Raw genomic sequence first — 54,368 nt, forward strand, 5'->3', positions numbered from 1 at the left:
CAGGTCACGGTAGACGTACAGCAACGTGTTGTTCAGGTCCGCGCCGATCTGTTCCATCAGTCGCTGGCGCTGGCCGTTGAGCATGCCTTGGGCCTGGCCAGCCCCCAGCAGGCCGGGGATCATCGAACTCAGGCTGTCGGCCGCCACGCCGGCGATCGCCAGGCTGACTTCGGCGCCGGCTTCGCGGGCGGGCAGGGCCTGGGCCAGGTGGCCGATGATCAACAGGCGGTTGTCGCTGGCTTGCATCTTCGGCAGGCCCTTGGCGTTTTTCGCCAATTGATCGCGCCGGGTCGCCAGCAACTCGGCCGCCACGACCTTGCGACCCAGGGGCGTCTGGAAAAAGGCCAGGGCCGGGTTCGGGTCTCGAAGCTTGCTGCGTAATTGCGCCTCGGCCCGCTGGTCCATGGCCTGGGGGGCGAAACGTTGATTGCTGTTGTTGACCAGTGCCTGGAACACCGCCGGCGGCAGGCTGCTCTGATAGCGCTGCTGGGCGGCGCTCAAGGCATCATTGAAATGCGCCCGCTGTTCCGGCCAGCCGGCGACCTTGTACAACTGGTCGTAGCTGTCTGCCCAGGCGGGCAACACGCAGAACATCAACAGTGAGAAAAGCAAACGGCGCATAGGGACTCCTGTCAGCAGCCGACTATTCTCCGTGGGGTGTGGGGTCTTGTCGAGAATTCGTATCAAGTTCGTACGGTGGTGCTATCCGACGCAGCGAAGCCGCTGCGTGGCGCTGTCGGTTTTGCAGGCACAGGCATACTATGCGCGCCATGCAAATACCTTCTGATCACCCGCTGCTGTTACGTATCGTCGACGACCTGGCCGAGCGCGGCTGGTCGCAGCAGAACCTCTTCCTGCCGGACGCGCTGACCCGTGCCCTGGCGGCCGAATGCCGCCAGCGTGCCGCCGAGGGTGAGCTGGCTCCGGCAGCGGTCGGACGCGGGCCGTTCTCGGAGATTCGCGAAGGGATTCGAGGTGATCGCATCCAGTGGATCGAACCCGGCCAGGCGCCAGCCTGCGACCGTTACCTGGCGCTGATGGACAGCCTGCGCGAGGCGATGAATCGCGGGTTGTTCCTGGGGTTGGAAGATTTCGAAAGTCATTTCGCCCTGTACCCGCCCGGTGCGTTCTACCTCAAGCACGTCGACCGCTTCCGCGATGACGATCGACGCGCGGTGTCTGCGGTGCTCTACCTCAACGACGATTGGCTGCCGGAGCACGGCGGCCAGTTGCGCATGTATCTGGAGGATGGCGTGGAGCGTGACGTGGTGCCCACCGGTGGTTGCCTGGTGGTGTTCCTGTCGGGGGAGATCCCCCATGAAGTACTGCCGGCCACCCGGGATCGCCTGTCCTTGACGGGGTGGTTCCGACGCCGCGGCAACGAGTTGTTCTGACGATGGAAAAGATCCTGGTCAGTCGCTGCCTGCTCGGCCATCGCGTGCGCTACGACGGTGGTGCCAGCGGTCCGTACGATCAACTCCGGCACTGGCTCGACGAAGGCCGGATCGTGGCGCTGTGCCCGGAAGTCGCTGGCGGCCTGCCCACGCCCCGGGCGGCGGCGGAGATTCCCGGCGGGCAGGGCGGACAAGTGCTCGACGGCCACGCAGCGGTGATCACTACCGACGGTGAAGATGTCAGTGCGCAGTTTTTGTCAGGCGCGTATCAAGCGCTGGAACAGGTGCGTGAACACGGCATCCGTATCGCTGTGCTCAAGGCCAACAGTCCGTCGTGCGGCAATCTGCTGACCTATGACGGGACGTTCAGCGGTGTGAAGGTCAGCGGCGAAGGTGTGACGGCGGCGTTGCTCAAGCGCCATGGCGTGCAAGTGTTCAGCGAGCTGGAGTTGGCTGAAGCGGCGGCGGCCCTCAAGGCCTTGAACAACGATTGATGGATTGCTTTTGTGGCGAGGGAGCTTGCTCCCGCTGGGCCACGAAGTGGCCCCGAAATGCTGAAGCGCGGTAGGCCTGACACACCAAGGTGTCAGGTTTTGGGGTTGCTTCGCAACCCAGCGGGAGCAAGCTCCCTCGCCACAGGTCTTGTGTGCTTGCCAGAGGGTTTTGTGTCGCTTAGAGCTCCTCGGCCAACTGCTCGATCAGCTCCTGTCGCTCTGCCTGGCTCAACCGCGCCTGGGGATTGAGGGATGACCATTGCGGATGCGCCCGGGCCTTGTTCAGGGCGTCGGGCAGCTTGCCCTCGCGCCAGGACTTGTCCTGGGGCGTGGCGATGCGGATGCTGTCCATCGCCGCGTGGCCGCGCAGGTTGAGGGCCTGCAGCAATTGTCGTTGGCGCAGGGCCAGCAGGCGCAGCACGCCATCGTCCACCGTCAGTTCCCGTTGCCCCTTGAGCTTGCCCATCAGCCGGTTGCCGTAGCTGCGGGCGGTTTGCAGGGTGCCGCCGACAATGGCCCCGGCCAGGGCAGCGGCACCGAGGGTCAGGCCACCCACCAGCAAATCCACGCCGGCACCGGCCGCCGCGCCTGCCGCGATTCCGCCGCCGACGCGTACGCCCAGCTGCTTGAGGGTTTCGGGGTTGAACAAATCATCGCCCCAGCGTCCATCGAGCAGCGGCAGGTCGCTGGCGGCAGCGTCCTGGGAGCGGAACGCGTAGAGCTTGAGCAGGGCCTCGACGCAGCGCTGTTCGCGCTGACGCACCGCGTTGCGCAGCTCACTGATGGCCTCGCGTTCCAGCTCGGCATCACTGGCCACGCTGCGTCGGCAGGCGGCGCAGTCGATCAGCAATTCGGCGATCAAGCGCGCCGCGCTCTGCTGGCGGGCCAGGCGTTGGGCCTGTTGATCGGCGACCAGTCGTTCCAGTTGCCCGCGGGCGCTTTCCAGCAACAACGCGAGGCTTTCATACAGGCGCCGCTCGCCGTCCTCGGGCGGGGCGACGCTGTCGAAGCGCACCAGGGCGTGCAATCCCAATCGCGCCAGGGCTTCACGCCAGTCGGGCTCGCGATGGTGGGCGCTGCTGACGAAATTCAACACCGGCAACAGCGGCTTGCCACAACTGGCGAGGACTTCCAATTCATCGCGGTACTTGGCCAGCACCGGCTCACGAGCATCGATCACATACAGTCCGGCGTCGCTGGCGAGCAGTTGCCGCAGCACCTTGGCTTCCTGTTCGAAGCGTTGCCGCGCCTCGCTGCCCTCGAGGAAGCGAGCCAGGCGCGCCGGGCCGTCCAGGCGTTCGCCAGGGCGCTCCAGGCGCTCGAGATAATCGAGCAGGGCGATGGCGTCTTCCAGGCCCGGCGTGTCGTACAGCTCCAGCAGCGCTTCGCCGTCCACCGACAAACGTGCGCCCTCGACGTGCCGGGTGGTGCTCGGACGGTGGGACACCTCTCCGAAGCCGACGTCGCGGGTCAAAGTCCGCAGCAGCGAAGTCTTGCCCACGTTGGTGTGGCCGACCACGGCCAGCTTCAACGGCTTCATGGGTTCAGTCATGGCCGGTCTCCAGCCAGTTCAAGGGCATGCAGTCGGCGAAGGGCAGTTGCAACTGGTGCAGCGCGTTGTGCCAGTCGCCCAGGCGTTCGGCGTCCAGGGCTTCGCCGAGCGGGGCCTGCAACAGCCAGACGCGGGTGGCGCTGGCGCTGCGGGCCAGCTCGGCGATCAGCGCCAGGCTGCCCCGGTCTGGTGAACGGCGGGGGTCACAGGCAATGGCCAGGCGTGCGGGTGGAAAGCGCGACAATTGTTCCAGGAGTTTGTGGCGCGACTCGCGACTGTCGAGGATGCCGGCGCTTTTCACGGTGTCGGGCAGTTTGGGCGGCCAGGGCCGATCGTCCAGTTCGATCGCCACCAGCAGCGCGCCGTCGCTGTCCATCGCGCCGACGGCACTTTCGATGGGGGGCAACTGCGCGGGCGCGGCGTCGTTGACGCCCAGGCGTTCGCTGCTGGGCATCAGCCGTTCACGCAATTGGGCGTAGCCCGGCAGGTTCAAATCCAGGTGCAATGTGGCGCGACCGCGTCGCCAGCGCCACAGGCACAGCAGCGCCAGGCCCAGGCGCGGCAGCACGCCATAGACCAGCAGCACGCCGACCAGCCAGGCGGCCCAGGCCTGGCGGGCGCTCTCGATGTCCAGGGCGCCGTCGCCGCTGGCGCGGATCATCTCCACGGTCGGCACACTGAAGCCCAACAGGGCAGGCAGCGCGCCGAGGCCTCGGGTCATGGCGACGAAGGTCTCGCTGCCGAGGAGGGTGGTTTCCCAGACAAAGCCATAGCGCCGGGTCGCCATCAGCATCAGTAGAATGACCAGCGCGCTGAGCATCGCCAGCAGCCACACGCCGTTGACCAGCGCACCGAGGGCCCAGCGATTGAGCTTGTGCCGTTGCAGCAACAGCAGCAGGGCCGGTGCCAGTTGGGCGGCCTTGGCATCGCGGGCGAGTTTTTCGCTGAGCCACAGCCACAGGCGCCCCAGCGCGGCACCTTGCTCGCCCGCGAAGATCAGGCCCAGGACCCAACCGACAAGCAGGATCAGGTTCAGCCCCAGAAGACTGCCCAGGGCCCAGAACACATTGACCGGTGTTTGCCCATCGCCGAGGGCGGCGAACCCGAGGCCGGCGCCGCTGACGATGGCGAGCACCACCAGCACGATCAGCGCCAGGCGCGCCCCTTGCAGCCAATGGCGAAGGGCTTGGGTGAGGCCATCGCGCTCGGCCAGCCAGCGGGCGCGGTGGCGGATGCGGGTGGAAAGATCGCCGCCTGCCGCGCGGGCCAGGCGATTGGCTTCCTGATCCTCGAGCGGGCCGGCGTGTTCTTCACGCAGGCGGATCGTCTCGGTCAACCAGAGGTTCTGCAGTGCTATCACGGGGGCTTCCGTTGCTCGAATGAGGGTTGAGCATAACCGCTGTGATGCCTGTCGGGGTACGCCGGGCCTCTGGTATCCTCGCGGCCATGAACAAAACTCTCCCCTTAAGCCTGATCGCAGCCCTCGGTGAAAACCGGGTGATCGGCGTCGACAACAGCATGCCCTGGCACCTGCCGGGGGATTTCAAATACTTCAAGGCCACCACCTTGGGCAAGCCGATCATCATGGGGCGCAAGACCTGGGATTCCCTCGGTCGACCGCTGCCCGGGCGCCTGAACATCGTGGTCAGTCGTCAGCCGGACCTGGTGCTGGAAGGCGCGGAAGTGTTTTCCACCTTGGAGGCCGCGGTGGCGCGGGCCGAGGCCTGGGCACTGGAGCAGGGCGTCGATGAGCTGATGTTGATCGGCGGCGCCCAGCTGTACGCCCAGGCCCTGGCGCAGGCGGATCGGCTGTACCTGACCCGCGTGGCGCTGAGCCCGGAGGGGGATGCCTGGTTTCCGGAATTTGATTCGAGCCAGTGGGCGTTGGTCTCGAACCAGCCGAACCCGGCTGAAGGGGACAAGCCGGCCTACACCTTCGAAGTATGGGAAAAGCTTTAAAAGCATCGCGAGCAAGCTCGCTCCCACATGGATTGCCAGTGATCACCAATACTGTGTCCACTGAAGATTCAGTGTGGGAGCGAGCTTGCTCGCGATAGCGATCGTTCAGGTGCCACCCATCAAGCCTGCACCAACTCCCCATGCTCCTCGGCATCGAGCAAGGCCTTGTCAGTCTGCTGCATCACCTGGCTGGTAATCGCCCCGGCGGTGATCGAGCCACTGACGTTCAACGCCGTACGGCCCATGTCGATCAACGGCTCGACGGAAATCAGCAAGGCCACCAGCGCGACCGGCAAGCCCATGGCCGGCAGCACGATCAGCGCGGCGAACGTCGCGCCGCCACCGACCCCGGCCACCCCGGCTGAACTCAACGTCACGATCGCCACCAGCGTTGCGATCCAGACCGGATCCAGCGGGTTGATGCCCACGGTCGGCGCGACCATCACCGCCAGCATGGCCGGATAAAGGCCGGCGCAACCGTTCTGGCCGATGGTGGCGCCGAACGAGGCGCTGAAGCTGGCAATCGCCCGTGGGATGCCGAGGCGGCTGGTCTGGGCTTCGATGCTCAACGGGATGGTGGCCGCGCTGGAGCGGCTGGTGAAGGCGAAGGTCAGCACCGGCCAGATCTTGCGGAAGAAGCGCAGCGGGTTGATCCCGGCAGCGGACACCAACAGGCCATGGACCACGAACATCAGGCCCAGCCCGAGGTACGACACCACGACAAAACTGCCGAGCTTGATGATGTCCTGCAGGTTGGAGCCGGCCACCACCTTGGTCATCAGCGCCAGCACACCGTACGGCGTCAGCTGCATCACCAGGCGTACCAGGCGCGTCACCCAGCTTTGCAGGGTGTCGATGGCGTTGATCACTTTCTGGCCTTTCTCCACGTCATCCTTGAGCAACTGCAACGCCGCGACACCGAGGAACGCGGCGAAGATCACCACGCTGATGATCGACGTCGGCTTGGCCCGCGCCAGGTCGGCAAAGGGGTTCTGCGGAATGAACGAAAGCAGCAGTTGCGGGATGTTCAGGTCGGCGACCTTGCCGGCGTAGTCGCTCTGGATCACTTGCAGGCGCGCCAGTTCCTGGGTGCCGGCCACCAGGCCTTCGGCGGTGAGGCCGAACAGGTTGGTCAGGCCGATGCCGATCAGCGCGGCGATGGCGGTGGTGAACAACAGGGTGCCAATGGTCAGGAAGCTGATCTTGCCCAGGGACGAGGCGTTGTGCAGGCGGGCCACGGCGCTGAGGATCGACGCGAAGACCAACGGGATCACGATCATTTGCAGCAATTGCACGTAGCCGTTGCCCACCAGGTCGAACCAGCCGATCGAGGCCTTGAGGACCGGGTTGCCGGCGCCATAAATCGTGTGCAGGGCGATACCGAACACCACGCCGAGCACCAGTGCCAACAGCACTTTCCTGGCCAGGCTCCAGGTACTGTGACGGGTTTGCGCCAGGCCGAACAGCAAGGCGAGGAATACCAGCAGATTGAGGATCAGCGGCAGATTCATCAAAAGAGCTCCATCAGACTTGTGCCAGTCGCCTGAAGCCGCGACTGCGAACCGGGGAGCCTAACAGCCTGATAACTAATGAATTAATACTAAAAAAGCATGTAGATTGTCGTTTATGGAATAAGGCAGTGACGTTTACGGATACGCGGCTGGCGTGATCAAGATGTAAGCGGTCGCCCACAGGCGAGGACTGTCACAAGCATTTGTTAGCGTCGGATTCTTTGAACCCGGGAGAAATGCCGATGAAACTCGCACCTCGTTTTCTCGCTGTCGCCTTGAGTCTTGGCCTGGCCGGCCAGGTGCTCGCCACCGAACTCAAGCACTGGCCGGCGGAACAGGCCAAGGCCCTGGACGCGATGATCGCGGCCAACGCCAACAAGGGTAACTACGCGGTGTTCGACATGGACAACACCAGTTACCGCTACGACCTTGAGGAGTCGTTGCTGCCGTTCATGGAGAACAAGGGCCTCATCACCCGGGAAAGCCTGGACCCGTCCTTGAAGCTGATGCCGTTCAAGGACACGGCCGATCACAAGGAAAGCCTGTTCAGTTATTACTACCGCCTGTGCGAAGTGGACGACATGGTCTGCTACCCGTGGGTGGCCCAGGTGTTCTCGGGCTTCACGCTCAAGGAGCTCAAGGGCTATGTCGATGAGCTGATGGCGTCCGGCAAGCCGGTGCCGACCACCTATTACGATGGCGACAAGGTGGTCCAGTACAACGTCAACCCGCCGAAAGTCTTCACCGGCCAGGCCGAGCTGTACAACAAACTGATGGAAAACGGCATCGAGGTCTATGTCATGACCGCCGCTTCCGAAGAGCTGGTACGCATGGTCGCCGCAGACCCTAAATACGGCTACAACCTCAAGCCGCAGAACGTGATCGGCGTGACCACGCTGCTCAAGGACCGCAAGACCGGCGAACTGACCACCGCCCGCAAGCAGATCACCGCGGGCAAATATGACGAGAAGGCCAACCTCGGCCTGGAGTACACGCCTTACTTGTGGACCCCGGCGACCTGGATGGCCGGCAAGCACGCGGCGATCCTGACGTACATCGACGAGTGGAAAAAACCGGTGCTGGTGGCTGGCGACACGCCGACCAGTGACGGCTACATGCTGTTTCACGATGTGGACGTGGCCAAGGGCGGCATCCACCTGTGGGTCAACCGCAAGGACAAGTACATGACTCAGATCAACGGCATGATGGCCAAGCACGCCGCGGCCCAGGCCAAGGAAGGACTGCCGGTGACGGCGGACAAGAACTGGGTGATCGTCAAGCCGGAAGATATCCAGTAAGCCCCACCCCCCTTGTGGGAGCGAGCTTGCTCGCGATGGCGTCGGCTCAGCAGCATCCTTGTTGGCTGACACACCGCCATCGCGAGCAAGCTCGCTCCCACATTCGATTGTCGGTGTGCTCAGGATTTGCGCTCATCGCAAAAAAAATGCCCCGCACTTGGCGGGGCATTTTTTATTGCAACGAACGACGCTTACAGGCCGTCAAGCATCGCCTTGTTACGCACCGCACCCTTGTCGGCGCTGGTGGCGAGCAGGGCGTAGGCCTTGAGGGCCGTGGTGACTTTGCGCGGACGCACTTCCACCGGCTTCCAGCCCTTGTTGTCCTGTTCGATGCGGCGCCCGGCCAGTTCTTCGTCGCTGATCAACAGGTTGATCGAGCGGTTCGGAATGTCGATCAGGACCTTGTCACCATCGCGCACCAGGCCGATGGCACCGCCAGCCGCCGCTTCCGGCGAAGCGTGGCCGATGGACAGGCCCGAGGTGCCGCCGGAGAACCGACCGTCGGTCAGCAGGGCGCAGGCTTTGCCCAGGCCTTTGGACTTCAGGTAGGACGTCGGGTAGAGCATTTCCTGCATGCCCGGGCCGCCTTTCGGACCTTCGTAGCGAATGATCACGATGTCGCCGGCCTTCACTTCGTCGGCGAGGATGCCGCGCACCGCGCTGTCCTGGCTTTCGAAAATCTTGGCGTTGCCTTCGAACACATGGATCGACTCGTCGACGCCAGCGGTTTTCACCACGCAGCCGTCCAGGGCGATGTTGCCGTAGAGCACGGCCAGGCCGCCCTCCTTGGAGTAAGCGTGCTCGACGCTACGGATGCAGCCGTTTTCACGGTCGTCGTCCAGCGTCTCCCAGCGGGTCGACTGGCTGAACGCGGTTTGCGTCGGGATGCCTGCCGGGCCGGCCTTGAAGAAGTGATGCACGGCCTCGTCGGTGGTCTGGGTGATGTCCCACTTGGCGATGGCTTCGGCCATGCTCTTGCTGTGCACGGTCGGCAGGTCGGTGTGCAACAGGCCGCCACGGGCCAGGGAGCCGAGGATGCTGAAGATCCCGCCGGCGCGGTGCACATCTTCCATGTGGTACTTCTGGATGTTCGGCGCGACCTTGCACAGTTGCGGCACATGACGGGACAGGCGGTCGATGTCGCGCAGGTCGAAATCGATCTCGGCTTCCTGGGCGGCGGCCAGCAAGTGCAGGATGGTGTTGGTGGAACCGCCCATGGCGATGTCCAGGGTCATGGCGTTCTCGAACGCCTTGAAGTTGGCGATGTTGCGCGGCAACACCGACTCGTCGTTTTCGCCGTAGTAGCGCTTGCACAGCTCGACGATGGTCCGGCCGGCCTGCAGGAACAACTGCTCGCGATCGCTGTGGGTGGCCAGGGTCGAACCGTTGCCCGGCAGGGCCAGGCCCAGGGCTTCGGTCAGGCAGTTCATCGAGTTGGCGGTGAACATGCCGGAGCACGAACCGCAGGTCGGGCAGGCGCTGCGCTCGTATTCGGCAACCTTCTCGTCAGAGGCGCTGGAGTCGGCGGCGACCACCATGGCATCGACCAGGTCGAGGCCGTGGCTGGCGAGCTTGGTCTTGCCCGCTTCCATCGGGCCGCCGGAAACGAAGATCACCGGGATGTTCAGGCGCAGGGCGGCCATGAGCATGCCCGGGGTGATCTTGTCGCAGTTGGAAATGCACACGATGGCGTCGGCGCAGTGGGCGTTGACCATGTATTCGACGGAGTCGGCGATGATCTCGCGGCTCGGCAGCGAATACAGCATGCCGTCGTGGCCCATGGCGATGCCGTCGTCCACGGCGATGGTGTTGAATTCCTTGGCAACGCCGCCGACGCGTTCAATTTCCCGGGCAACCAGTTGGCCGAGGTCCTTGAGGTGGACGTGGCCGGGTACGAACTGGGTGAAGGAGTTGGCAATGGCGATGATCGGCTTCTTGAAGTCGTCATCCTTCATCCCCGTGGCACGCCACAAGGCACGGGCGCCGGCCATGTTGCGGCCATGGGTGGATGTTTTCGAGCGGTAATCAGGCATGGAGCACTCCGGGCGGCTAATCAGGTACTTATCAGGTATCAATGGGGAAGTGAGCTTCTGTCGACGTCTGGAGCACCCGGGTTTGGCCGTGTGTCCGGAAGTGGCCGATGACTTTGCAGGATCGCTGCGCGCCTCGGCATGAGCTCATAAACCCGCCGGGGATGAATGGCGATGAATGCCACGATTCTACACCGCTGGCGCCAGGATGAAATGACGCAAAGCGCTGATCGGGCGCTAATGTCGTGCATGGGATGACGACTGGCAGGGTTCAGCCGGCCAACAGCCCCCTGTCACGCTGCCGGACCAGGGCATTGAGCGCCAGCCCCAGCAGGCTGAGCAAGACCAGGCACAAGGCCAGGGTGAGCTGCAAGTCCAGCGGGGTGAGGCTGATCGCGGCACTGGTCAGCCCGCCGACGATGAAGATCAGCACACTGCCGGCGGAGGCGGATGTGCCGGCCCGCTCGGGAAATCTGTTCATGGCTTGGGTGTGGGCGGCTGCGCGGGCGATGGTCGTCCCGGTGGTGCACACGATCATGGGCAGCAACAGGGTGGTGACTGACAACCCCAGTTGATTGGCAAGCCCCAGCATCAGCAGGCCTGCGGCGAGGATCAGGGCCAGTCCCGTGATGATTTGCGTCTGTGGATCGATTCGATTGCTCAGCGCGGACGCTACCGCGCCCCCGCCGATGTAAGCCAGCCCATAGCCCAGCAGCGCCAGGGAAAAAGCCTCGGGGGAGAGGCGCAACTGGTCGATCAGGACCAGCGGCGAAATGACGATGAACGAAAAATGGCAGGAAAAAGCCAGCGCCGAGGTTAACCAATAGGCCATGAAGCTGAAGTCGCCGCAGACCTTTCGATAGGATGCGATGAAGTCCAGGCGCCTGGGTTGGCTGTCTGCCACAGGGCGTTGAAGTAAACGACTGGCGCTGATGAATGCACCGATGGCCAGGGCAATGAACACCAGGAAGCTGCCTCGCCAGCCCATCCAGCTTTGCAGCCCGGTGCCGGCCAGGGGCGAAACGGAAATGAAAATCCCCCCGCAGGTGACCAGAAAGATTCGCAGGCGCTGCTGTTCCCGACCGGTGAACAGGTCTTGGATCAGCGCTTGGGACAGCACGAAGCAACCGCATCCCAGGGCCTGGACGACACGCAAGAACAGAAAGGCCCCGTAACCGTCGGCGAGCACGCAACCGGCGGCTCCCACGGCGGAAACGGCGATCCCGATCAACAGCAGGGTTTTTCGTCCCATGACGTCGGAGAGCGGGCCGACCAGCAGTTGGGAAAGGGCAATTCCCACCGCGAACAGGCTGACAGACAAGGCAATGTCCGCCGATGAGCGTTCAAAATGCTCGGATAGGGCGGGGAACGAGGGCAGCACGACATCGATGGGAAAGACGCCGAGCAGTGTCAGCGTCAGCAACAAGCCGACGGTGGCCGGTTTGCGGGCAGCCGGACGATTTTGCGGATCAGTCATTGACGAGGTCCAAGACGTACCTGAGGGGGCGCTTTCAATCCTAATGCGTCATGTCCGCCGGGCGCCGGGGAGATTGAGTAGGAAGGTTCTGGTAATTGCGTGGGAGTTCTCCTGTGGACTTATTTCAGACGTGCAAAAAAAATCGCAGCCGAGGCCGCGATCAGAGTGCGATTCGAGTGCGCGGGGCGCAGCGCTACGGCACTGGCCCCGCCCGGTGTCAGCTGTTGGGCAACAACCGGCAGGTGATGCTCTTGATGTAGCGGGTCTCGGCGATGGCCGGGTGTACCGGGTGGTCTGGTCCCTGGCCGCCGCGTTCGAGCAGTTGGATGTTGCGGTCCAGATGACGGGCGCTGGTCAGCAGGATGTTTTGCAGGTCGTCTTCGGGCAGGTGCATCGAGCACGACGCGCTGACCAGGATGCCGTCCTTGCTGAGCAGGCGCATGGCTTGCTCGTTGAGACGGCGATAGGCGCCTTCGCCGTTCTTCAGGTCTTTCTTGCGCTTGATGAAGGCCGGTGGGTCGGCCACGATCACATCGAAACGTTCTTCGCTGGCCTTGAGCTCCTTCAGGGCCTCGAACACGTCGCCTTCGATGCAGGTCAGCTTCTCGGCGAAGCCGTTCAACGCGGCGTTGCGCTCGACACCGTCGAGGGCGAAGGCCGAGGCATCGACGCAGAATACTTCACTGGCGCCGAACGCCGCGGCTTGCACGCCCCAGCCGCCGATGTAGCTGAACAGGTCCAGCACGCGCTTGCCCTTGGCGTACGGAGCCAGGCGTGCACGGTTCATGCGGTGGTCGTAGAACCAGCCGGTTTTCTGGCCTTCCATGACCGGCGCTTCGAACTTCACGCCGTTCTCTTCCAGGGCCACCCATTCCGGCACCAGGCCGAACACGGTCTCGACGTAGCGGTTCAGGCCCTCGGCGTCACGGGCCGCGGAGTCGTTCTTGAACAGGATGCCGCTGGGCTTGAGCACCTGGGTCAGGGCGGCGATCACGTCGTCCTTGTGGGCTTCCATGGTGGCCGAGGCGATCTGCACCACCAGGATGTCGCCGAAACGGTCGACCACCAGGCCTGGCAACAGGTCGGAATCACCGTAGACCAGTCGATAGAACGGCTTGTCGAACAGCCGTTCGCGCAGGGACAACGCCACGTTGAGGCGATGCACCAGCAGGGACTTGTCCAGCGGCAACTTCGCGTCACGGGACAGCAGCCGGGCGCAGATCAGGTTGTTGGGGCTCATCGCAACGATGCCCAACGGCTTGCCGCCGGCGGCTTCGAGGATGGCCTGGTCGCCAGCCTTGAAGCCGTGCAGGGGCGTGGCGGCCACATCGATTTCGTTGCTGTAGACCCACAGGTGGCCGGCGCGCAGGCGACGGTCGGCGTTGGCTTTGAGGCGCAGGCTAGGCAGGGACATGACGTCGCTCCGGAAAAAAGAGCGGGAGTATACCGTGTTGCAACCTTGGCGGGGCTTGCGCTGGACATGTGGCGAGGAAGCGGGCGCCCTCGCCACGGTATCGTGCAGGCTTCAAGCGGACAACGCGCTGAGCAACTCGCGGTTGAACGCCGGAATGTCATCGGGCTGGCGACTGCTGATCAACGTGCCGTCCTTGACCACTTCCTGGTCGACCCAGTTCGCGCCGGCGTTGACCAAGTCATCCTTGAGGGTCTTGTAGCTGGTCATGGTCTTGCCCTTGACCAGCCCGCTCGACGCCAGCAACCAGCCGCCATGGCAAATCACCGCAATGGGCTTGCCCGCCGCCTCGAAGCCCTTGACCAGTTTCTGGGCGTCGGGATCGATGCGGATGGTGTCGGAGTTCTGCACGCCACCGGGCAGCACTACGGCGTCGTACTGGTCGACATTGGCGGCCTTGAAGGTCAGGTCGATCGGGAAGTCGTCGGCCGGCTGGTCATGGTTCCAGCCTTTGACCTGGCCTTCGCGGGCCGAAACGATGTCCACCTTGACGCCGGCCTGTTCCAGCGCCTGCTGGGGGCCGGTCAGTTCGGCCTGTTCAAAACCGTCGGTCACCAGGATGGCGACACGTTTGTTGTTCAGGAAACCAGACATGGAAAAATCTCCTCAAGCTGAGTGGTCGGGCTGCCGACTCAAGCCTGTATGCAGGCTTGGCTGTCGGCCCTGTAAAGTCCGAAGCCGATGCCTGAAGGAAAGTTCCGCCGATCTACCCGGCGGTGTATCGGATCCATCTTTAAGGGTTAGAATCCCCGCCTGACCCAGAGTGTGCACTCATGTCCAAAGAACTTTCCGCCGAACAGATCCAACAGTCCCTGCAAGGGATCAGTGTGCCGCCCCAGCCGCAGATCATGGTGGATCTGCAGATGGAGCAGTACATGCCCGACCCGGACCTGGAGACCATCGCCAAGTTGATCTCCCAGGACCCGGGGCTCTCGGGAGCCTTGCTCAAGATCGTCAACTCGCCCTATTACGGCCTGCGCAACAAGATCACCTCGATCCAGCGCGCGGTGAACCTGCTGGGCAGCCGTTCGATCATCAACCTGATCAATGCGCAGTCGATCAAGGGTGAGCTGCACGATGACACCATCGTCACCCTGAACCGTTTCTGGGATACGGCCCAGGACGTGGCGATGACCTGCCTGACCCTGGCCAAGCGCGTCGGCCTGGAGAACGGTGACGAAGCCTATGCCCTGGGGTTGTTCCACGACTGTGGCGTGCCGTTGATGCTCAAGCAGTTCCCCAACTACATGAGCGTGCTGGAGGAGGCCTACGCCAGTGCCAGCGCCGAGTGCCGGGTGGTGGACACCGAGAACCGCGTGTTCAATACCAACCATGCGGTGGTCGGTTACTACACTTCCAAATCCTGGCGCCTGCCCGATCACGTCAGCCAGGCGATCGCCAACCACCACAACGCCCTGGCGGTCTTCAGCGACGAGTCTTCACGCAACAACAGCCAGCTGAAAAACCTGCTGGCGATCTTGAAAATGTCCGAGAACATCTGTGCGTCCCACCGGGTGCTGGGCAACCAGGCCGAAGACCACGAGTGGGATAGCGTCGGGAGCCTGGTGCTCGACTACATCGGTTTGTCGGAATACGACTTCCAGACCCAGAAACAGGAAATTCGCGACCTCGCCTCTCGTTGAGTGCGCGGCGTCGCCTGACGCGAGAACCTCATGCCAGAACTGCCGGAAGTCGAAACCACCCGTCGCGGTATCGCGCCCCATCTTGAAGGCCAGCGGGTCAGTCGCGTGGTGGTCCGTGACCGCCGCCTGCGCTGGCCGATCCCGGAAGATCTCGACGTGCGGCTCTCGGGCCAGCGCATCGTGCAGGTGGAGCGGCGGGCCAAGTACCTGCTGATCAATGCCGAGGTCGGCACGTTGATCAGCCATCTGGGCATGTCCGGTAACCTGCGCCTGGTGGAGGTGGGCATGCCCGCCCTCAAGCACGAACACGTGGACATCGAGCTGGAGTCCGGCCTGGCCTTGCGCTACACCGACCCGCGGCGTTTCGGCGCGATGCTCTGGAGCCTCGACCCACTCAATCACGAGCTGTTGATTCGCCTCGGCCCTGAGCCACTGACCGACCTGTTCGATGGCGAACGGCTGTTCCAGCTGTCGCGGGGGCGTTCCATGGCGGTCAAGCCGTTCATCATGGATAACGCGGTGGTGGTGGGGGTGGGCAATATCTATGCGACCGAGGCGCTGTTCGCCGCCGGGATCGACCCGCGCCGGGCCGCCGGAGGTATTTCCCGGGCGCGTTACCTGAAGCTGGCGATCGAGATCAAGCGCATCCTCGCCCATGCCATCGAGCGCGGCGGCACCACGCTGCGGGATTTTATCGGTGGGGACGGCCAGCCCGGCTATTTCCAGCAGGAGCTGTTCGTCTACGGCCGGGGCGGGGAATTGTGCAAGGTCTGTGGCACGGGGTTGCGGGAAATCCGCCTGGGCCAGCGCGCCAGTGTCTGGTGCCCACGCTGCCAGAGCTGATTCGTCCGACGGTCTATAGTCAGTAGTCATATTGATTTAGCCGAAGGATCGCCCGATGAAACCGCTTCGACCTGTCGTTCTAGCGCTGCTGCTGAGTGTCGGTTTGCCTGCCCTGGCAAACAGCGGCAGCGGCGACCCGCGCTACACCATCCAGAATCCGCCGGCCTTCGCCATGCTCGGCGACCTGCTGATCGCCCGCCCGCTGCTGCTCGCCGCTACGGTGATCGGGGCTGGGGCATTCGTGGTGTCGTTGCCCTTTACCGCCCTGGGCGGCGGGGTCGGCGATGCGGGGAAGGCGTTGGTGGTGGACCCGGCCAGGGCCACGTTCGTGCGGTGCCTGGGGTGTGTGGGGGAGGGGTTTGAGCGGCAGGAGTGAGGCAGGCAACTGAAGCTTGGTGCTGCTGATGGCCTCATCGCGAGCAAGCTCGCTCCCACAGGGGTCTGCTGTGGTTACACCATTCGTGCCTGAAGCAAAGCTCCTGTGGGAGCGAGCTTGCTCGCGATGGGGGCTGTTGGGGCCGCCCAAAAGCTCAATCCTTGCCAGTAATCCTGCGATATTTCGCCATCAACTGCTCTTCAGTTTCCGGATGAGCCTCGTCCAGCGGGATGCAATCCACCGGGCAAACCTGCTGGCACTGGGGTTCGTCGTAATGGCCGACGCACTGGGTGCACAGGTTCGGGTCGATGACGTAGATTTCCTCGCCTTGGGAAATGGCCTCGTTCGGGCATTCGGGTTCGCAGACGTCGCAATTGATGCAGTCGTCGGTGATGATCAGGGACATGCAGGCTCCTGCCGGGGCGTTGGGCCCGGGCATCTGAAAACGTATGGGCGCAATTGTGCCGCATTGGCGAGCGCAGTGCACGCGGGCGCGATGGACTGCGTTGCGCTGCGAGGTGGCTCGCAGCGCTTGCCGGTCATTTCTTGAAGCGCAGGGTCAGCGCATCGGCCACGGCCGGGTGGACAAACTTGGTGATATCACCGCCCAACGCCGCGATTTCCCGGACCAGGGTCGAGGAAATGAAGGAATAGCGCTCCGACGGCGTCAGGAACAGGCTCTCGACGTCCGGTGCCAATTGGCGGTTCATGTTGGCCAGTTGGAACTCGTACTCGAAGTCCGAGACCGCACGCAGGCCGCGCAGGAACACATTGGCGTTCTTTTCCTTGGCGAAGTGGGCCAAAAGCGTCGAGAAGCCGACCACTTCCACGTTGGGCAGGTGCTTGGTGACCTCGCGGGCCAGTTCCACACGTTGCTCCAGCGGGAACAGCGGGTTCTTCTTCGGGCTGGCGGCGACGGCAATGATCACGTGGTCGAACAGGCGCGCGGCGCGTTCGACCAGATCGCCATGGCCCTTGGTAATAGGGTCGAAGGTACCTGGGTACAACACTCGGTTCATCGCGTCGTCCTGGCGGGAGTCCGTTGGGGAGTCGGATGGTATCGCAGCCTTCTCGGTCGGCCAAGTCGGCTGTTGGATAAGAAAGCACTATAGACGCTGCGAATAATCCGGATATTCATGGGTTTTTCAGGCGTTCGGCCAGGGCTGTCGCCAATTGTGCGGTCAGCCCGTACACCGATAATTGCGGGTTGGCGCCGATGCTGGTGGGGAACAGCGAGCCGTCATGGATCGACAGGTTGCCCAGTTGGTGATGGCGCCCCAGGCTGTCGGTGACGGCGGTTCTCGGGTCTTCACCCATGGCGCAGCCACCCATCACGTGGGCGCTGCCCAGGCGCGTGCGGTACAAGGCCAGGTCAAGCCCGTCGATCAGCGTGCGGGCCTCGGCCAGGGTCTTCACGTAGCGGGCATCGCTGTGCAGCGGCATCACCGCCTTGGCGCCGCCGGCGAATTGTATTTCGGCCATGCTGTGGAAGGCCCGGCGCAAGCCGTCCCAGGTATACGGCGAAACGGGGTAGTCGAGCACGGGCGCGCCATCGCTGCGCAACTCGACACGGCCGCCGGGGCTGTCCGGGTGAAAGCCGTCGCGCAGCAGCGCGAGCATGGCGTGGGTGTGAGGCAGCCGAGACATGTGCAAGGCGTTCTCGGGGCCGAACCCGCTCAACAGCGTGGCGGCGAGCGCCGGATGCAAGGGCGGGACTTCGAGCTTGTAGGACATCTTGCCGGTGGTTCCGTCCTGCCATTGGAAGTGATCCGAATAAATCGATTGCGGCGCACCGTAGAACGGGTTGATGACCTCGTCGAATTGCCCGGCGGACATGTTCACCAGGTGCAGGAAGGTGCGCTTGCCCACACGTTCGTGCGGGTCTGGGGCAGCGGAGCGCAACAGCAGGCCGGGGCTGTTGATACCGCCGCCCGCCAGCACGTAGTGCCGCGCCTTGACGGTGATGCGCCGCCCACTGGGCGCCACGCAGCGCTCGTCCATGGCCTGGCACTCGAGGCCGACGACGGCATCGTTCTTGATCGTCAGGCGCTCGGCCCGCGCCAGGTAAAGCAGCGCGCCACCCTTGTCCAGTGTGGCCGGGATGGTGGTGACCAGCATCGACTGCTTGGCGTTGGTCGGGCAGCCCATGCCGCAATAGCCCAGGTTCCAGCAGCCGCGGACGTTGCGCGGGATGACGTGCCAGGCGTAGCCCAATTGTTCGCAGCCTTTGCGGATCACGTCGTTGTTGGCGTTGGGCGGAACCAGCCACGGCGCCACGCCCAGGCGTTGTTCCATCTGCGCAAACCAGGGCGCCATTTCAGCGCGGCCGTGACCCTTGACGTTGTGCTCGGCGGCCCAGTGATCGAGGGTCTGGTCGGGCGTGCGGAAGCTGGAGGTCCAATTGATCAGCGTCGTGCCACCGACGGCCCGGCCCTGGAGAATGGTGATGGCGCCGTCCTTGCTCATGCGTCCGAGGCCTTCCTGGTACAGGCTGCTGTAGGCCTGGTCTTCGAGCAGCTTGAAGTCATGACTGGTCTTGAGCGGCCCTTCCTCGATCAGTAACACCCGGTAGCCGGCAGCACTGAGGATTTCCGCCGTGGTGCCGCCACCGGCACCGCTGCCGACGATGGCCACGTCGGCTTCCAGGGTCAGGTCCTCGGTCAATTGCGCGCCGTTGTAGGTGGTCCAGCCACGGGCCAGGCCTTCGCGGAAGGGATCGGGTACGGGCATGTTCTGGGCTCTCTTATTGTTTTGAATAGGTGATGTAGCCCCCTTGTGGGAGCGGGCTTGCTCGCGAAGGCGGCGGGTCAGCTTGCACAAGTGTTGAATGTGTAACCGCATTCGCGAGCAAGCCCGCTCCCACAGGGGTTGGTTCTGGTTTTCAAACCGTTGGCGGCCCCGGATACCCGCAATGCGCCCAGGCTTCGGATTGGGTGTACCAGGCCATCATCACCAATTGCAGCAACGAGCAGTGACCTTGCTGTAGCAGGTCCAGCGAACTGTTTTCCCACCGCGCGAGGAACTGGCGGATGTCATCGGCGCTGGCGTTTTCCCACGCGCCCCAGACCCCGGTCAGTGGCCCGCGGGTCACGCCCAGCGTGAGCACATCGAACAACTGGTGCGTGAGATCGAGCATGGCGGGGGACAGGTGGGCCAGGCTTCTGTCCAGGCTGCCCAGGGTCGCGTCAATGGCGGCAGGCATCTGCCCGGCGGTCACTGCGCCGTCCAGCATCACAGGGATGACGGCGCGTAAAAACGCCAGGTCGCTGTCGCGCAGGGCCGCCAGGCCGACGGCCGGCTGGCTTGGCGAGCAACCGCTCAGGCTGGCGCCCAGCCCGACGGTGGCCAGGAAGGCGCTGGCGCCGAGGCTGAATTTCAGCAGGCCGCGCCGTGACAGCGCGGGAGTATCGGTGAGGCTGGCGTTCATGATTGTGATCACCCGGGCAGACACGCGTCAGCGGACAAACAGCTTCTGAATCAGTTTCTGCAAGGGTTTGCCGTAGGGCGGATAAATCAGCTTCGCCGCGTTGAATCGCTGTTTGGTCAGCACACCCTTGGCCTTGCTGAAGGTCAGGAAGCCCTCATGCCCGTGGTAATGCCCCATTCCCGAGGGCCCGATGCCGCCGAACGGCATGTCATCCTGAGCGACATGCAACAGCGTGTCGTTCAGGCAGACGCCGCCGGAATGGGTTTCGTGGAGCACGCGATGCTGTTCGGCCTTGTCGTAGCCAAAGTAGTAGAGCGCCAGCGGGCGGGGGCGCTGATTGATGTAGGCAAACGCCTGGTCCAGATGGTCATAAGGCACGATGGGCAGCAGCGGGCCGAAGATCTCGTCTTGCATGACGGTCATCTCATCGTTGACGTTGAGCAGCAGGCTGTGGGCCATGCGGCGGCCCTGGCCTTGCTCGAACAGTTCGATCAGCAACGCGCCCTTGCCGGTGGCGTCGCTGATGTAGCCATTGAGCCGCGCCAGTTGTCGTTCGTTGATGATGGCGGTGTAGTCCGGGTTGTCCGCCAGGGTCGGATAAAACCTGCGCACCGCCTCGCGATACGCCTCGACGAACTCACCGACGCGGTTCTGCGGCACCAGCACATAGTCCGGGGCGACACAGGTTTGCCCGGCATTCAGGGTTTTGCCGAAGGCAATGCGTTGAGCGGCGTCCTTGATGGGGACATCGACCGACACGATGGCCGGCGATTTCCCACCCAGCTCCAGGGTGACCGGGGTCAGGTTTTCGGCAGCGGCCCGCATGACATGCTTGCCGATGCTGGTGGCGCCGGTGAACAACAGGTGATCGAAGGGCAACTTGGAAAACGCCATGCCGACCTCCGCCTCGCCGAGCACTACGCACACCAGGTCCTGGGGGAAGACCCGGGCGAGCAATTGCTTGATCAGCAAGCCGGTCGCCGGTGTCGATTCGCTGAGCTTGAGCATCACCCGGTTGCCCGCCGCCAACGCCCCGACCAGCGGCCCGATGGCCAGGAACAGCGGGTAGTTCCACGGCACGATGACCCCGACCACGCCCAACGGCTGATGGATCACTTTGGCTGAGGCCGGTTGAAAGGCCATGCCCACCTTGCGTCGGGAGGGTTTCATCCAGCCCTGGAGGTGTCGGCTGGCGTAATGGATGCCGTGCAGGCTCGGCATCAGCTCGGCCAACAGGGTTTCGTCGGCGCTGCGGTGGCTGAAATCCTGGCTGATGGCGTCGATCAAGGCTTGTCGTTCGTTGCTCAATACCTCGCGCAGTGCCTTTAGCCATTGCCGGCGCTGTTCGGCCGGTGGCATTGGGTGGGCAGCGTAGGCCTGGCGCTGGGCATCGAAGAGCGACCGCAGTTCGTCCAGCTGTTGTTGAGACTCGTGCAGGTAGGCAACGTCGGCAGGCATCGTCAGGCACCGGATGTTATTAGAATGAGGAGTTTTCTAGAGCTTATACTCTAGAAAGTCAATGGCGTCCGCAACGGCTTTGGGTTTTTCCTGTGACCGATAGGTCGTAAGATGCCGATCAATGCCTTCGTCGAATTAAAGCCCAAACCATGGCCCCACGAATGAAAACCAGCGAGCGCATCGTGCAGAACAGCCTCGAGCTGTTCAACCAACAGGGTGAGCGCAGCGTCAGCACCAATCACATCGCCGCCCACATGGACATGTCCCCGGGCAATCTCTATTACCACTTCCCCAACAAGCAGGCGATCATTGCCGTGCTGTTCAGTGAATACGAGAACCTGGTGGACAGCTTCCTGCGTCCGCCCCAAGGCCGGGCGGCCACGGTGGATGACAAGCGCTTCTACCTGCAGGAACTGCTGGCGGCCATGTGGCGCTATCGCTTCCTGCACCGGGACCTGGAGCATCTGCTCGACAGCGATCCGGACCTTGCGGCCCGCTATCGTCGGTTTTCCCAGCGCTGCCTGATCCACGGCACCGCGATCTACGAAGGTTTCGTTGCCGCCGGCATCCTGAAGATGGACCGGGTGCAGATCGAATCCCTGACCCTCAACGCCTGGATCATCCTCACGTCCTGGGTGCGGTTCTTGTGCACCACGCGGGAAAATTTCAGCCACCTGAGCGAGCAGGCCATCAAGCGCGGCGTCTATCAGGTGCTGGTGCTGGAAGCCGGTTTCGTGACCGATCAGGCCCGCGAAGCGGTGGATGCACTGTTCAAGGAATATTACGTCCCCCTGGCCCAGACCCTCGAGGAAGGGCAGTAGGCCGATCCCCGACTTAGCCACAGGAGCTCACCATGCCCATCGCGCAACTCATCAGCCCCGAAGCCCTCGAACAGCGGCGATCACGGCCCGGGCTGGTCATTCTCGACTGTCGTTTTGCCCTGGAAGACCCGGATTACGGCCAACGCAGTTATGCCGAGGGTCACATTGCCGGGGCGTCGTTCGCGGACCTTGAGCGCGATCTGAGCGGGCCGGTGATCAAAGGCGTGACCGGGCGTCATCCGCTGCCCGAGCCCGAGGCCCTGATCGAGCGCCTCAGGGCTTGGGGGCTCGATAACGACAGCGACGTCGTGCTGTACGACGACGGCCCCGGCGCTTATGCCGCGCGGGCCTGGTGGTTGCTGGCCTGGCTGGGCAAGCGCGATGGCGTGTCCATCCTCGACGGTGGGCTCAAGGCCTGGCATGCCGCCGGCTTGCCTTTGAGCCTGGATCCGCCGCAGCACAGTCGTGGGACTTTCACGGGGGCGCCGGATGCGAGCTTGTTGATCGATGCGCCAGCGCTGCAACAACGCCTCGGCGAATCGGCCATGACTCTGCTGGATGCCCGGGCGTTGCCGCGCTTCAAGGGCGAAGTCGAGCCGATCGACCCGGTGGCCGGGCATATCCCGGGCGCCCAGTGCGCAGCGTTCACCGACAACCTGGGCGCCGATGGACGCTTCTTGCCGACCGCCCAGCTCAAGCAACGCTTCGCCGAAAAACTGGGCGAGCGCTCGCCCACCGAACTGGTGGCGTACTGCGGCTCCGGCGTGACGGCGTGCCATAACCTGTTCGCCTTGTGCCTGGCCGGGTATCCCTTGGGGCGGCTGTACGCCGGCTCGTGGAGTGAATGGATCAATGATCCCCAGCGGGGCGTGGCGAAGGGCGAATAGCCCACCCCCAAAAAACCAATGTGGGAGCGAGCTTGCTCGCGATGACGGTGTGCCAGACAACTTCAATGTTGCTGCCCCACCGCTATCGCGAGCAAGCTCGCTCCCACAGGGGATTGCTGGCGAACGCTGAACCGGTGAACACCTCCCAGAGGGGATTTGTGTTGTCTGCGAATCGTCAGCCGCGCCCCAGGCTGGCCAGCCAATCGGGAATCCGCCGCTCCAGGTAATATCCCGGGCGGCGTAGGGTTCCGTCGACAAACCCGACATGTCCGCCCCGGGCGTGCAGTTCAAGTTGGGTCGAGGTGGATAACTCGCCGGGTTCGGGCAGGCTGTGGGGAAACACAAAAGGATCGTCGGCAGCTTGGATGACCAGGGTCGGTGTGCTGATGCCCGCCATGAAATAGCGGCTGGAGGCACGGCGGTAGTAGTCCGCGGCATCGGAGAACCCGTGCAGCGGCGCGGTCACCCGGCCGTCAAAGTCCCAGAAGGTGCGCATGTTTTCCAGCGGGCCAAGGGCCGCCAGGGTTGCCAGGCCTTCGTGGCGTCCGTCGTGCTGGAACTGGCGTTGCTTGTTGCGCACATAGGCCACCATCTGTCGCATGAAGTGCGCCTGGTAGAACTTGGAAAATCCCTGGCCGATGCGATCGGCGCACTGGTCGAGGCGAAACGGTACCGAGACCGCCACCGCCCCTTGCAACTGGCTGTCGCGGCCGGCTTCTCCCAAGTGCTTGAGCAACACATTGCCGCCCAGTGAATAACCCACCGCAAACAGCGGCGCCAAGGGCCGCTTGGCGCGCAAGTGAGTGATGGCGGCGGCCAGGTCTTCGCTGACGCCCGAGTGATAGCTGCGGGGCAACAGGTTCGGCTCGCCCGAGCAGCCGCGCCAGTTCAAGGCCGCGCTGGCCCAGCCCTGGCGACCGAGCGCCTGCTGCAACCCGGCTACGTAAGGTGAGTTGGAAGAGCCGGTCAACCCGTGCAGCACCAGCACCAGTGGCGCCTCGGCGCTGTGGGGGCCGTGCCAGTCGAGGTCGAGGAAATCACCGTCTTCCAGCCACAGGCGTTCGCGTTGACGCTCGATGTGGGTGGTCTGGCGCCACAAGGGGCCCCACAAGGTTTGCAGGTGTGGGTTGCCAAGCCCAGGGGCAGGGACGAAACGTTCGGAGGCGGCGGACATCATTATTGTTCTCGATGCACTGGTCAGCCGTTCAGCCAATGTCCTTTGGCAAACGCTGCCACAACGCGTAATACACCCGTCCGGATTTCTGCTCGCGGTGCAAGCGCCAGTTGCCCGGCAAGCCCAGGCTGGACGGGGCAGTCTCGCTTTCAGTGTAGACCCAGGCATCCTCGGCCAGCCACTGACGCTCCTCGAGCAAGGCGCAGACCGTCGGCAACAGGTTCTGGTTGAAAGGCGGGTCCAGGAACACCAGGTCGAAAGGCGTTGCCGGTTGGCTGTCCAGGTAGCGCAGCGCGTCGGCGGTCTGCACCTGACCGACGGTGCAACGCAGGGTGCCCAGGTGTTCCTTGAGGCTGGAGACCGCCAGGTTGCTGGCATCCAGCGCCTGGCCCATGGCGGCGCCACGGGACAGGGCCTCGAGAAACAGCGCGCCGCTGCCGGCGAACGGGTCGAGCACCCGGGCGCCTGCCACATAGGGCGCGAGCCAGTTGAACAGGGTTTCCCGCACGCGGTCCGGGGTGGGGCGCAGCCCCGGGGCATCCGGGAAACTCAGGCGCCGGCTGCGCCATTCGCCGCCGATGATGCGCAACTGGTTCACACCGTTGTGCACGGGTTTCTTGCTGGAATTCGATGGACGGGCCATTAGTGCTCCGGAACCCCGAGCGGCTGCTCGGCAGGTTTGTCAGTAGGGGGCGGCAACGGCTTTTGCGGCACGCTCGGGCCGGCGGTGACGATGACCATTTTGTCAGTACTCAGGTGTTTGTTCAGCGCGGCCTTGACCTGCTCGACCGTCAGTTCCTGGGACTGGCGCATGAAGTCTTCCAGGTAGCTGAGCGGCAAGTCATAGAACCCCATGGCGCCGAGCTGGCCGACGATGTCGGCATTGCTGGCGGTGGACAGCGGGAAGCTGCCCGCCAACTCACGCTTGGCGTCATCGAGTTCTTTCTGGGTCGGGCCGTTCTTGAGGTAATCGGCGAACACGTCCTGCACCAGTTTCAAGGTGCCTTCGCTCATCTCGGCACGGGTCTGCAGGTTGATCATGAACGGGCCGCGGGCTTGCATCGCCGTGAAGCCGGAATACACGCCGTAGGTCAGGCCGCGTTTTTCGCGGACTTCCGTCATCAGCCGCGTGCCGAAGCCACCGCCGCCGAGGATCTGGTTGCCCAGGGACACCGCGGCATAGTCCGGATCGTCGCGGTCGATGCCCAGTTGCGCGAGCATCAGGTTGGTCTGCTTGGACGGGAACTCGATGTGGCCGATGCTCGCCTTCGGTTCCACCGGTGGCGGGGTTTTCGCCAGGGCCGGGCCTTTGGGCAGCGCGGCGGACACCTGGTTGGCAATCGCTTCGGCTTCGGCGCGGGACAAGTCCCCCACCAGTGCAATCACTGCGTTGCCGGCGGCATAGGCCTTGGCATGGAACGCCCGGGCCTGGGCCAGGGTGATCGGTGGAATGCTGTCGGCGGTGCCGTCGCTGGAGTGGGCGTAAGGATGATCGCCGTAGAGGCGCTTCATCAGTTCCAGGCCCGCCAGTTTGCCGGGGTTCTGCTTCTGGTATTCGAACCCGGCGAGCATCTGGTTCTTGATCCGGGCGAAGGAGTCGGCGGGGAAAGTCGGTTTGCCGACGACTTCGGCGAACAGCTTCAATGCCGGCTCACGCTTGTCGGCGGCGCTGAGACTGCGCAGGGACGCCACGGCCATGTCCCGGTAGGCGCCGTTGCCGAAGTCCGCGCCGAGGCTTTCGAAGCCTTGGGCGATGGCGCTGACGTCCTTGCCGGCCACGCCTTCGTTGAGCATGGCGTTGGTCAGCAGGGCGAGGCCAGGGGCGTCGCCGTCCTGGCTGCTGCCGGCGGCGAAGGTCAGGCGCAGGTCGAACATCGGCAATTCCCGGGCTTCGACGAACAGCACCTTGGCGTCGTCAGCGGTTGTCCAGGTTTGCACGTCGAGCTGGCGCCGACTGGGCGCCTTGTCGTTCAGTTCGGCCAAGGATTGCAGCTTGTTGCCGGACTTGGCCTTGTCCAGTGCCTGGCTGGCGTTGGAGTCGCTGGACGGCGACAGGTAAAAGGCCAGGGCGCCGGCCAGGGCGATCAATACCAGGCCGATCGGCAGCAGGCGCGATGATTTGCGCTCATTCATGAGCTTTCTCCTCGGGCAGGACGTGCGCAACGCTCAGGCGCGAGCGGGTGAAATACAGCTGGGCTGCCTTCTGGATGTCTTGCGGGGTGACGCTTTGCAGTTCGGCGAGTTCGGTGTCCATCAGCTTCCAGGACAAGCCGACGGTTTCCAGCTGGCCAATGGCGGTGGCCTGGCTGGTGATCGAGTCGCGCTCATACACCAGGCCGGCGATGACCTGGGCGCGTACGCGTTCCAGTTCCTCGGCGGTCGGGGCGGTGGTTTTCAACTGCTCGAGCAAGCGCCACAAACCTGCTTCTGCCTGGGCGAGGGTTTTGTTTTTCTGCGTGTTGGGCGTCGCCGACAAGGTGAACAATGTGTCGCCGCGGGTGAAGGCGTCGTAGCTCGACGAGCCGCCGGACACCAACTCCTCGCCGCGCTCCAGTTGGGTCGGGATCCGGCCGCTATAGCCGCCGTCCAGCAGGGCCGAGATCAGCCGCAGCGCGTTGACCGACGCCTTGTCCGTCGCGGTGGCGATGCTCGGCACGTTGAAGGCCAGCATCACGCTGGGCAGTTGGGTCTGCACATGCAAGGTGATCTGGCGTTCGCCGGGTTCGGCCAGTTCCAGGGGGATTTTCGCGACCGGCACCGCGCGCCGGGCAATCGGGCCGAAGTAACGCTGGGCCAGGGATTTGACCTCCTCCGGCGTCACGTCGCCAACCACCACCAGGGTCGCGTTGTTCGGGGTGTACCAGGACTCGTACCAGTGACGCAGTTCCTCGACGGTCATCCGGTCCAGGTCGGCCATCCAGCCGATGGTCGGCGTGTGGTAGCCGCTGGCCGGGTAAGCCATGGCCTTGAAACGCTCGTAGGCCTTGGACATGGGCTTGTCGTCGGTGCGCATGCGGCGCTCTTCCTTGATCACCTCGATCTCGCGGCTGAATTCCTCCGGCGGCAGGCGCAGGCTGGCCATGCGGTCGGCTTCCAGTTCGAAGGCCACGCCCAGGCGGTCGCGGGCCAGCACCTGGTAGTAGGCGGTGAAGTCGTCGCTGGTGAAGGCGTTCTCTTCGGCACCGAGGTCGCGCAGAATCAGCGACGCTTCGCCGGGGCCGACTTTTTCACTGCCCTTGAACATCATGTGCTCAAGGGCGTGGGACAAACCGGTCTGGCCTGGCGTTTCGTAGCTGGAGCCCACCTTGTACCAGACCTGGGACACCACCACTGGCGCACGATGGTCTTCGCGCACGACGACCTTCAGGCCGTTGTCGAGGGTGAATTCATGGGTGGGTTGTGGGTCGGCAGCCAAGGCTGAAAGAGGCAGACAAACTGTGCTGAGCAGCAGGCCTGCGGCGCGGCGGGCAAGAGCATTCATTCGTGTTTAAACCTGTTGGGTTGCCTGCTAGGTCTTAGCCTCGGCAGGCGAGGAGGTGCTAGGATACTGATCCGTTTTACTGGCGGCCACGCCTATCGGGCCTTTTATCGGCCCGGGGTTGTCTGGGTTCTCCGCGGAAATGCTGGGTTTGCTCGTTGATCCCGGCGTTTTCGCCGATGATGCCGTACCAGTCCTTCGAAAAAATCGACTTTGAGGCGTCCTGGGGACGCTTCGACAAAATGTTGCGCGTGAACAAGCTGGATGAAACGCAGTCTGTTCAGCATTGAATATTTATCACCGAGGCGCCTTCGTGGCGCGTCGCTACCGTGAGATAGCCGTCCTCCATGTTTGGTTCCAACGACGACAAGAAGACCCCAGCCCCGGCTGGCGAGAAAAAAGGCCTGTTCGGATGGCTGCGCAAGAAGCCGCAGGATACCGTCGTCGAACAGCCACAAGCGCTGCCTGAGCCCGCCGCCGAGGCAGTGGCCGAAGCAGCCGCGCCCATTGTCCTGCCGATCGCCGAGCCGGTGCTGCAACCGGTCGAGCCTGAGCCCGTTGCCGAGCCGATGGTCGAGCAGCCGCTGACCCCGCCCGCCGAGCAAACGCCCTGGCTGACCTTGCCGGTGGCGGAAGAGCCTGTCGCGCTGGTGGAGGAAACGGCGTCCCATATCACCCCGCCGATTCCAGCGCCGACACCGGTTGTCGAGGCGCCAGTCGTCGAAGCTGTCATTGAGCCGCCAGCCGCCGTCGTTGCATCCGTGGTTGCGCCTGCCGCAACCGAGCCGGCACCTGCCGTGGTGGACACCATGGCTCCCGTCGAGCCCGCCCGCAGCGCTGAGGAAAACAAGGTCGGCTTCTTCGCCCGCCTCAAGCAGGGCTTGTCCAAGACCAGCGCCAGCATCGGCGAAGGCATGGCCAGCCTGTTCCTGGGCAGGAAAGTCATCGACGACGAGTTGCTGGAAGACATCGAAACCCGCCTGCTGACCGCCGATGTCGGTGTCGAGGCCACCTCGGTGATCATCCAGAGCCTGACCCAGAAGGTCGCGCGCAAGCAGCTGACCGACGCCGACGCCCTGTACAAATCCTTGCAGGGCGAGCTGACCAGCCTGCTCAAACCGGTGGAAAAGCCGCTGGTGATCGCCTCGCAGAACAAGCCATTCGTGATCCTGGTCGTTGGCGTCAATGGCGCCGGCAAGACCACCACCATCGGCAAGCTGGCCAAGAAGCTGCAGCTCGAAGGCAAGAAAGTCATGCTCGCCGCCGGCGACACCTTCCGCGCCGCCGCGGTCGAACAGCTGCAAGTGTGGGGCGAGCGCAACAAGATCCCGGTGATCGCCCAGCACACCGGCGCCGACTCCGCTTCGGTGATCTTCGACGCCGTGCAGGCGGCCAAGGCCCGTGGCATCGACGTGTTGATCGCCGACACCGCCGGTCGCCTGCACACCAAAGACAACCTGATGGAAGAATTGAAGAAGGTGCGCCGGGTGATCGGCAAGCTCGACGCCGACGCGCCCCATGAAGTGCTGCTGGTCCTGGACGCCGGTACCGGCCAGAACGCCATCAACCAGGCCAAGCAGTTCAATCAGACCGTCGAACTGACCGGGCTGGCCCTGACCAAGCTCGACGGCACCGCCAAGGGCGGGGTGATTTTCGCCTTGGCCAAGCAGTTCGGCCTGCCCATTCGCTACATTGGCGTGGGCGAAGGCATCGACGACTTGCGCACCTTTGAAGCCGAGCCCTTTGTCCAGGCACTGTTTGCCGAACGGGAGCATTCATGATTCGTTTCGAGCAGGTCGGTAAACGCTATCCGAACGGTCACGTCGGCTTGCATGAGCTGAGCTTTCGGGTCCGTCGGGGCGAGTTTCTGTTTGTCACCGGCCATTCCGGCGCCGGTAAAAGCACCTTGCTGCGCCTGTTGCTGGCGATGGAGCGACCTTCCACCGGCAAACTGCTGCTGGCCGGCCAGGACCTGAGCACCATCAGCAATGCCCAGATCCCCTACCTGCGGCGGCAGATCGGCGTGGTGTTCCAGAATCACCAGTTGCTGTTCGACCGCACGGTGTTCAACAACGTGGCGTTGCCGTTGCAGATCCTTGGCCTGTCCAAGGCCGAGATCATCAAGCGTGTGGACTCGGCCCTGGAGCGCGTGGCCCTGTCGGACAAGACCGACCTGTACCCGGGCGACCTGTCCACCGGCCAGCAACAGCGCGTCGGCATCGCCCGTGCCATCGTCCATCGCCCGGCCTTGCTGCTGGCGGACGAGCCCACCGGTAACCTCGACCCGCGCCTGGCGGCGGAAATCATGGGCGTGTTCGAAGACATCAACCGCCTGGGCACCAGCGTGCTGATCGCCAGTCACGACCTGGCCCTGATCGCCCGCATGCGTCACCGCATGCTCACCTTGCAACGCGGTCGATTGATCGGTGACGGGGAGGCCGGCGTATGAGTGCTACTCGCAGCCCGAAAGTGGCCGAACGCGTGGCCCCGAAGGCCTCCGATCCGCAGCCGCAGAAGAAAAAGCGCGACGATGACGACGGCCCGGATTTCGCCACGTTGCTGCGCGCCTGGATCGAAAGCCATCGCGCCAGCCTGCTGGACAGCCTGCGGCGCCTGGGCAAGCAGCCCATCGGCAGCTTCTTTACCTGCATGGTGATGGCGGTCGCCCTGAGCCTGCCCATGGGCCTGTCATTATTGCTGAACAATGTGGAGCGCCTGGGCGGCTCCTGGCAGCGCGCGGCGCAGATTTCACTCTACCTGCAGATGGACGCCAGTCCCGGCGAAGGCCAGGCATTGGTTGAGCAGATCAAGGCGATGCCGGGTGTGGCCGAAGCCGAGTACATCGGCCGCGAGCAGGCGCTGGAAGAGTTCCAGCAACAGTCCGGCCTGGGCGACGCGCTCAAGGAGCTGCCGGAAAACCCGCTGCCGGGCGTGGTGCTGGTGACGCCGAACGAGGTCGACAAGCCCGCCCTTGAAGCATTAAGACAAAGACTTTCCGAGTTGCCGAAGGTACAACAGGCGCAACTTGATCTAGTCTGGGTCGAGCGTCTTGCGGCGATCCTCAAGCTCGGCGACCGGTTTGTCTTCGGTCTGACGGTGCTGCTGGTTTCTGCATTACTTTTGGTGATAGGCAATACCATTCGTCTTCATATTGAAAACCGCCGCACCGAGATAGAAGTGATTAAACTCGTCGGCGGCACGGACAGTTATGTACGCAGGCCCTTCCTTTATATGGGGGCGCTGTATGGCTTCGGTGCGGGGATTCTGTCCTGGGGCGTATTGGCGTTTGGCCTGGACTGGCTGAACGATGCGGTAGTGGGGCTGGCCGGTTTGTACGGCAGTGATTTTGCGCTGGCCGGAGTGCCAGTCGCCGACGGTCTGTCGCTCTTGCTTGGCGCGGTGCTGTTGGGTTATATCGGTGCATGGATTGCGGTCGCACGCCACTTGCGTGAGCTTGCGCCAAAATAGTGTTTTTTGCGCGTATTGACCTTTCGGTTTTTGTGGGAACTTGTCTTAGGGTTCCCGGTCAATTTTCGCAGTGCTGAACTGCACGAGTTATGTGAGTCGGAGGTTTTTTCGTATGACCACTTCTTTGCAACCTGCTTATGCTCTGGTCCCGGGTGCGAACCTGGAGGCCTATGTGCACACGGTGAACAGCATTCCTTTGCTGACGCCCGAGCAGGAGCGTGAACTGGCCGAGAGTCTCTATTATGAGCAGGATCTTGAGGCGGCTCGGCAGATGGTGCTCGCCCACCTGCGTTTTGTCGTACATATCGCCCGCAGCTATTCCGGCTACGGGCTGGCCCAGGCCGACCTGATCCAGGAAGGCAACGTCGGCCTGATGAAGGCGGTCAAGCGCTTCAACCCGGAAATGGGTGTGCGCCTGGTGTCGTTCGCCGTGCATTGGATCAAGGCGGAAATCCACGAGTTCATCCTGCGCAACTGGCGCATCGTGAAAGTCGCGACCACCAAGGCCCAGCGCAAGCTGTTCTTCAACCTGCGCAGCCAGAAGAAGCGTCTGGCCTGGCTGAACAACGAAGAAGTCCACCGCGTGGCTGAAAGCCTGGGCGTCGAACCCCGGGAAGTACGCGAGATGGAAAGCCGCCTGACCGGCCATGACATGGCCTTCGACCCGGCCGCCGAAGCGGACGACGACAGCGCTTTCCAATCGCCGGCCAACTACCTGGAAGACCACCGGTATGACCCGGCGCGTCAACTGGAAGACGCCGACTGGAGCGACAACTCCAACACCAACCTGCACGAAGCCCTGGAAGTGCTGGACGAACGCAGCCGCGACATCCTCTACCAGCGCTGGCTGGCCGAGGAAAAAGCCACGCTGCACGACCTGGCGCAGAAGTACAACGTGTCGGCCGAGCGGATTCGCCAGCTCGAGAAGAGCGCGATGAACAAGCTCAAGGTGTCGATTGCGGCCTGACGACGGTAACGTCTAAGAAAACGCCCCGATCAGCGATGATCGGGGCGTTTTTGTTTGTGTGGGCAAAACCTCTGTGGGAGCGGGCTTGCTCGCGAAGGCGGTGTGTCAGTCCATATCAATGTGTCTGACGCACCGCCTTCGCGAGCAAGCCCGCTCCCACAAGGGGTCCTAAGTGTCTGGGCTATTGCGCCCAAGGCACCCGCCGCGAATGATCGAGCTCCAGCAGGTAGCTGTCGCCCCCCAGCTGGCTCATCTGTTGGCGAATCCAGCCCGCCCGCCGTAGCACATAGGGGCTCGGTCGGCTGGCGCTCCATTTCCGCGGGTTGGGCAATACCGCCGCCAGCAGGCTGGCCTGTTGCCGGGACAAGGCATCGGCGCTGGTGTGGAAGTGATGGCGTGCTGCTGCTTCCGCCCCGAACACACCGTCATCCCACTCGACGCTGTTGAGGTACACCTCAAGGATCCGCTGCTTGGGCCAGAGCACTTCGATCAGCGCGGTGAACCAGGCCTCCAGACCTTTGCGCAGCCAGCTGCGGCCCGACCACAGGAACAGGTTCTTGGACACTTGCTGGCTGAGGGTGCTGGCGCCGCGAATCGAACCGCCACGCCCATTGTGAGCGAAGGCGGCCTGGATCGCGCCAATGTCGAAGCCCCAGTGCTCGGGGAATTTCTGATCTTCACCCGCGATCACCGCCACCTTGAGGCTGTCGGAAATCCGCTCCCAAGGTTGCCAGGTGCGTTGCAGGTCGATCGGCTCACCGCCGAACCAGGATTCAACCTTGCGCTCGATCATCAGCGCGGTGAACGGCGGCGGCACCACGCGAAACAGCAGCACCAGCACGACGCTGCCGACGGCGAACCAGAGCAGGGCTTTAAGGAATCGTCGAAACAATAAACGCAACATAGAGATGGCTTGGCCGAACCCGTCGAGCGGGCCATTATACAGACCCTGTCCACCGAGTCTGACTGGAGTTCCCATGTTGCGTAGCTTTCTGATGCTGGCGGCTTTTTTCGGTTTCACGGGCGTGGCGCTGGGGGCATTTGCCGCCCATGGCCTGAAAAATCGCCTGAGCGCCGATTACCTGGCGATTTTCCACACCGGCGTCACCTACCAACTGGTGCACACCCTGGCGTTGCTGGGCGTTGCGCTGCTGGCCACGCACATTCCCGGTCGTATCGTCACCTGGGCCGGGATCTCCTTTGTCATCGGCATCCTGTTGTTCTCCGGCAGCCTGTATCTGTTGACCCTGACCGGCATCAGCAAGCTGGGCATCATCACCCCGTTGGGCGGCGTGGCGTTCCTGATCGGTTGGCTGTGCCTGGGGCTTGCCGCCTGGCGGCTGGGCTGACCGGGCAGTCCATTTCATGACGAATGGCTTGGGTCGCCCTGACTGATCGGGCTAGAATGCCAGCCCCTAAAAATGATGGCGGCATCCGGCATGCGCATTCAGTTGAACGGCGAACCCCTTGAACTGCCCGACGGTGAAACCGTTGCGGCCCTGCTGACCCGTCTGGAACTCGCTGGACGTCGCGTCGCGGTGGAGCTCAATCTGGATATCGTCCCGCGCAGCCAGCACGCCGAGACCACGTTGAACGACGGCGATTCGGTCGAAGTGGTCCACGCCATCGGTGGCGGCTAGTCGCCTCGGTTTCGCAGCATTTCGCAAGAACCTCACCCCAACAGAGGATTTCCCATGAGCATCGTTCGTAGCGACAAGCCCTTCGTCCTGGCCGGTCGTACCTACCAGTCGCGCTTGCTGGTAGGCACCGGCAAATACCGCGACATGGAAGAAACCCGCCTGGCCATCGAGGCCTCGGGCGCCGAGATCGTGACCGTCGCCGTGCGCCGGACCAACATCGGCCAGAACCCGGGCGAACCGAACCTGCTGGATATCCTGCCGCCGGATCGCTACACCATCCTGCCGAACACCGCCGGTTGCTTCGACGCCATCGAGGCCGTGCGCACCTGTCGCCTGGCCCGTGAACTGCTCGATGGCCACAACCTGGTGAAGCTGGAAGTGCTGGCGGACCAGAAAACCCTGTTCCCCAACGTGATCGAAACCCTCAAGGCCGCCGAAACCCTGGTCAAGGAAGGTTTCGACGTGATGGTCTACACCAGCGATGACCCGATCATTGCCCGTCAACTGGCGGAAATCGGCTGCATCGCGGTCATGCCGCTGGCCGGCCTGATCGGCACTGGCCTGGGGATTTGCAACCCGTACAACCTGCAGATCATCCTGGAAGAAGCCAAGATCCCGGTGTTGGTGGATGCCGGTGTCGGCACCGCCTCCGACGCCACTATCGCCATGGAGCTGGGTTGCGAAGCGGTGCTGATGAACTCGGCCATTGCCCACGCCCAGCAGCCAGTCTTGATGGCCGAAGCCATGAAGCACGCCATCGTCGCCGGTCGCCTGGCGTACCTGGCCGGCCGCATGCCGAAAAAACTCTACGCCAGCGCCTCCTCGCCGCTGGATGGTCTGATCAAGTAAGAGCCATTGATGACTGAATCGAACGACACGCCGGTCCTGCCGGAAGAAGGCGAAGAGCGCCAGCACCGCCGCATCAAGAGTTTCGTGATGCGCGCCGGGCGCATGACCGAAGGCCAGCAGCGCGGCCTGGAGCAGGGCGCGCCGCTGTTTGTCCTGCCCCTGGCCGATGCGCCGGTGGATTTTGACCAGGTGTTCGGCCGCTCGGCCCCGCGCTCGCTGGAAATCGGCTTCGGCATGGGTCACTCGTTGCTGGAAATGGCCGCCGCTTCGCCGGAGCAGGATTTCATCGGGGTGGAAGTCCACCGTCCCGGCGTCGGTGCGCTGCTCAACGGCGTGTTGACCCAAGGGCTGACCAACCTGCGGGTCTACGATTGCGACGCCATTGAAGTGCTCAACCGCTGCGTGGCCGACAACAGTCTCGACCGACTGATGCTGTTCTTCCCGGACCCTTGGCACAAAAGCCGGCACCACAAGCGCCGTATCGTCCAGGCGTCGTTCGCTGAGCTGGTGCGCAGCAAGTTGAAGGTCGGCGGTGTGCTGCACATGGCCACCGACTGGGAACCCTACGCCGAGTACATGCTGGAAGTGATGAACGTCGCCCCGGGCTATCGCAACCTGGCCGAAGACGGTAAGTGCGTGCCCCGTCCGGCCGAACGGCCGATCACCAAGTTCGAGCGCCGTGGCGAACGGCTTGGGCATGGGGTTTGGGATTTGAAGTTCGAGAAGGTGGCGTAAACATCAGGCGGTAAAAACTGTGGGAGCGAGCTTGCTCGCGATGAGGCCATGACATTCAGCATCAATGTTGCTGTCAGGCCGCCATCGCGAGCAAGCTCGCTCCCACATTTGTTTTGTGTGATGGTCGAAATCAGCGCCGATCCGCCACCACGCCAATCAACACCAGCACCACCAACAACACCGGCGCCAGGCTGTAGTTGTTGAACTGGCTCAAGCCCCTGACGATCCATGGCGTGGCATAGATCAGCGCGGCACCGCTGCCGATCATGCACAGCAGGGCGATCAAGGGGACGCGCAAGGCGCCGGCGATGCTGCCCAGGCGTTGGTCGACCCAACCCTTGATGTCGGCACCAAACAGCACCAGCAGGCAGCCTACCAATGCCAGGGAGATTTCCGACAGGTTGCTGCGGCTCCAGCGGGACACGGTGGCCAGCAGGTCGAGTACCAGATCCATTCGATTTCCTTGTGTTGATCAGCTCAGAAATGTCTGCAGCAAGTCATTGAGAAACAGCTGTCCGCGCTCGGTGGCCGCCAGACGTGTCGGTTCGACCTGCAACAACCCGCTTTGTTCGGCCTCGCGCCGGCCTTCGGCCAGGCTTTGCAGGGGCAACCCGGTGCGTTCCGGGTACAGTCGCGCGTCCACGCCTGCGGTCAGGCGCAGGGCGTTCATCAGGAACTCGAACGGCAGTTCTTCATTGGCCAGGGTTTTCTCGCCAGCCTGGAAGCTTTTGGCCGGATTGAGATAGTCCTTGGGCAGTCGGGTCTTCCAGGTGCGCACGATGCGCCCGTCCGGATGGCTGAGCTTGCCGTGGGCGCCGGCGCCGATGCCGATGAAGTCGCCGAAGCTCCAGTAGTTGAGGTTATGCCGCGCCGCCCGGCCGGGCTGGGCGTAGGCCGAGACTTCGTATTGGGCGTAGCCGTGTTCGGCCAGCAAGGCCTGCCCGGCTTCCTGGATATCCCACAGCGTGTCGTCTTCGGGCAAGGTCGGTGGCTGATTCCAGAACACCGTGTTCGGTTCCAGCGTCAACTGGTACCAGGACACATGGGTCGGCTTCAAGGCAATGGCCTGGCGCAGGTCGCTCAAGGCATCGTCGAGGGACTGGTCGGGCAGCCCGTGCATCAGGTCCAGGTTGAAGTTGTCGAACCCGGCCTGGCGGGCCATGCCGGCGGCGCGTACCGCTTCGTCACCGTTATGGATGCGCCCCAGGGCTTCGAGCTTGGCCTGCTGGAAACTCTGGATGCCGATGGACAGGCGGTTGATGCCCAAGGCCCGGTAAGCGACGAATTTTTCTTGCTCGAATGTGCCGGGGTTGGCTTCCAGGGTGATTTCGATGTCCTGGGCGAACGGTATCCGCGCCTCGACCCCCTCGAGCAATCGGCCCAGGGCCTGGGCACTGAACAGGCTCGGGGTACCGCCCCCGAAAAAGATCGAGCTCAGCGGGCGACCATGGACCGCGTGCAGATCCTGGTCGAGGTCTGCCAGCAAGGCGTCGACGTACGCCTCTTCCGGCAACTGCGGGCTGGCGGTGTGGGAGTTGAAGTCGCAATACGGGCATTTGCGCACGCACCACGGGATGTGGATGTACAACGCCAGGGGCGGCAACACCGGCAGTGGTGCCCGGGGCGTTTGTACACCGCCATGGATCAGCGGTGCGGGAGCGTCATCGATCATTGCAGGCCCAGACGTTGACGCAGCAGGGCCATGGCGCGGGCGCGGTGGCTCAGTTGGTTCTTTTCCACCGGCCCCAGCTCGGCGCTGGAGCAATCGCGCTCCGGTACCCAGAATAACGGGTCGTAGCCAAAACCGTGCTCGCCGCTGGCTTGGGTGAGAATGCGCCCGTGCCACAGGCCTTCGCAGAGGATCGGCAGCGGATCGTCGGCGTGGCGTACCAGGGCCAGCACACAGACGAACTGCGCGCCGCGCTCGGCTTCGGGCACGTCCTTGAGGGCGTCGAGCAGCTTGGCGTTGTTCGCCGCGTCACCTTTGCCGTCAGCGTAACGGGCCGAATAAATGCCTGGTGCACCGCCCAGGAAGTCCACGGCCAACCCGGAATCGTCGGCCAGCGCCGGCAGGCCCGAAATACGCGCGGCATTGCGGGCCTTGAGGATGGCGTTCTCGACGAACGACAGGCCGGTCTCTTCCGGTTCCACCTGGCTGAATTCGCCAATCGAGCGCAACTGCACCGATCCACCGAGCATGGCCTGCAGTTCCTTGAGCTTGCCGGCGTTGTGGCTGGCCAGTACGAGTTGGGTGAGGTTCATCATTGGCCCGGGAACAGTTCCTGGTTGAAGTTGAGGGTGTTGATCTTGTCGCCGGTTTGCACCTTGATTTCAAAGGTGCGGGTTTCCTGCTGGGGTACCGGATACTGGGCGATGTAGTAGATCGCGCCTGGCTCGGTCACCTGCTTGAATTTCAGCGGGATGCTCTGGCTGGTGAGGTCTTTCACCGTGCCGCTGACCTGGGCCATCAAGGGCTTGCCATCCCTGAGCACTGAGACGTTGATCACACCCTGTTGCTTGCTGCGAATCAGCTCGGCAGCCTTGGCGATGTCCGGCGTCAGGAAGGTGGAGTTGAAGGTGTTGTAGTGCACGGTGATATCACCGAACACTTCCTTGCGCTCGCCCTTGATGACGTCGGCGGCCATGGCGCCGACGCTCAGGCAAGCGGTGATGAGAAACAACGCTAGACGTTTCATGTCGTGCTCCTGGTGAGGCCGGGTCTTAGACCGCGACCTGGTAATCGGCAAGGCCTGGGCTGCTGACCCGATAGATGCCTATTTCACCTAACAGATTAGGCCATAGCTTGCTGGCCCACCCGTGGCGGTGCTGCTGGTCCACGGCCAGGCGATCGATGACCTTGGCTTCACGTTCGCGGCACAGCGCCTCGAAATCCTTGAAGGTGCAGAAGTGGATGTTCGGCGTGTTGTACCAGGTGTAGGGCAGGAAATCCGACACCGGCATGCGCCCCTTGCTCGCCAGGTACCAGCGGCAGCGCCAGTGACCGAAGTTGGGGAAGGTGATGATGCACTGGCGCCCGACCCGCAGCATTTCGTCGAGGATCTTGTCCGGGTAGTGCACCGCTTGCAGGGCTTGGGTCATGACCACGATGTCGAAGCTGTTGCTGGCGAAGTTGCCCAGGCCCTTGTCCAGGTCCTGCTCGATGACGTTGATGCCCTTGGCGACACACTCGGCAATGTTGTCCGGGTCGTTTTCCAGACCGTAGCCGGTGACCTGCTTGTTGTCCCGCAACCAGGTCAGCAGTTCGCCGTTGCCGCAGCCCAGGTCGAGCACGCGGCTGCCGGCGGGAATCCATTCCTGGATGATGTCCAGATCGGCTCTCATGGCGTCCTCACAGCGTTATACGGTTCATGTAGTTGCCGAACGCCTGCAGGTAGCGCGGGATCGGGATCAAAAAGGCGTCGTGGCCCTGGGGCGCGTCGATTTCCAGGTAGCAGACGTCCTTGCGCGCGGCCATCAGCGCGTCCACCAGCTCCCGCGAGCGCGCCGGGGAGAAGCGCCAGTCGGTGGTGAACGACATCACGCAGAACTTGGCGGTGGCCTTGGCGAAGGTTTTCGCCAGGTCATCGTCGAAGTTCGCCGCCGGGTCGAAGTAGTCCAGGGCCTTGGTCATCAGCAGGTAGGTGTTGGCGTCGAAACGCCCGGAAAATTCCTCGCCCTGGTAACGCAGGTAGCTCTCGACCTGGAACTCGACGCTGTGGAAGTCGTAGTTGAGCTTTTCGCTCTTGAGGCCACGGCCGAATTTCTCGCCCATGGAGTCGTCGGACAGGTAGGTGATGTGCCCGACCATCCGCGCCAGCATCAGCCCGCGCTTGGGGATCACGCCGTGTTCCTGGAACGAACCGCCGTGGAACTCGGGGTCGGTGAGGATCGCCTGGCGCGCCACTTCGTTGAAGGCGATGTTTTGCGCCGACAGCTTGGGGGCCGAGGCGATTGCCAGGCAGTGGCGCACGCGGTCCGGGTAGGTGATGGTCCATTGCAAGGCCTGCATGCCCCCCAGGCTGCCGCCGATCACGGCGGCCCACTGGCCGATACCGAGGCGGTCGGCCAGGCGGGCCTGGCTGTGGACCCAGTCTTCCACGGTCAGCACCGGGAAATCGGCACCGAAGGGCTTGCCGGTGTCCGGGTTGAGGCTGCTGGGGCCGGTGGAACCGTTGCAGCCGCCCAGGTTGTTCAGGCTGACCACGAAGAACTTGCTGGTGTCGATGGGCTTGCCCGGGCCGATGCAACTGTCCCACCAGCCGGGCTTGCGCTCGTCGATGCTGTGGTAGCCAGCGGCATGGTGATGCCCCGACAAGGCGTGGCAAATCAGCACGGCGTTGCTCGCCGTGGCATTGAGGGTGCCGTAGGTTTCGTAGATCAGGTCATAGGCTGGCAACGAACGGCCGCAGGCCAGGGCCAGGGGCTCGCTGAAATGCGCCGTTTGCGGCGTCACCAGACCAACGGAATCGGGGGGAAAGGCAGCTGGCATCGACCCTGCTCGCGTTGAAATGAGGCGTAAGTCTAAAGACCGCTGTGGCAAGCGGCAAGCAACGGGCGGCGCTGATTGTCCGGTGAACGTAGACCCTGTGGGAGCAAGGCTTGCCCGCGATAGGAACGATGCGGTCTTTTGGGGACCGAGGTGCCTGTTTCGCGAGCAAGCTTTGCTCCCACAGAGAGGTGCTGACTGATCAGGCCGGTATTGGGTCAGATCAGCAGCCGCAGGATTTCCGGCATCAGGGTCATCGCCGCCAGGTTGTTGATCACCAGCATGTCGATCAGCTTGAGCACCATGAACGCCAGGATCGGCGAGATATCCAGGCCACCCAGGTTCGGCACGATGCGGCGGAACGGCGCCAGGGCCGGCTCGCAGATCTGGTTCACCAGTTCGGCCCCCGGGTTATGGCTGCCCGGCGCGACCCACGACAGGATCACGCTGATGATCATGGCGAAGAAGAAAATCTTCAGGAACAGCGCGGTCACGCCAATGATCGACCAGATCAGCAATTGCAACGGGTTGCCGGTGGTGCCGTAGGTCAGCAGCAGGGTCAGGGCCATCAGCGCCATTTGCACGAGGATCGCCAGGACCAGCGACGACATGTCCAGGCCGAACAGGCTCGGGATGATCCGGCGCAGCGGCTTGAGCAGCGGCTGGGTGGCCTTGACGATGAACTGGCACAGCGGGTTGTAGAAGTTGGCGCGCACCAGTTGCAGCACGAAACGCAGCAGCACGATCAGCAAGTACAGGCTACCGAGGGTTTGCAGCACGTAGACCGCTGCGGTGTTCAATCCAATCATGAATGGCTCCTTATTGGCCCAGTTGTTCGGCCATTTCGGCCGAGCGGTGCGCGGCGGCGCCGAGTGCTTTTTCCACCAGGGCTTCGAAGCCCCCGGCCTGGAACGATTTGATGGCCGCTTCGGTGGTGCCGGCCGGCGAGGTCACGCGACGACGCAGCTCGGCCGCATCGACGTCGCTCGACACCGCCATGTGCGCGGCACCGAGTGCGGTCTGCAAGGTCAACTGGGCGGCGGTTTCCCGGGTCAGGCCAAGCTTTTCGCCTGCGGCGGTCATGGCTTCGATCAGCAGGAAGAAGTACGCCGGGCCCGAGCCGGACACGGCGGTGACCGCGTCCAGTTGCTGTTCGGTGTCCAGCCACAGGGCCAGGCCGACGGCCGACAGCAGCGTTTCGGCCTGCTGGCGTTGCTCGGCGGTCACCCGTGGCGTGGCGAACAGGCCGCTGACGCCCTGGCGCAACAGCGCCGGCGTGTTGGGCATGCAGCGTACGATCGGCTGCTCGCCGAGCCAGTTGTTCATGCTGGCGCAGGTGATGCCGGCGGCAATCGACACCACCAGTTGATGGGGCTTGAGGCTGGGGCGAAGGGCTTCACAGACGGTTTTCATCGCTTGCGGCTTGACCGCCAGCACGATGACGTCGGCACCGTCGATGGCCTGGGCATTGTCGGCGAAGGTTTCGATGCCGTGCTCGGCACTCACTCGGGTGCGGGTCTCTTCACCCGGATCGCTGGCGCGGATCAGCGAAGCGTCCAGGCCCTTGGCCCGCAGGCCGCCGATCAGGCTGGCGGCCATGTTGCCGGCGCCGATGAAGGCAATACGCGTGTTGCTCATGACAGGTCCTTATAAAGAGATGAGTCGGTCATGGTTCAGGATTGACCGTAGTCGCGGGCACCAAACAGGGCAGTACCGATGCGCACCCAGGTGGCGCCTTGGGCAATGGCCGACTCGAGGTCGTGGCTCATGCCCATGGAAAGTGTGTCCAGCGGCAGTGCCAGGCTGGCTTGCAGGCGTTGAACGGCGGCGAAGGCTGCATCCTGGGCGGCACGTTCCTCGGTGGGTTCGGGAATCGCCATCAGCCCGCGCAGCTTCAGGCGCGGCAAAGCGCTGATGGCGCTGGCCAGGGCGGGCAGGTCCGCCGGGGTGCAGCCGGATTTGCTGGCTTCACCGCTGACGTTGACCTGGATACAAATGTTCAGCGGTGGCAACTCGGCCGGGCGCTGCTCGGACAGGCGCTGTGCAATTTTCAAACGATCCACGGAATGCACCCAATCGAAGTGTTCGGCGATAGCGCGCGTCTTGTTCGATTGAATGGGGCCGATGAAGTGCCAGATCAAGGGCAGGTCGGTCAATTCGGCCTGTTTGCCCAGGGCCTCTTGCAGATAGTTCTCGCCGAAGTCCCGCAGGCCGGCGGCATAGGCCTCACGCAGGGCCTGGGCGGGCTTGGTCTTGCTCACGGCCAGCAGTTGGACACTGCCTTCGGCACGTTGGGCGGTCTGCTCCGCCGTACGGATACGCGAACTAACCTGAGCAATGTTGTCTGCTATCGTGGACATAAAGGAAGCGCCAGCGGTGAGGTTCGCGGCATTCTACTGGAATTGAGGAGCGCTATGGATATCACTGAACTGCTGGCGTTCAGCGCCAAACAGGGGGCGTCGGACCTGCACCTGTCCGCCGGGCTGCCGCCGATGATCCGCGTGGATGGCGATGTGCGGCGGATCAACCTGCCGGCGCTGGACCACAAGCAGGTCCATGAACTGATCTACGACATCATGAACGACCGGCAACGGGTGGATTACGAAAAGTTTCTGGAGACTGACTTTTCCTTCGACGTGCCGGGCGTCGCGCGATTCCGGGTCAACGCCTTCAATCAGAATCGCGGCGCGGGGGCGGTGTTCCGCACCATTCCGTCGAAAGTGCTGACCATGGAAGACCTGGGGATGGGCGAGGTGTTTCGCAAGGTGACCGAATCGCCGCGGGGGCTGGTGCTGGTGACCGGGCCGACCGGTTCGGGCAAGTCCACCACCCTGGCGGCGATGATCGACTACCTCAACAGCCATAAGCACCATCACATCCTCACCATCGAAGACCCTATCGAATTCGTTCACGAACCGCGCAAATGCCTGATCAACCAGCGCGAGGTGCACCGCGACACCCAAAGCTTCTCCACGGCCCTGCGTTCAGCCCTGCGGGAGGATCCGGACGTGATCCTGGTGGGCGAGATGCGCGACCTGGAAACCATCCGCCTGGCGCTGACCGCCGCCGAAACCGGGCACCTGGTGTTCGGCACCTTGCACACCACCTCGGCGGCCAAGACCATCGACCGGGTGGTGGACGTGTTTCCCGGTGACGAGAAATCCATGGTTCGCTCGATGTTGTCGGAGTCGTTGCAGGCGGTGATTTCCCAGACGTTGATCAAGAAGATCGGCGGCGGCCGGATCGCGGCGCATGAAATCATGCTGGGGACCTCGGCCATCCGGAACCTGATCCGCGAAGACAAAATCGCGCAGATGTACTCATCGATCCAGACCGGCGGTTCGCTGGGGATGCAGACGCTGGATATGTGTTTGAAGGACTTGGTGAACAAGGGCCTGATCAGCCGCGAGCATGCTCGGGAGAAGGCGCGTACGCCGGATAATTTCTGAGGCGGGAAAATGGTCAGTAAGGCCTGATACGGCCCCTGTGGCGAGGGAGCTTGCTCCCGCTGGGCCGCGAAGCGGACCCAAAATAATTGGGCCCACAGAGATCATTGGTCTGTTTTGGGGCGGCTGCGCCACCCAGCGGGAGCAAGCTCCCTCGCCACAGGGGGCCGGTGAGTTCTTCTGATCAGCGCTGAACCACGCGCAGCGCACCAGGTTCTTTCGGCAGTACCCGCTTGGCGACCACGTAGTGGGTGTCCCAGTACGGCTTGTTCAAGGTGTCGATGGTCACCGACTTGCCACGGCGTGGGGCGTGGATGAAGCGGTCGTTACCCAGGTAGATGGCCACGTGGTTGACCCGGCGGCTCTTGAGCTTGAAGAAGATCAGGTCGCCGGGCTTGAGATCCTTGCGCTCGACTTTCTCGCCATGACCGGCGGCCATGGCATTGGACGTGCGTGGCAGGTCGAACGTGGCGTCGTTGAAAGCGTATTTCACCAACCCGCTGCAATCGAAGCCTTTACTTGGGCTGCTGCCGCCCCAACGATAAGGTGTGCCGAGTACATTCACGGCGCGGCTCAGCACGTTGCTGCTCGCTTTGGTCGCCATGGGCGGCACCAGCTTGCTGTGGGCCGTGCTCACGCGCTGGACGCTTGGCTTGTTCTTGCTCGAAGGAGCAGAAACATGGGATTTCGGGGTGTAGCCGTTGACGTTAGGAAGACGTTGCTCACGATTGGTGGCGTGGGCGGCCAGTGGCAATAATAGGCAAATGGTTAGCCATGTCTTGAAAAATGGACGCATTAGGCAAGGCTCTTAAAGGTTAGCGCGCAACTTTATAACAGCTTTTTTCTCGTTCCTGAGGCCGTTTGTCGATTCGGAAGTCGCTCCGAACCCCGCATAAATGCGCCAAATTGACCCGATTGTCCGACAGAACCCCGACACCACGGGGGTTTGCTTGGTTCAAGTCGCTCAGGACCGCTTGTCGGCGAGACATAAAAAAGTCACAAAAAGTCCGAACAAATTTTTCTATCGAGGCAAAAGAGGCCATTCATGAACAGCTATCAGCAGGACGCCATCCACGATACCCACAGCAAAGTCATCGGGTATCTGCTGTGGATTTTCGGTTTTACCGGCGCCCACCGTTTCTATTACGGCAAGCCGGTCACGGGCACGATCTGGTTCTTCACCTTCGGCCTGCTGGGCATCGGTTGGCTGATCGACCTGTTCCTGATCCCGGCCATGGACCGCGAGGCGGACCTGCGTTTCACCCCTGGGCCAATCGAGTACAGCGTGGCGTGGATTCTGCTGACGTTTCTCGGGGTGCTGGGCGTACACCGGATGTACCAGGGCAAGTGGATCAGCGGGATTATTTACTTGCTGACCGGCGGGGTGTTTTTCCTCGGGGTGCTGTATGACTTCTGGACGCTGAACGATCAGGTCTCGATTCGTAATGCGCAGAAGCGGGGGGCTTTTCACTAAGTCGGCTAGACCGAGTCGCCTGCATTCGCGAGCAAGCCCGCTCCCACACGGGATCCGCTGTGAACACATGATGTGTGAACACCTCAGATCCAATGTGGGAGCGGGCTTGCTCGCGAAGCAGGCGACGCGGTATCAGGCCTGGTGAGTGATCCGCCCATCCATCAGGGTATAGCGCACCATCCCCGGCAGGCTGTGGCCGAGGAACGGGCAGTTGTCGCCCTTGGAGCGCCAGGCTTCGCCGGCCACGGTGGACGCGGCTGGGTCGAACAGCACCAGGTCCGCCGCGGCGCCCACCGCCAGTTTCCCCGCCGGCAATTGCAGCGCCTGGGCCGGGCCGGCGCTCAGGCGGGCCAGCAAGGTCGGCAGGTCCAGCAAGCCGTCTTCCACCAGCGTCAGGGCCAGCGGTAGTAACAGCTCGACGCTGCTGATGCCCGGCTCGGTGGCGCCGAACGGGGCCAGCTTGGCATCGCGCTCGTGGGGTTGGTGGTGGCTGGAGATGGCCGAGATCACCCCGGACTTCACCGCCTCGCGCAGGCCATCGCGGTCGGCGCGGGTGCGCAGCGGCGGCTGGACGTGGTAGACGCTGTTGAAGTCGATCAGCGCCTCGTCGGTCAGGATCAACTGGTACAGCGCCACATCGGCGGTCACTGGTAGGCCGCGGGCCTGGGCCTGGGCGATCAACGCCGCGCCGCGGGCGCTGGTCAGCTGGCTGAAGTGGGCGCGCACGCCGCTTTGTTCCACCAGCAGCAGGTCCCGGGCCAGGGCCACGGTCTCGGCGGTTTCCGGGATGCCCGGCAGGCCGAGGAAGCTGGCGGTCGGGCCTTCGTGGGCCAGGCCACCTTCGGCCAGGTCGTGATCCTGGGAGTTGAAGATCACCGTCAGGCCGAAGGTCGCCGCGTATTCCAGGGCGCGGCACAGGGTACGGGTGTTGCGGAAACTGTTCAGGCCGTTGCCGAACGCCACGCAACCGGCGTCCCGCAGGGCGATGAGTTCGGCCAGTTGCTCGCCGTCGAGGCCTTTGCTCAGTGCGCCGATCGGGAAGACCTTGGTGTTGCCGGCTTCGCGGGCGCGGTCGAGGATCAGTTCGGCCACGGCCGAGGTGTCCAGCACCGGTTTGGTCTGCGGCGGGCAGCACAGGCTGGTCACGCCACCGGCCGCGGCGGCCCGGGTTTCGCTGACGATGCTGCCTTTGCGGCTGTAGCCCGGTTCGCGCAGGGCGACGTTCAGGTCCACCAGGCCGGGCGCGGCCACCAGGCCCTGGGCGTCGAGGATGTCGACCGCGACAAAGCCCGTCGGCGCCGCGCCAAGGGCGACGATCTTGCAGGCATCGATATGAATGTCAGTCACTTGATCCAGGCCACTGGCCGGATCGATCACGCGTGCGCCGAGAATGCTGAGCTTCACTGGGCGTTCTCCTGGTCGAATTGGCGCTGGGCCGTTTGCCCGCTCATGGCCATGGACAGCACGGCCATGCGGATGGCGATGCCGTAGGTCACCTGGTTGAGAATCACCGAGTGCGGGCCGTCGGCCACCGCCGACTCGATCTCCACGCCGCGGTTGATCGGCCCCGGGTGCATGACGATGGCATCCGGCTTGGCCCCGGCCAGGCGCGCCGTGGTCAGGCCGAACAGGCGGTAGAACTCGCCTTCGCTGGGCAGCAGGCCGCCGGTCATGCGCTCGCGTTGCAGGCGCAGCATGATCACCACGTCCACGTCCTTGAGGCCTTCGGTCATGTCGGTGTAGACCTTCACGCCGTATTGCTCGACGCCGATGGGCAGCAGGGTTTTCGGTGCGATCACGCGGATGTCCGGGCAACCGAGGGTCTTGAGGGCCAGCATGTTCGAGCGGGCTACCCGCGAGTGCAGGATGTCGCCGACGATGGCCACCGACAGGTTCTCGAAGCTGCCCTTGTGCCGACGGATGGTCAGCATGTCGAGCATGCCCTGGGTCGGGTGGGCGTGACGGCCGTCGCCGCCGTTGATGATCGCCACTTGCGGGCACACGTGTTCGGCGATGAAGTGCGCGGCGCCGGAGTCGCCGTGGCGCACGACGAACATGTCGGCGGCCATGGCTTCGAGGTTGCGCAAGGTGTCGAGCAGGGTTTCGCCCTTGCTCGCCGAGGACGTGGACACGTTCAAGGTGATCACGTCCGCCGACAGGCGCTGGGCCGCCAGTTCGAAGGTGGTACGGGTGCGGGTGGAGTTTTCGAAGAACACGTTGCACACGGTCTTGCCGCGCAGCAACGGGACTTTCTTCACCGCCCGGGCACCGACTTCGAGGAACGAGTCGGCGGTGTCGAGGATTTCCGTCAACAGCTCGCGGCGCAGGCCGTCGAGGGACAGGAAGTGCCGCAGCTGGCCCTGATCGTTGAGCTGTAGCGGGCGCTTGGTTTCGAGAGGCGTCATCGCGATGGACTCTTACAAGGGCAGTTAAAGGGCAAGGTCTTGCAGTTCGAGTTGCAGCGGCGACGGCCCGGAGAGCTTGACCCGCTCATGGGTGGCCAGCGTCAGCGTCGCGCCGACCACGTTCGGCCGGATCGGCAGCTCGGCGGCGTCCAGGTCCAGCAGGCACACCAGCGTCACGCTGGCCGGGCGACCGTAGTCGAACAGTTCGTTCATGGCGGCGCGGATGGTCCGGCCGCTCATCAGCACGTCGTCGATCAACACCAGGTGCTGGCCTTCGATCTCGAACGGCAGTGCCGAGGGGCGTACTTGCGGGTGCAGGCCGTTCTGGCTGAAGTCGTCGCGGTAGAAGGACACATCCAGGGTGCCCAGCGGCGATTGGCTGCCCAGTGCTTCGAGCAAGGCCTGGGCGACCCAGACGCCACCGGTGCGAATGCCGATGTAGCGCGGTTCGCTGATGTCGCGGTGTTCCAGGTGTGCCGTGAGACGAATCGCCATCTGGCTGATCAGTTCGGCAGGATTGGGCAGGCTCATGCTGGCTCCTTCAGGTTCCCGGGCCGGTGGTGAGTGGCGCGGCTTATCGCTAAAAGAAAGCGCCTTGGCGGCGCTTTGTAAAAAATCAGGTTTCGAACAGAGCGGCGTTGGCATCGAGCCAGCCTTGCAGCAGCAGGGCGGCGGCGATGGCGTCCACCGGATTGTCGCGGTAGCTGCCTTTCTGCCCGCCGCGCACCAGGCGCTCGCCCTTGGCCTCGAAGGTGGTCAGGCGCTCGTCATGGGTATAGAAGGGCAGGTTGTAGCGGCCATTGAGCCGGCGGGCGAACTTTTCGGCGCGCAGGCACATGTCGCTGGGCGTGCCGTCCATGTTCAGCGGCAGGCCGACCACCACGGCATCGGGTTTCCACTCCTTGATCAGCGCTTCGACCTGGTTCCAGTCCGGAACACCGTTCTGCGCCTTCAAGGTGCACAACTCGCGGGCCTGGCCGGTAATGACCTGGCCGACCGCTACGCCGATCTGTTTGGTGCCGTAATCGAAGCCCAGCAGCAAGCGCAGGGCCATCAGGCGTGTCCTGCCTGGCTGGTGAGCAGACTGAGGTTGACCCCCAACCGGCTGGCCGCCGCTTCCAGGCGCAGTTCGCTGCTGGTATTGAACAGGATGTCGGCGTCGAACGGGCAGGTCAGCCAGGCGTTGTCGGCCAGCTCGGCTTCCAGTTGCCCGGGTTCCCAACCGGCATAGCCGAGGGCGATCAGGCTTTTCTGCGGGCCGACGCCGTCGGCGATGGCGAACAGCACGTCCTGGGAAGTGGACAGCGACAAGCCGTCCAGGTCCACCGTGGCCTGGTATTTGGGGCCTGATGGATGGAGTACGAAGCCGCGATCGGTCTGCACCGGGCCGCCGATGAAAATCGGCACGTGCTGGCACAAGAGTGGCGGTTCGACCTCGGGCCGCAGTTGCTCAAGAATGTCCGCCAGGCTCAGCTCTTGCGGGCGATTGATCACCAGCCCCATGGCCCCATTGGCCGTGTGCTCGACGATGTAGGTCAAGGTATGGGCAAAGTTCGGATCGGCCATGTGCGGCATGGCAATCAGGAAGTGATGCTTGAGGTAGGTGGGGCTGACGTTTTTCATAGGCGCTAGTGTGGCGGCGCAGGGCCGAACTGACAAGCTGGGGATGTACAGGAAATGCCCCGATCTGGCTGGCGACACCGATCAAATGTGGGAGCGGGCTTGCTCGCGAAGGGGCCCGTGCAACCGACAGATCTCTTGCGGCAGGACCGCCGTCTTCGCGGGCAAGCCCGCTCCCACAAGGGATCTGCGGCGGGCGCCGAGGTTATGTCCGGCACAAACCCGTGATCAATTGCTGGACAGCCGGTCGCCGCGGGCGAATTTCCAGGTGCGGATGATTTCCAGCCGGTCGATGTCCGACAAATCCCCGGTAAACGGCGCGAACGGTGCGGCCAGGCGCACGATCCGCTGGGCGGCCTGGTCCAGCAGCGGCTGGCCGGAGGATTCGAGCACCAGCACTTCATACAGCGAGCCGTCACGATTGATCGAGACCATCAGCCGCAGGTTGCCGTAGATCTGTTTGCGCCGCGCTTCGTCAGGGTAGTTGAGGTTGCCGATGCGCTCGACCTTCTTGCGCCACTCGTCCTTGTACCAGGCACCCTTGTCGCGCATGGTCGAAGCGGCGCTCAGACGGTGGATGCGCGGGCGCTTGGCGTAGAGCTGTTGCTCCTGGGCCAGTTCAGCTTCCAGGCTGGCGATGTCGCTGGACAGCTGGGAGCTGTCGAAGGTGGGCGCGGGGGCCTGGGGCTTGGGATCAGGCTTGACCTCTTCCTTGGCCGGGGCTTTCTTCGGCTTCGGCGCCACGGTGGTCACGGCCGCCTTGGGCGCCGCTTCCTGCACTTCGGGCTTGGCCGCTGGCGGCGGGGTGACTTTCTGCACCGTGTTGTCCTGGAAGGGCGCGATCTCGGTGGTCTTGGGGATCGCCTTCTTTTCCAGGGTGCCGCTGCCTTGCTGGTTTTCCTGGGCGAGGAAGTCGGCCTTCTTGGGCTTGGTCTCGCTCTTGAAGGTGGCCAGGGTGATTTCCAGGGTCTGGCTGATCTGTTTCGGCTCGACCGTGGCAAACCCGACGCCCAGCAGCAAGGCCAGGTGGATCAGCGCCGCCAGGAACAGGGTAAAACCGAGGCGATCAGCCGGGCGCACGCCACGATGGGCGAGCTCTTGGGGCAGATCGGACGGGAGTGTCATGACAAGGAAACCAACATCGCGTTTTTTTCAGGCCGGGCATGATAACGCAATGTGGGTTTCCTTCAGCAGATCTGGATCAACGAGCCTTGAGCTTCTGATCGATGGCATCCATCAACAGGCCGCCGATGTCGGTGCCAAAGGCGTTATCGATCTCGCGGATGCAGGTCGGGCTGGTGACGTTGATTTCCGTCAGGTGCTCGCCGATCACGTCCAGGCCCACGAACAACAGGCCTTTTTCCCGCAGGGTCGGGCCGACCTGGGCAGCGATCCAGCGGTCCTTCTCGGTCAACGGTCGTGCCTCGCCACGGCCGCCGGCTGCCAGGTTGCCCCGGGTTTCACCGGCCGCCGGGATACGCGCCAGGCAATAATCCACCGGCTCGCCGTCGATCATCAGGATGCGTTTGTCGCCATCGACGATGGCCGGCAGGTAGCCCTGGATCATGATCTGCTGCTTGCCGTGCAGCGTCAGGGTTTCCAGGATCACCGACAGGTTCGGGTGGCCGGCGGTGTGCCGGAAGATCGAAGAACCGCCCATGCCGTCCAGGGGCTTGAGGATCACGTCGCCGTGATGGTCGGCAAATTCGCGCAACACGTCCGGGCGACGGCTGACGATGGTCGGCGGCGTGCACTGCGGGAACAGCGTGGCGAACAGCTTTTCGTTACAGTCGCGCAGGCTCTGGGGCTTGTTGACCACCAGCACGCCAGCGTTTTCCGCTTGTTCCAGCAGGTAGGTGGAGTACACGAACTCCATGTCGAACGGCGGATCCTTGCGCATCAGGATCACGTCCAGGTCGCTGAGCAGCGCATCGCGCTCGTCGCCCAGTTCAAACCACTTCTCAGGGTTGGCGAAGACGTTCAGCGGCTTCATCCGCGCCCGCGCCTGGCCTTCGGCCTGGTAGAGGTCGCGCTGCTCCATGTAGAACAGCTCCCAGCCGCGCTTCTGAGCGGCCAGCAGCATGGCCAGCGAGCTATCCTTTTTATAGGAAATGCTGGCGATAGGGTCCATGACAATGCCGACGCGTACGCTCATGGCTTGGTTCCTCGAAATGTGATGGGCACATAATGGCGTGAAAAAGTGGCGTCAGAGTGGCGCCCGGAAGATTGGCGGTCAAGGAAAAACCACCGCGCCGAGCGGCCGATAGATCGGCGATGGAGACTGTGCTAAAAAGGCTGCCATGTGACGTGCGGGCCTTGAACATCAAGGGTTTGCGCTGTCGATCACACTTACGCGTTAAAAACCGGTTCGCAGTGGCAATGGCAGAGCATCTCACGCAGCAGCAACCCAGTGCCTTGAAGGTCATGGTCATCGACGACTCGAAGACCATCCGCCGCACCGCCGAAACCTTGCTGCGCAACGTGGGCTGCGAGGTGATCACGGCGATCGACGGCTTCGATGCCCTGGCCAAGATCGCCGACCATCATCCGGGCATCATCTTCGTCGACATCATGATGCCGCGCCTCGATGGCTACCAGACCTGTGCCCTGATCAAGAACAACAGCGCGTTCAAGGCCACGCCGGTGATCATGCTGTCGTCCCGGGATGGGTTGTTCGACAAGGCCAAGGGACGCATCGTCGGTTCCGATCAGTTTTTGACCAAGCCGTTCAGCAAGGAAGAACTGCTGGGGGCGATACAGGCCCATGTCCCGGGCTTTGCCGCTGTCCAGCCGCACCAGGCACATTAATGACACTCGGCCAACGGGCCTGGGGTCAACAAGAAAATGGGGAATACCATGGCACGAGTTCTGATCGTCGATGATTCGCCGACTGAAATGTACAAACTGACCGGCATGCTGGAAAAGCACGGCCATCAGGTCCTGAAGGCCGAGAATGGCGCCGATGGCGTGGCGCTGGCCCGCCAGGAAAAACCCGATGCGGTGCTGATGGACATCGTCATGCCCGGCCTCAATGGTTTCCAGGCCACGCGCCAGTTGACCAAGGACCCGGACACCGGCCATATCCCGGTGATCATCATCACCACCAAGGATCAGGACACCGACAAGGTCTGGGGTACGCGCCAGGGGGCGAAGGACTACCTGACCAAACCGGTGGACGAAGAAACCCTGATCGCGACTTTGAACAAAGTACTGGCGGGTTGACGGCGCGGCCATGAGCCAATCCCTGACGGCCTTCGAACTGCTGTTGCAGATCGACCGGCGTTGCCGGCTGCTGGGGGCGGACCTGCCCTCCCAGCCGACCCACCGTGCCGGCTGGAGCGGCATCGGCTTTCGCCTGGGCGAGCACTGGTACGTGGCGCCGATGGGCGAAGTCAGCGAAGTGCTACACGAGCCGCGTTACACGCATTTGCCCGGGGTCAAGCCGTGGGTGCGTGGCGTGGCTAACCTGCGGGGGCGCTTGTTGCCGTTGATGGACTTGTGCGGGTTCTTTGGCCATGAGCTGTCCACCGTGCGCAAGCAGCGGCGGGTGCTGGTGGTGGACCACGACGAGGTGTTCGCCGGGTTGCTGGTGGACGAGGTCCTCGGGCTGCAACACTTTGCCCAGGACAGCCTGGAACCGATGCCGGTGGACGACCACGACGGCCCGGAAGCGGCCTTCGTCAAGGGCCGGTTCGGCGGCGAGCGCGAGTGGCAAGTGTTCAGCCCGTTTGCCCTGGCGCGGTCGCCGGGGTTCATGGATGTGGCTGTTTGACGGAAAAGCTCGAGTGAATGGGCTGGCCCCTTCGCGAGCAAGCTCGCTCCCACCTTGGATCTATGATGCTCACAAAGCTTGAGTTCACAGTAGATCCCAATGTGGGAGCGGGCTTGCTCGCGAAGGAGGCGACTCGGTCTGACAGATAGGCAAGGCAGTGGCCCCACTGATAAAGCAGTAAGTTGGATTGGGCAGCACAGGCGAGAACCGATGATCAAAGCAAAAGCAGGCAAGCCACTGGAAGCGTCGCGCAGTCGTTCGCAGATCATCGTGCTGTTCGTCGCGCTGATCGTCTTCATCGTGCTGCTGTTCGCCAACTTCGCTTACCTCAACACCCAGTCCACCTACGACAAACAGTACATCGGCCATGCCGGTGAGCTGCGGGTGCTGTCCCAGCGTATTGCCAAGAATGCCACCGAGGCCGCCGCCGGCAAGCCTGCGGCGTTCAAGCTGCTGAGCGATGCGCGCAATGACTTCGCCCAGCGCTGGGGCTACCTGAAACAGGGCGACCCGGTGACCGGCCTGCCCCCTGCGCCCGCCACCCTGCGCCCGCAGATGCGCGCCGTGCAGCTGGATTGGGAGCGCCTGCTCAAGAACACCGATGCCATTCTCTCCAGCGAACAGACCGTGTTGTCGCTGCACCAGGTGGCGGCCACCCTGGCCGAAACCGTGCCGCAGTTGCAGGTCGAGTACGAAAAAGTCGTCGAGATCCTGCTGCAACGTGGCGCGCCAGCCACCCAAGTGGCCATGGCCCAGCGCCAGTCCCTGCTGGCCGAGCGAATTCTCGGCGCGGTGAACACCGTGCTGGCGGGGGACGAAAACGCCAGCCAGGCCGCCGATACCTTCGGTCGCGACGCGGCGCGTTTTGGCCAGGTGCTCAATGGCATGTTGCAAGGTGACCCGGCCCTGAAAATCTCCCAGGTCCAGGACCGCGATGCCCGGGCGCGGCTGAGCGAAATCAGCGAGCTATTCGAGTTCGTCTCCGGCTCGGTGGATGAGATCCTCGAAACCTCGCCGGAGCTGTTCAAGGTCCGCGAATCGGCCGGTAATATCTTCAACTTGTCGCAGACCTTGCTCGACGAGGCTTCGCACCTGGCCACGGCCTTCGAAAACCTGGCCGGCGGGCGTTCCGTCAATACCATCGGCGGCTATGTGCTGGGCCTGCTGGCGCTGATGTCGATCATCCTGATCGGGCTGGTGATGGTCCGCGAGACCAACCGCCAGTTGCACGAAACCGCGGAAAAGAACGAGCGCAACCAGAACGCGATCATGCGGCTGCTGGATGAAATCGAGGACCTGGCCGACGGCGACCTGACCGTCACGGCCTCGGTCACCGAGGATTTCACCGGCACCATCGCCGATTCCATCAACTACTCAGTGGACCAGCTGCGCGACTTGGTGGCGACCATCAACCTCACCGCCGGCCAGGTCGCCGCGGCCGTGCAGGAAACCCAGGCCACGGCGATGCACCTGGCCCAGGCGTCCGAGCACCAGGCCCAGCAAATTTCCGAAGCTTCGACTTCAATTAATGAAATGGCCCAGTCCATCGACCAGGTGTCGGCCAATGCCGCCGAATCGTCGGCGGTGGCCGAGCGTTCGGTGGAGATTGCCAACAAGGGTAACGAGGTGGTGCACAACACCATTCATGGCATGGACAACATTCGCGAGCAGATCCAGGACACCGCCAAGCGCATCAAGCGCTTGGGTGAGTCATCCCAGGAAATCGGCGACATTGTCAGCCTGATCGACGACATCGCCGACCAGACCAACATCCTGGCCCTCAACGCCGCCATCCAGGCGTCCATGGCCGGCGATGCCGGGCGCGGGTTCGCGGTGGTGGCCGATGAAGTGCAACGCCTGGCCGAGCGTTCTTCGGCGGCGACCCGGCAAATCGAAACCCTGGTGCGAGCGATCCAGGCCGACACCAACGAAGCGGTGATTTCCATGGAGCAGACCACCACTGAAGTGGTGCGCGGTGCGCGACTGGCCCAGGATGCCGGCGTCGCCCTGGAAGAGATCGAGGGTGTGTCCAAGACCCTGGCGGCGCTGATCCAGAGCATCTCCAACGCGGCGCAGCAACAGACCACCTCGGCGGGGCAGATTTCCTTGACCATGAACGTGATCCAGCAGATCACCACGCAGACTTCGTCGGGCTCCACCGCCACCGCCGAAAGCATCGGCAACCTGGCGAAAATGGCCAGCCAGCTGCGCCG

58 protein-coding genes (2 of these 58 cut by a window edge) are annotated in these 54,368 nt (G+C 63.4%); 23 read left to right on the forward strand and 35 right to left on the reverse strand.

What is annotated here, in order from left to right; translation table 11 throughout:
- A protein-coding gene (locus BLO80_RS08440) for a DUF2059 domain-containing protein (RefSeq protein WP_092329624.1) crosses the window boundary here: on the reverse strand, nt 1-621 show its 5' portion. The gene continues 123 nt to the left of window position 1, outside the view; only the first 621 of its 744 coding nucleotides appear in the window; its start codon is at nt 619-621; its stop codon lies off the left edge, out of view.
- Nucleotides 622-761: 140 nt separating this feature from the next.
- On the opposite strand from BLO80_RS08440, the gene BLO80_RS08445 reads away from it, so the two are divergent.
- Both BLO80_RS08445 and BLO80_RS08450 read left to right on the forward strand, forming a co-directional pair.
- Entirely contained in the window at nt 762-1,394 is a 633-nt protein-coding gene (locus BLO80_RS08445) for a 2OG-Fe(II) oxygenase (protein ID WP_092329627.1), read from the forward strand.
- Nucleotides 1,395-1,396: 2 nt separating this feature from the next.
- Nucleotides 1,397-1,888, forward strand: a complete 492-nt coding sequence (locus BLO80_RS08450; protein ID WP_092203126.1) for a 2-thiouracil desulfurase family protein — start codon at nt 1,397-1,399, stop codon at nt 1,886-1,888.
- Nucleotides 1,889-2,066: 178 nt separating this feature from the next.
- Here BLO80_RS08450 and BLO80_RS08455 read toward each other — a convergent pair whose 3' ends face one another.
- The gene (locus BLO80_RS08455; protein ID WP_092329629.1) at nt 2,067-3,440 is read right to left on the reverse strand and encodes a GTPase/DUF3482 domain-containing protein; all 1,374 of its coding nucleotides are present in this window, start codon (nt 3,438-3,440) and stop codon (nt 2,067-2,069) included.
- Complete coding sequence (locus BLO80_RS08460; RefSeq protein WP_092329631.1) at nt 3,433-4,800, reverse strand: DUF2868 domain-containing protein; 1,368 nt, start codon at nt 4,798-4,800, stop codon at nt 3,433-3,435. The genes BLO80_RS08455 and BLO80_RS08460 overlap by 8 nt, the downstream gene beginning before the upstream one ends.
- Nucleotides 4,801-4,886: 86 nt before the next feature.
- Between BLO80_RS08460 and BLO80_RS08465 the strand changes: the two genes are divergently transcribed.
- Nucleotides 4,887-5,399 carry a dihydrofolate reductase gene (locus BLO80_RS08465; protein WP_092329816.1) on the forward strand — a complete coding sequence of 171 codons (513 nt, stop codon included), beginning with the start codon at nt 4,887-4,889 and terminating at the stop codon, nt 5,397-5,399.
- A 119-nt stretch (nt 5,400-5,518) separates the two neighbouring features.
- Here the strand turns inward: BLO80_RS08465 and BLO80_RS08470 are convergent, their stop codons facing one another.
- A complete protein-coding gene (locus BLO80_RS08470; RefSeq protein WP_092329633.1) occupies nt 5,519-6,910 on the reverse strand; it encodes an L-cystine transporter in 1,392 nt (463 codons plus the stop codon).
- Between the two features lie 242 nt (nt 6,911-7,152).
- Here BLO80_RS08470 and BLO80_RS08475 point away from each other — a divergent pair, with 242 nt between their 5' ends.
- Nucleotides 7,153-8,208 (forward strand): HAD family hydrolase, encoded by a 1,056-nt coding sequence (locus tag BLO80_RS08475; RefSeq protein WP_092329635.1) that lies wholly within the window; start codon nt 7,153-7,155, stop codon nt 8,206-8,208.
- A gap of 191 nt (nt 8,209-8,399) precedes the next feature.
- Here BLO80_RS08475 and ilvD read toward each other — a convergent pair whose 3' ends face one another.
- From ilvD to BLO80_RS08495, 4 genes are all read right to left on the reverse strand, one after another.
- Nucleotides 8,400-10,241 (reverse strand): dihydroxy-acid dehydratase, encoded by a 1,842-nt coding sequence (ilvD, locus tag BLO80_RS08480; protein ID WP_092329637.1) that lies wholly within the window; start codon nt 10,239-10,241, stop codon nt 8,400-8,402.
- A 268-nt stretch (nt 10,242-10,509) separates the two neighbouring features.
- Nucleotides 10,510-11,715: an MFS transporter gene (locus tag BLO80_RS08485; RefSeq protein ID WP_092329639.1), complete on the reverse strand. Its 1,206-nt coding sequence runs from the start codon at nt 11,713-11,715 to the stop codon at nt 10,510-10,512.
- Between the two features lie 217 nt (nt 11,716-11,932).
- The gene (locus BLO80_RS08490) at nt 11,933-13,129 is read right to left on the reverse strand and encodes a class I SAM-dependent rRNA methyltransferase (RefSeq protein WP_092329641.1); all 1,197 of its coding nucleotides are present in this window, start codon (nt 13,127-13,129) and stop codon (nt 11,933-11,935) included.
- A gap of 111 nt (nt 13,130-13,240) precedes the next feature.
- A complete protein-coding gene (locus BLO80_RS08495) occupies nt 13,241-13,780 on the reverse strand; it encodes a type 1 glutamine amidotransferase domain-containing protein (RefSeq protein ID WP_092329643.1) in 540 nt (179 codons plus the stop codon).
- Between the two features lie 233 nt (nt 13,781-14,013).
- On the opposite strand from BLO80_RS08495, the gene BLO80_RS08500 reads away from it, so the two are divergent.
- Genes BLO80_RS08500 through BLO80_RS08510 form a run of 3 tightly spaced genes read left to right on the forward strand, consistent with a single transcriptional unit; the run spans nt 14,014 to nt 16,048 of the window.
- Nucleotides 14,014-14,829: an HDOD domain-containing protein gene (locus BLO80_RS08500; RefSeq protein ID WP_175459469.1), complete on the forward strand. Its 816-nt coding sequence runs from the start codon at nt 14,014-14,016 to the stop codon at nt 14,827-14,829.
- Between the two features lie 30 nt (nt 14,830-14,859).
- Entirely contained in the window at nt 14,860-15,672 is an 813-nt protein-coding gene (gene mutM / locus BLO80_RS08505; RefSeq protein WP_053188961.1) for a bifunctional DNA-formamidopyrimidine glycosylase/DNA-(apurinic or apyrimidinic site) lyase, read from the forward strand.
- A gap of 55 nt (nt 15,673-15,727) precedes the next feature.
- Complete coding sequence (locus tag BLO80_RS08510) at nt 15,728-16,048, forward strand: hypothetical protein (protein WP_060740179.1); 321 nt, start codon at nt 15,728-15,730, stop codon at nt 16,046-16,048.
- Between the two features lie 154 nt (nt 16,049-16,202).
- Here BLO80_RS08510 and BLO80_RS08515 read toward each other — a convergent pair whose 3' ends face one another.
- The 5 genes from BLO80_RS08515 to BLO80_RS08535 form a co-directional block, all read right to left on the reverse strand.
- Complete coding sequence (locus BLO80_RS08515) at nt 16,203-16,454, reverse strand: YfhL family 4Fe-4S dicluster ferredoxin (protein ID WP_016489663.1); 252 nt, start codon at nt 16,452-16,454, stop codon at nt 16,203-16,205.
- Between the two features lie 133 nt (nt 16,455-16,587).
- The gene (coaD, locus tag BLO80_RS08520; protein WP_003177462.1) at nt 16,588-17,067 is read right to left on the reverse strand and encodes a pantetheine-phosphate adenylyltransferase; all 480 of its coding nucleotides are present in this window, start codon (nt 17,065-17,067) and stop codon (nt 16,588-16,590) included.
- Between the two features lie 115 nt (nt 17,068-17,182).
- A complete protein-coding gene (locus BLO80_RS08525; RefSeq protein ID WP_092329647.1) occupies nt 17,183-18,778 on the reverse strand; it encodes a GMC family oxidoreductase in 1,596 nt (531 codons plus the stop codon).
- A 151-nt stretch (nt 18,779-18,929) separates the two neighbouring features.
- Nucleotides 18,930-19,475, reverse strand: coding sequence for a twin-arginine translocation pathway signal protein (locus tag BLO80_RS08530; protein ID WP_092329649.1), 546 nt, complete (start codon nt 19,473-19,475; stop codon nt 18,930-18,932).
- A 27-nt stretch (nt 19,476-19,502) separates the two neighbouring features.
- Nucleotides 19,503-20,933: a coniferyl aldehyde dehydrogenase gene (locus tag BLO80_RS08535; protein WP_092329651.1), complete on the reverse strand. Its 1,431-nt coding sequence runs from the start codon at nt 20,931-20,933 to the stop codon at nt 19,503-19,505.
- A 149-nt stretch (nt 20,934-21,082) separates the two neighbouring features.
- On the opposite strand from BLO80_RS08535, the gene BLO80_RS08540 reads away from it, so the two are divergent.
- Nucleotides 21,083-21,754, forward strand: coding sequence for a TetR/AcrR family transcriptional regulator (locus BLO80_RS08540; RefSeq protein WP_060740184.1), 672 nt, complete (start codon nt 21,083-21,085; stop codon nt 21,752-21,754).
- Between the two features lie 32 nt (nt 21,755-21,786).
- On the forward strand, nt 21,787-22,641 hold the full coding sequence (locus BLO80_RS08545; RefSeq protein ID WP_092329653.1) for a sulfurtransferase: 855 nt from the start codon (nt 21,787-21,789) through the stop codon (nt 22,639-22,641).
- A 175-nt stretch (nt 22,642-22,816) separates the two neighbouring features.
- Here the strand turns inward: BLO80_RS08545 and BLO80_RS08550 are convergent, their stop codons facing one another.
- Genes BLO80_RS08550 through BLO80_RS08565 form a run of 4 tightly spaced genes read right to left on the reverse strand, consistent with a single transcriptional unit; the run spans nt 22,817 to nt 27,296 of the window.
- Nucleotides 22,817-23,815 (reverse strand): hydrolase, encoded by a 999-nt coding sequence (locus BLO80_RS08550; RefSeq protein ID WP_092329833.1) that lies wholly within the window; start codon nt 23,813-23,815, stop codon nt 22,817-22,819.
- A 31-nt stretch (nt 23,816-23,846) separates the two neighbouring features.
- A complete protein-coding gene (gene rsmD / locus BLO80_RS08555; protein ID WP_092258273.1) occupies nt 23,847-24,458 on the reverse strand; it encodes a 16S rRNA (guanine(966)-N(2))-methyltransferase RsmD in 612 nt (203 codons plus the stop codon).
- Nucleotides 24,458-25,948 carry a M16 family metallopeptidase gene (locus BLO80_RS08560; protein ID WP_092329655.1) on the reverse strand — a complete coding sequence of 497 codons (1,491 nt, stop codon included), beginning with the start codon at nt 25,946-25,948 and terminating at the stop codon, nt 24,458-24,460. Before BLO80_RS08560 ends, rsmD begins: the two co-directional genes overlap by 1 nt.
- Nucleotides 25,941-27,296 carry a M16 family metallopeptidase gene (locus BLO80_RS08565; protein WP_092329657.1) on the reverse strand — a complete coding sequence of 452 codons (1,356 nt, stop codon included), beginning with the start codon at nt 27,294-27,296 and terminating at the stop codon, nt 25,941-25,943. Before BLO80_RS08565 ends, BLO80_RS08560 begins: the two co-directional genes overlap by 8 nt.
- A gap of 344 nt (nt 27,297-27,640) precedes the next feature.
- On the opposite strand from BLO80_RS08565, the gene ftsY reads away from it, so the two are divergent.
- The 4 genes from ftsY to rpoH all read left to right on the forward strand — a co-directional run bounded on the left by ftsY (nt 27,641) and on the right by rpoH (nt 31,728).
- The gene (gene ftsY, locus BLO80_RS08570; protein ID WP_092329659.1) at nt 27,641-29,074 is read left to right on the forward strand and encodes a signal recognition particle-docking protein FtsY; all 1,434 of its coding nucleotides are present in this window, start codon (nt 27,641-27,643) and stop codon (nt 29,072-29,074) included.
- A complete protein-coding gene (ftsE, locus tag BLO80_RS08575; RefSeq protein WP_003177474.1) occupies nt 29,071-29,742 on the forward strand; it encodes a cell division ATP-binding protein FtsE in 672 nt (223 codons plus the stop codon). Before ftsY ends, ftsE begins: the two co-directional genes overlap by 4 nt.
- Nucleotides 29,739-30,761, forward strand: coding sequence for a permease-like cell division protein FtsX (gene ftsX / locus BLO80_RS08580; RefSeq protein ID WP_072405919.1), 1,023 nt, complete (start codon nt 29,739-29,741; stop codon nt 30,759-30,761). Before ftsE ends, ftsX begins: the two co-directional genes overlap by 4 nt.
- Nucleotides 30,762-30,873: 112 nt before the next feature.
- Complete coding sequence (gene rpoH, locus BLO80_RS08585) at nt 30,874-31,728, forward strand: RNA polymerase sigma factor RpoH (RefSeq protein WP_003177476.1); 855 nt, start codon at nt 30,874-30,876, stop codon at nt 31,726-31,728.
- Nucleotides 31,729-31,909: 181 nt separating this feature from the next.
- Here the strand turns inward: rpoH and mtgA are convergent, their stop codons facing one another.
- A complete protein-coding gene (gene mtgA / locus BLO80_RS08590; RefSeq protein ID WP_092329661.1) occupies nt 31,910-32,632 on the reverse strand; it encodes a monofunctional biosynthetic peptidoglycan transglycosylase in 723 nt (240 codons plus the stop codon).
- Nucleotides 32,633-32,705: 73 nt separating this feature from the next.
- Between mtgA and BLO80_RS08595 the strand changes: the two genes are divergently transcribed.
- The 4 genes from BLO80_RS08595 (at nt 32,706) to trmB (ending at nt 34,952) form a co-directional block, all read left to right on the forward strand.
- On the forward strand, nt 32,706-33,077 hold the full coding sequence (locus tag BLO80_RS08595) for a DUF423 domain-containing protein (RefSeq protein WP_072405917.1): 372 nt from the start codon (nt 32,706-32,708) through the stop codon (nt 33,075-33,077).
- 90 nt (nt 33,078-33,167) lie between these two features.
- Nucleotides 33,168-33,368 carry a sulfur carrier protein ThiS gene (thiS, locus tag BLO80_RS08600; RefSeq protein WP_060740194.1) on the forward strand — a complete coding sequence of 67 codons (201 nt, stop codon included), beginning with the start codon at nt 33,168-33,170 and terminating at the stop codon, nt 33,366-33,368.
- Between the two features lie 54 nt (nt 33,369-33,422).
- Entirely contained in the window at nt 33,423-34,217 is a 795-nt protein-coding gene (locus BLO80_RS08605; protein WP_060740195.1) for a thiazole synthase, read from the forward strand.
- A gap of 9 nt (nt 34,218-34,226) precedes the next feature.
- On the forward strand, nt 34,227-34,952 hold the full coding sequence (gene trmB, locus BLO80_RS08610) for a tRNA (guanosine(46)-N7)-methyltransferase TrmB (protein WP_014340682.1): 726 nt from the start codon (nt 34,227-34,229) through the stop codon (nt 34,950-34,952).
- Nucleotides 34,953-35,082: 130 nt separating this feature from the next.
- Here trmB and BLO80_RS08615 read toward each other — a convergent pair whose 3' ends face one another.
- The 9 genes from BLO80_RS08615 to BLO80_RS08660 all read right to left on the reverse strand — a co-directional run bounded on the left by BLO80_RS08615 (nt 35,083) and on the right by BLO80_RS08660 (nt 41,798).
- Nucleotides 35,083-35,406 (reverse strand): DUF3392 domain-containing protein, encoded by a 324-nt coding sequence (locus BLO80_RS08615; protein ID WP_060740196.1) that lies wholly within the window; start codon nt 35,404-35,406, stop codon nt 35,083-35,085.
- A gap of 18 nt (nt 35,407-35,424) precedes the next feature.
- Nucleotides 35,425-36,624: a radical SAM family heme chaperone HemW gene (gene hemW / locus BLO80_RS08620; RefSeq protein ID WP_092329664.1), complete on the reverse strand. Its 1,200-nt coding sequence runs from the start codon at nt 36,622-36,624 to the stop codon at nt 35,425-35,427.
- Nucleotides 36,621-37,217, reverse strand: coding sequence for an RdgB/HAM1 family non-canonical purine NTP pyrophosphatase (rdgB, locus tag BLO80_RS08625; RefSeq protein ID WP_092329667.1), 597 nt, complete (start codon nt 37,215-37,217; stop codon nt 36,621-36,623). Before rdgB ends, hemW begins: the two co-directional genes overlap by 4 nt.
- Nucleotides 37,214-37,648, reverse strand: coding sequence for a DUF4426 domain-containing protein (locus BLO80_RS08630; protein WP_092329670.1), 435 nt, complete (start codon nt 37,646-37,648; stop codon nt 37,214-37,216). Before BLO80_RS08630 ends, rdgB begins: the two co-directional genes overlap by 4 nt.
- A 25-nt stretch (nt 37,649-37,673) precedes the next feature.
- Complete coding sequence (gene metW / locus BLO80_RS08635; protein WP_060740200.1) at nt 37,674-38,294, reverse strand: methionine biosynthesis protein MetW; 621 nt, start codon at nt 38,292-38,294, stop codon at nt 37,674-37,676.
- A 7-nt stretch (nt 38,295-38,301) separates the two neighbouring features.
- Nucleotides 38,302-39,441 (reverse strand): homoserine O-succinyltransferase MetX, encoded by a 1,140-nt coding sequence (locus BLO80_RS08640; RefSeq protein WP_092329673.1) that lies wholly within the window; start codon nt 39,439-39,441, stop codon nt 38,302-38,304.
- 215 nt (nt 39,442-39,656) lie between these two features.
- On the reverse strand, nt 39,657-40,247 hold the full coding sequence (locus tag BLO80_RS08650; RefSeq protein ID WP_092203087.1) for a YggT family protein: 591 nt from the start codon (nt 40,245-40,247) through the stop codon (nt 39,657-39,659).
- Nucleotides 40,248-40,257: 10 nt separating this feature from the next.
- Nucleotides 40,258-41,076: a pyrroline-5-carboxylate reductase gene (gene proC, locus BLO80_RS08655; protein ID WP_092329679.1), complete on the reverse strand. Its 819-nt coding sequence runs from the start codon at nt 41,074-41,076 to the stop codon at nt 40,258-40,260.
- A gap of 35 nt (nt 41,077-41,111) precedes the next feature.
- The gene (locus BLO80_RS08660) at nt 41,112-41,798 is read right to left on the reverse strand and encodes a YggS family pyridoxal phosphate-dependent enzyme (RefSeq protein ID WP_092329682.1); all 687 of its coding nucleotides are present in this window, start codon (nt 41,796-41,798) and stop codon (nt 41,112-41,114) included.
- A 54-nt stretch (nt 41,799-41,852) separates the two neighbouring features.
- Between BLO80_RS08660 and BLO80_RS08665 the strand changes: the two genes are divergently transcribed.
- On the forward strand, nt 41,853-42,887 hold the full coding sequence (locus BLO80_RS08665) for a type IV pilus twitching motility protein PilT (protein ID WP_092329684.1): 1,035 nt from the start codon (nt 41,853-41,855) through the stop codon (nt 42,885-42,887).
- Nucleotides 42,888-43,068: 181 nt separating this feature from the next.
- On the opposite strand, the gene BLO80_RS08670 is transcribed toward BLO80_RS08665, so the two are convergent.
- On the reverse strand, nt 43,069-43,680 hold the full coding sequence (locus tag BLO80_RS08670) for a C40 family peptidase (RefSeq protein ID WP_092329687.1): 612 nt from the start codon (nt 43,678-43,680) through the stop codon (nt 43,069-43,071).
- A gap of 249 nt (nt 43,681-43,929) precedes the next feature.
- On the opposite strand from BLO80_RS08670, the gene BLO80_RS08675 reads away from it, so the two are divergent.
- A complete protein-coding gene (locus BLO80_RS08675) occupies nt 43,930-44,358 on the forward strand; it encodes an NINE protein (RefSeq protein ID WP_092329690.1) in 429 nt (142 codons plus the stop codon).
- 132 nt (nt 44,359-44,490) lie between these two features.
- On the opposite strand, the gene BLO80_RS08680 is transcribed toward BLO80_RS08675, so the two are convergent.
- The 7 genes from BLO80_RS08680 to gshB all read right to left on the reverse strand — a co-directional run bounded on the left by BLO80_RS08680 (nt 44,491) and on the right by gshB (nt 50,538).
- Nucleotides 44,491-45,762, reverse strand: coding sequence for a dihydroorotase (locus BLO80_RS08680; RefSeq protein ID WP_092329694.1), 1,272 nt, complete (start codon nt 45,760-45,762; stop codon nt 44,491-44,493).
- Nucleotides 45,759-46,763, reverse strand: a complete 1,005-nt coding sequence (locus BLO80_RS08685) for an aspartate carbamoyltransferase catalytic subunit (RefSeq protein ID WP_003177495.1) — start codon at nt 46,761-46,763, stop codon at nt 45,759-45,761. The genes BLO80_RS08680 and BLO80_RS08685 overlap by 4 nt, the downstream gene beginning before the upstream one ends.
- A gap of 24 nt (nt 46,764-46,787) precedes the next feature.
- Entirely contained in the window at nt 46,788-47,294 is a 507-nt protein-coding gene (pyrR, locus tag BLO80_RS08690; RefSeq protein WP_092329697.1) for a bifunctional pyr operon transcriptional regulator/uracil phosphoribosyltransferase PyrR, read from the reverse strand.
- 85 nt (nt 47,295-47,379) lie between these two features.
- Entirely contained in the window at nt 47,380-47,817 is a 438-nt protein-coding gene (ruvX, locus tag BLO80_RS08695) for a Holliday junction resolvase RuvX (RefSeq protein WP_003177497.1), read from the reverse strand.
- Nucleotides 47,817-48,386, reverse strand: coding sequence for a YqgE/AlgH family protein (locus BLO80_RS08700; RefSeq protein WP_092329700.1), 570 nt, complete (start codon nt 48,384-48,386; stop codon nt 47,817-47,819). The genes ruvX and BLO80_RS08700 overlap by 1 nt, the downstream gene beginning before the upstream one ends.
- Before the next feature lie 225 nt (nt 48,387-48,611).
- The gene (locus tag BLO80_RS08705; RefSeq protein WP_092329703.1) at nt 48,612-49,508 is read right to left on the reverse strand and encodes an energy transducer TonB; all 897 of its coding nucleotides are present in this window, start codon (nt 49,506-49,508) and stop codon (nt 48,612-48,614) included.
- Nucleotides 49,509-49,584: 76 nt separating this feature from the next.
- The gene (gene gshB / locus BLO80_RS08710; RefSeq protein ID WP_092204946.1) at nt 49,585-50,538 is read right to left on the reverse strand and encodes a glutathione synthase; all 954 of its coding nucleotides are present in this window, start codon (nt 50,536-50,538) and stop codon (nt 49,585-49,587) included.
- Between the two features lie 224 nt (nt 50,539-50,762).
- Between gshB and BLO80_RS08715 the strand changes: the two genes are divergently transcribed.
- From BLO80_RS08715 to BLO80_RS08730, 4 genes are all read left to right on the forward strand, one after another.
- Nucleotides 50,763-51,191 (forward strand): response regulator, encoded by a 429-nt coding sequence (locus BLO80_RS08715; protein ID WP_092170757.1) that lies wholly within the window; start codon nt 50,763-50,765, stop codon nt 51,189-51,191.
- A 48-nt stretch (nt 51,192-51,239) separates the two neighbouring features.
- Entirely contained in the window at nt 51,240-51,605 is a 366-nt protein-coding gene (pilH, locus tag BLO80_RS08720; protein ID WP_003206465.1) for a twitching motility response regulator PilH, read from the forward strand.
- Between the two features lie 10 nt (nt 51,606-51,615).
- Entirely contained in the window at nt 51,616-52,155 is a 540-nt protein-coding gene (locus BLO80_RS08725) for a chemotaxis protein CheW (RefSeq protein WP_092329706.1), read from the forward strand.
- A gap of 210 nt (nt 52,156-52,365) precedes the next feature.
- On the forward strand, nt 52,366-54,368 hold the 5' portion of the coding sequence (locus tag BLO80_RS08730) for a methyl-accepting chemotaxis protein (protein ID WP_092329709.1). Its footprint extends 58 nt past the window's final position; the window shows 2,003 of its 2,061 coding nt (coding positions 1-2,003); its start codon is at nt 52,366-52,368; its stop codon lies beyond the right edge, outside the window.

It is taken from the genome of Pseudomonas sp. NFACC56-3 (genome assembly GCF_900100025.1).
GTDB lineage: Bacteria > Pseudomonadota > Gammaproteobacteria > Pseudomonadales > Pseudomonadaceae > Aquipseudomonas > Aquipseudomonas fluorescens_AA.

Excerpts from the sequence above, each read along its gene's own strand:
- ftsY (WP_092329659.1), top strand. The coding sequence starts at position 27,641 with ATGTTTGGTTCCAACGACGACAAGAAGACCCCAGCCCCGGCTGGCGAG.
- rsmD (WP_092258273.1), bottom strand. The coding sequence starts at position 24,458 with ATGGCCCGTCCATCGAATTCCAGCAAGAAACCCGTGCACAACGGTGTG.
- proC (WP_092329679.1), bottom strand. The coding sequence starts at position 41,076 with ATGAGCAACACGCGTATTGCCTTCATCGGCGCCGGCAACATGGCCGCC.
- BLO80_RS08640 (WP_092329673.1), bottom strand. The coding sequence starts at position 39,441 with ATGCCAGCTGCCTTTCCCCCCGATTCCGTTGGTCTGGTGACGCCGCAA.
- ftsX (WP_072405919.1), top strand. The coding sequence starts at position 29,739 with ATGAGTGCTACTCGCAGCCCGAAAGTGGCCGAACGCGTGGCCCCGAAG.
- BLO80_RS08455 (WP_092329629.1), bottom strand. The coding sequence starts at position 3,440 with ATGACTGAACCCATGAAGCCGTTGAAGCTGGCCGTGGTCGGCCACACC.
- BLO80_RS08550 (WP_092329833.1), bottom strand. The coding sequence starts at position 23,815 with ATGTCCGCCGCCTCCGAACGTTTCGTCCCTGCCCCTGGGCTTGGCAAC.
- BLO80_RS08715 (WP_092170757.1), top strand. The coding sequence starts at position 50,763 with ATGGCAGAGCATCTCACGCAGCAGCAACCCAGTGCCTTGAAGGTCATG.
- BLO80_RS08510 (WP_060740179.1), top strand. The coding sequence starts at position 15,728 with ATGAAACCGCTTCGACCTGTCGTTCTAGCGCTGCTGCTGAGTGTCGGT.
- BLO80_RS08545 (WP_092329653.1), top strand. The coding sequence starts at position 21,787 with ATGCCCATCGCGCAACTCATCAGCCCCGAAGCCCTCGAACAGCGGCGA.
- ilvD (WP_092329637.1), bottom strand. The coding sequence starts at position 10,241 with ATGCCTGATTACCGCTCGAAAACATCCACCCATGGCCGCAACATGGCC.
- BLO80_RS08605 (WP_060740195.1), top strand. The coding sequence starts at position 33,423 with ATGAGCATCGTTCGTAGCGACAAGCCCTTCGTCCTGGCCGGTCGTACC.
- BLO80_RS08615 (WP_060740196.1), bottom strand. The coding sequence starts at position 35,406 with ATGGATCTGGTACTCGACCTGCTGGCCACCGTGTCCCGCTGGAGCCGC.
- ruvX (WP_003177497.1), bottom strand. The coding sequence starts at position 47,817 with ATGGCCCTGCGCTTGCTGCTGGGCTTCGATTACGGCACCAAACAGATC.
- BLO80_RS08675 (WP_092329690.1), top strand. The coding sequence starts at position 43,930 with ATGAACAGCTATCAGCAGGACGCCATCCACGATACCCACAGCAAAGTC.
- BLO80_RS08705 (WP_092329703.1), bottom strand. The coding sequence starts at position 49,508 with ATGACACTCCCGTCCGATCTGCCCCAAGAGCTCGCCCATCGTGGCGTG.
- BLO80_RS08475 (WP_092329635.1), top strand. The coding sequence starts at position 7,153 with ATGAAACTCGCACCTCGTTTTCTCGCTGTCGCCTTGAGTCTTGGCCTG.
- BLO80_RS08485 (WP_092329639.1), bottom strand. The coding sequence starts at position 11,715 with ATGACTGATCCGCAAAATCGTCCGGCTGCCCGCAAACCGGCCACCGTC.
- BLO80_RS08660 (WP_092329682.1), bottom strand. The coding sequence starts at position 41,798 with ATGTCCACGATAGCAGACAACATTGCTCAGGTTAGTTCGCGTATCCGT.
- mtgA (WP_092329661.1), bottom strand. The coding sequence starts at position 32,632 with ATGTTGCGTTTATTGTTTCGACGATTCCTTAAAGCCCTGCTCTGGTTC.
- gshB (WP_092204946.1), bottom strand. The coding sequence starts at position 50,538 with ATGAGCGTACGCGTCGGCATTGTCATGGACCCTATCGCCAGCATTTCC.
- BLO80_RS08525 (WP_092329647.1), bottom strand. The coding sequence starts at position 18,778 with ATGCCCGTACCCGATCCCTTCCGCGAAGGCCTGGCCCGTGGCTGGACC.
- pyrR (WP_092329697.1), bottom strand. The coding sequence starts at position 47,294 with ATGAGCCTGCCCAATCCTGCCGAACTGATCAGCCAGATGGCGATTCGT.
- BLO80_RS08540 (WP_060740184.1), top strand. The coding sequence starts at position 21,083 with ATGGCCCCACGAATGAAAACCAGCGAGCGCATCGTGCAGAACAGCCTC.
- BLO80_RS08470 (WP_092329633.1), bottom strand. The coding sequence starts at position 6,910 with ATGAATCTGCCGCTGATCCTCAATCTGCTGGTATTCCTCGCCTTGCTG.
- ftsE (WP_003177474.1), top strand. The coding sequence starts at position 29,071 with ATGATTCGTTTCGAGCAGGTCGGTAAACGCTATCCGAACGGTCACGTC.
- metW (WP_060740200.1), bottom strand. The coding sequence starts at position 38,294 with ATGAGAGCCGATCTGGACATCATCCAGGAATGGATTCCCGCCGGCAGC.
- trmB (WP_014340682.1), top strand. The coding sequence starts at position 34,227 with ATGACTGAATCGAACGACACGCCGGTCCTGCCGGAAGAAGGCGAAGAG.
- BLO80_RS08725 (WP_092329706.1), top strand. The coding sequence starts at position 51,616 with ATGAGCCAATCCCTGACGGCCTTCGAACTGCTGTTGCAGATCGACCGG.
- BLO80_RS08530 (WP_092329649.1), bottom strand. The coding sequence starts at position 19,475 with ATGAACGCCAGCCTCACCGATACTCCCGCGCTGTCACGGCGCGGCCTG.
- BLO80_RS08450 (WP_092203126.1), top strand. The coding sequence starts at position 1,397 with ATGGAAAAGATCCTGGTCAGTCGCTGCCTGCTCGGCCATCGCGTGCGC.
- BLO80_RS08495 (WP_092329643.1), bottom strand. The coding sequence starts at position 13,780 with ATGTCTGGTTTCCTGAACAACAAACGTGTCGCCATCCTGGTGACCGAC.
- BLO80_RS08515 (WP_016489663.1), bottom strand. The coding sequence starts at position 16,454 with ATGTCCCTGATCATCACCGACGACTGCATCAATTGCGACGTCTGCGAA.
- BLO80_RS08595 (WP_072405917.1), top strand. The coding sequence starts at position 32,706 with ATGTTGCGTAGCTTTCTGATGCTGGCGGCTTTTTTCGGTTTCACGGGC.
- coaD (WP_003177462.1), bottom strand. The coding sequence starts at position 17,067 with ATGAACCGAGTGTTGTACCCAGGTACCTTCGACCCTATTACCAAGGGC.
- mutM (WP_053188961.1), top strand. The coding sequence starts at position 14,860 with ATGCCAGAACTGCCGGAAGTCGAAACCACCCGTCGCGGTATCGCGCCC.
- BLO80_RS08445 (WP_092329627.1), top strand. The coding sequence starts at position 762 with ATGCGCGCCATGCAAATACCTTCTGATCACCCGCTGCTGTTACGTATC.
- BLO80_RS08630 (WP_092329670.1), bottom strand. The coding sequence starts at position 37,648 with ATGAAACGTCTAGCGTTGTTTCTCATCACCGCTTGCCTGAGCGTCGGC.
- BLO80_RS08685 (WP_003177495.1), bottom strand. The coding sequence starts at position 46,763 with ATGACGCCTCTCGAAACCAAGCGCCCGCTACAGCTCAACGATCAGGGC.
- BLO80_RS08565 (WP_092329657.1), bottom strand. The coding sequence starts at position 27,296 with ATGAATGCTCTTGCCCGCCGCGCCGCAGGCCTGCTGCTCAGCACAGTT.
- BLO80_RS08465 (WP_092329816.1), top strand. The coding sequence starts at position 4,887 with ATGAACAAAACTCTCCCCTTAAGCCTGATCGCAGCCCTCGGTGAAAAC.
- BLO80_RS08650 (WP_092203087.1), bottom strand. The coding sequence starts at position 40,247 with ATGATTGGATTGAACACCGCAGCGGTCTACGTGCTGCAAACCCTCGGT.
- BLO80_RS08700 (WP_092329700.1), bottom strand. The coding sequence starts at position 48,386 with ATGAAAAACGTCAGCCCCACCTACCTCAAGCATCACTTCCTGATTGCC.
- BLO80_RS08670 (WP_092329687.1), bottom strand. The coding sequence starts at position 43,680 with ATGCGTCCATTTTTCAAGACATGGCTAACCATTTGCCTATTATTGCCA.
- pilH (WP_003206465.1), top strand. The coding sequence starts at position 51,240 with ATGGCACGAGTTCTGATCGTCGATGATTCGCCGACTGAAATGTACAAA.
- rdgB (WP_092329667.1), bottom strand. The coding sequence starts at position 37,217 with ATGATGAACCTCACCCAACTCGTACTGGCCAGCCACAACGCCGGCAAG.
- BLO80_RS08535 (WP_092329651.1), bottom strand. The coding sequence starts at position 20,933 with ATGCCTGCCGACGTTGCCTACCTGCACGAGTCTCAACAACAGCTGGAC.
- rpoH (WP_003177476.1), top strand. The coding sequence starts at position 30,874 with ATGACCACTTCTTTGCAACCTGCTTATGCTCTGGTCCCGGGTGCGAAC.
- BLO80_RS08560 (WP_092329655.1), bottom strand. The coding sequence starts at position 25,948 with ATGAATGAGCGCAAATCATCGCGCCTGCTGCCGATCGGCCTGGTATTG.
- BLO80_RS08490 (WP_092329641.1), bottom strand. The coding sequence starts at position 13,129 with ATGTCCCTGCCTAGCCTGCGCCTCAAAGCCAACGCCGACCGTCGCCTG.
- BLO80_RS08665 (WP_092329684.1), top strand. The coding sequence starts at position 41,853 with ATGGATATCACTGAACTGCTGGCGTTCAGCGCCAAACAGGGGGCGTCG.
- thiS (WP_060740194.1), top strand. The coding sequence starts at position 33,168 with ATGCGCATTCAGTTGAACGGCGAACCCCTTGAACTGCCCGACGGTGAA.
- hemW (WP_092329664.1), bottom strand. The coding sequence starts at position 36,624 with ATGATCGATGACGCTCCCGCACCGCTGATCCATGGCGGTGTACAAACG.